This window comes from Rhodococcus jostii NBRC 16295, from assembly GCF_001894825.1.
Taxonomy (GTDB): domain Bacteria; phylum Actinomycetota; class Actinomycetes; order Mycobacteriales; family Mycobacteriaceae; genus Rhodococcus_F; species Rhodococcus_F jostii.
In genome coordinates this window covers 57,672-102,712 of the sequence record NZ_BCWY01000031.1, presented here as the reverse complement: position 1 = coordinate 102,712, position 45,041 = coordinate 57,672, and the positions used below count along the sequence as shown (strand labels likewise).

At 67.9% G+C, this 45,041-nt stretch carries 41 protein-coding genes (1 of these 41 only partly in view); 10 read left to right on the top strand and 31 right to left on the bottom strand.

What is annotated here, in order from left to right:
* The 10 genes from RJ1_RS21045 to pruA form a co-directional block, all read right to left on the bottom strand.
* On the bottom strand, nucleotides 1-4,438 hold a 4,438-nt coding region (locus RJ1_RS21045), incomplete at its 3' end, for a non-ribosomal peptide synthetase (protein ID WP_170008898.1).
* Between the two features lie 158 nt (nucleotides 4,439-4,596).
* Nucleotides 4,597-5,535 carry an HAD family hydrolase gene (locus RJ1_RS21040; RefSeq protein WP_073363565.1) on the bottom strand — a complete coding sequence of 313 codons (939 nt, stop codon included), beginning with the start codon at nucleotides 5,533-5,535 and terminating at the stop codon, nucleotides 4,597-4,599.
* 13 nt (nucleotides 5,536-5,548) lie between these two features.
* Nucleotides 5,549-7,909 carry an arylsulfatase gene (locus tag RJ1_RS21035; RefSeq protein ID WP_073363601.1) on the bottom strand — a complete coding sequence of 787 codons (2,361 nt, stop codon included), beginning with the start codon at nucleotides 7,907-7,909 and terminating at the stop codon, nucleotides 5,549-5,551.
* Nucleotides 7,910-8,017: 108 nt separating this feature from the next.
* Nucleotides 8,018-9,664 carry a substrate-binding and VWA domain-containing protein gene (locus RJ1_RS21030; RefSeq protein ID WP_073363563.1) on the bottom strand — a complete coding sequence of 549 codons (1,647 nt, stop codon included), beginning with the start codon at nucleotides 9,662-9,664 and terminating at the stop codon, nucleotides 8,018-8,020.
* Between the two features lie 136 nt (nucleotides 9,665-9,800).
* Nucleotides 9,801-11,039 carry a PucR family transcriptional regulator gene (locus RJ1_RS21025; protein ID WP_073363560.1) on the bottom strand — a complete coding sequence of 413 codons (1,239 nt, stop codon included), beginning with the start codon at nucleotides 11,037-11,039 and terminating at the stop codon, nucleotides 9,801-9,803.
* 167 nt (nucleotides 11,040-11,206) lie between these two features.
* Nucleotides 11,207-12,247 carry an NADPH-dependent curcumin/dihydrocurcumin reductase gene (gene curA, locus RJ1_RS21020; protein WP_073363557.1) on the bottom strand — a complete coding sequence of 347 codons (1,041 nt, stop codon included), beginning with the start codon at nucleotides 12,245-12,247 and terminating at the stop codon, nucleotides 11,207-11,209.
* A 52-nt stretch (nucleotides 12,248-12,299) separates the two neighbouring features.
* Nucleotides 12,300-13,700 (bottom strand): acyl-CoA synthetase, encoded by a 1,401-nt coding sequence (locus RJ1_RS21015; protein WP_073363554.1) that lies wholly within the window; start codon nucleotides 13,698-13,700, stop codon nucleotides 12,300-12,302.
* Nucleotides 13,701-13,712: 12 nt separating this feature from the next.
* Nucleotides 13,713-14,372, bottom strand: coding sequence for a rhomboid family intramembrane serine protease (locus RJ1_RS21010; protein WP_073363551.1), 660 nt, complete (start codon nucleotides 14,370-14,372; stop codon nucleotides 13,713-13,715).
* Nucleotides 14,373-14,426: 54 nt separating this feature from the next.
* The gene (locus RJ1_RS21005; RefSeq protein ID WP_073363548.1) at nucleotides 14,427-15,404 is read right to left on the bottom strand and encodes a proline dehydrogenase family protein; all 978 of its coding nucleotides are present in this window, start codon (nucleotides 15,402-15,404) and stop codon (nucleotides 14,427-14,429) included.
* Nucleotides 15,401-17,041: an L-glutamate gamma-semialdehyde dehydrogenase gene (gene pruA, locus RJ1_RS21000; RefSeq protein WP_073363545.1), complete on the bottom strand. Its 1,641-nt coding sequence runs from the start codon at nucleotides 17,039-17,041 to the stop codon at nucleotides 15,401-15,403. Before pruA ends, RJ1_RS21005 begins: the two co-directional genes overlap by 4 nt.
* A gap of 157 nt (nucleotides 17,042-17,198) precedes the next feature.
* On the opposite strand from pruA, the gene RJ1_RS20995 reads away from it, so the two are divergent.
* Complete coding sequence (locus tag RJ1_RS20995) at nucleotides 17,199-17,792, top strand: hypothetical protein (RefSeq protein WP_073363543.1); 594 nt, start codon at nucleotides 17,199-17,201, stop codon at nucleotides 17,790-17,792.
* A 7-nt stretch (nucleotides 17,793-17,799) separates the two neighbouring features.
* Here RJ1_RS20995 and RJ1_RS20990 read toward each other — a convergent pair whose 3' ends face one another.
* The 7 genes from RJ1_RS20990 to RJ1_RS20960 form a co-directional block, all read right to left on the bottom strand.
* Nucleotides 17,800-18,213, bottom strand: a complete 414-nt coding sequence (locus RJ1_RS20990; RefSeq protein WP_073363540.1) for a PPOX class F420-dependent oxidoreductase — start codon at nucleotides 18,211-18,213, stop codon at nucleotides 17,800-17,802.
* A gap of 53 nt (nucleotides 18,214-18,266) precedes the next feature.
* The gene (locus RJ1_RS20985; protein ID WP_073363538.1) at nucleotides 18,267-19,148 is read right to left on the bottom strand and encodes a hypothetical protein; all 882 of its coding nucleotides are present in this window, start codon (nucleotides 19,146-19,148) and stop codon (nucleotides 18,267-18,269) included.
* A 45-nt stretch (nucleotides 19,149-19,193) separates the two neighbouring features.
* Nucleotides 19,194-20,294 (bottom strand): succinyldiaminopimelate transaminase, encoded by a 1,101-nt coding sequence (gene dapC, locus RJ1_RS20980; protein ID WP_073363535.1) that lies wholly within the window; start codon nucleotides 20,292-20,294, stop codon nucleotides 19,194-19,196.
* A 2-nt stretch (nucleotides 20,295-20,296) separates the two neighbouring features.
* Nucleotides 20,297-20,620: a ferredoxin gene (fdxA, locus tag RJ1_RS20975; protein WP_073363533.1), complete on the bottom strand. Its 324-nt coding sequence runs from the start codon at nucleotides 20,618-20,620 to the stop codon at nucleotides 20,297-20,299.
* Between the two features lie 108 nt (nucleotides 20,621-20,728).
* The gene (locus RJ1_RS20970; protein WP_073363530.1) at nucleotides 20,729-21,490 is read right to left on the bottom strand and encodes a hypothetical protein; all 762 of its coding nucleotides are present in this window, start codon (nucleotides 21,488-21,490) and stop codon (nucleotides 20,729-20,731) included.
* Nucleotides 21,487-24,114 carry a bifunctional FO biosynthesis protein CofGH gene (locus RJ1_RS20965; RefSeq protein ID WP_073363527.1) on the bottom strand — a complete coding sequence of 876 codons (2,628 nt, stop codon included), beginning with the start codon at nucleotides 24,112-24,114 and terminating at the stop codon, nucleotides 21,487-21,489. The genes RJ1_RS20970 and RJ1_RS20965 overlap by 4 nt, the downstream gene beginning before the upstream one ends.
* A 46-nt stretch (nucleotides 24,115-24,160) precedes the next feature.
* Nucleotides 24,161-24,346 carry an Rv3202a family protein gene (locus tag RJ1_RS20960; protein ID WP_073363525.1) on the bottom strand — a complete coding sequence of 62 codons (186 nt, stop codon included), beginning with the start codon at nucleotides 24,344-24,346 and terminating at the stop codon, nucleotides 24,161-24,163.
* An 83-nt stretch (nucleotides 24,347-24,429) separates the two neighbouring features.
* Between RJ1_RS20960 and RJ1_RS20955 the strand changes: the two genes are divergently transcribed.
* From RJ1_RS20955 to RJ1_RS20945, 3 genes are read left to right on the top strand one after another with little or no spacing between them, the layout of a single operon-like run.
* Nucleotides 24,430-24,930 carry a PH domain-containing protein gene (locus RJ1_RS20955; RefSeq protein ID WP_073363522.1) on the top strand — a complete coding sequence of 167 codons (501 nt, stop codon included), beginning with the start codon at nucleotides 24,430-24,432 and terminating at the stop codon, nucleotides 24,928-24,930.
* Entirely contained in the window at nucleotides 24,927-26,468 is a 1,542-nt protein-coding gene (locus RJ1_RS20950) for a PH domain-containing protein (RefSeq protein ID WP_073363519.1), read from the top strand. Before RJ1_RS20955 ends, RJ1_RS20950 begins: the two co-directional genes overlap by 4 nt.
* The gene (locus tag RJ1_RS20945; protein WP_073363517.1) at nucleotides 26,453-27,166 is read left to right on the top strand and encodes a uracil-DNA glycosylase; all 714 of its coding nucleotides are present in this window, start codon (nucleotides 26,453-26,455) and stop codon (nucleotides 27,164-27,166) included. Before RJ1_RS20950 ends, RJ1_RS20945 begins: the two co-directional genes overlap by 16 nt.
* 48 nt (nucleotides 27,167-27,214) lie before the next feature.
* On the opposite strand, the gene RJ1_RS20940 is transcribed toward RJ1_RS20945, so the two are convergent.
* The gene (locus RJ1_RS20940; RefSeq protein ID WP_073363514.1) at nucleotides 27,215-28,057 is read right to left on the bottom strand and encodes a uroporphyrinogen-III synthase; all 843 of its coding nucleotides are present in this window, start codon (nucleotides 28,055-28,057) and stop codon (nucleotides 27,215-27,217) included.
* Nucleotides 28,058-28,096: 39 nt separating this feature from the next.
* Between RJ1_RS20940 and RJ1_RS20935 the strand changes: the two genes are divergently transcribed.
* Entirely contained in the window at nucleotides 28,097-28,480 is a 384-nt protein-coding gene (locus RJ1_RS20935; protein WP_073363512.1) for a VOC family protein, read from the top strand.
* Here RJ1_RS20935 and RJ1_RS20930 read toward each other — a convergent pair.
* The 6 genes from RJ1_RS20930 to typA form a co-directional block, all read right to left on the bottom strand.
* Nucleotides 28,477-29,994: a catalase gene (locus RJ1_RS20930; protein WP_073363509.1), complete on the bottom strand. Its 1,518-nt coding sequence runs from the start codon at nucleotides 29,992-29,994 to the stop codon at nucleotides 28,477-28,479. The two genes, RJ1_RS20935 and RJ1_RS20930, sit on opposite strands and share 4 nt — an antisense overlap.
* Nucleotides 29,995-30,024: 30 nt before the next feature.
* Nucleotides 30,025-30,453 (bottom strand): hypothetical protein, encoded by a 429-nt coding sequence (locus RJ1_RS20925; protein WP_073363506.1) that lies wholly within the window; start codon nucleotides 30,451-30,453, stop codon nucleotides 30,025-30,027.
* Nucleotides 30,454-30,467: 14 nt separating this feature from the next.
* On the bottom strand, nucleotides 30,468-30,626 hold the full coding sequence (locus tag RJ1_RS46800; protein ID WP_162850376.1) for a hypothetical protein: 159 nt from the start codon (nucleotides 30,624-30,626) through the stop codon (nucleotides 30,468-30,470).
* 100 nt (nucleotides 30,627-30,726) lie between these two features.
* Nucleotides 30,727-31,605, bottom strand: coding sequence for an N-acetyl-1-D-myo-inositol-2-amino-2-deoxy-alpha-D-glucopyranoside deacetylase (gene mshB / locus RJ1_RS20920; RefSeq protein ID WP_073363504.1), 879 nt, complete (start codon nucleotides 31,603-31,605; stop codon nucleotides 30,727-30,729).
* Complete coding sequence (locus tag RJ1_RS20915; protein ID WP_073363501.1) at nucleotides 31,602-33,359, bottom strand: ABC transporter family substrate-binding protein; 1,758 nt, start codon at nucleotides 33,357-33,359, stop codon at nucleotides 31,602-31,604. Before RJ1_RS20915 ends, mshB begins: the two co-directional genes overlap by 4 nt.
* Nucleotides 33,360-33,537: 178 nt before the next feature.
* Nucleotides 33,538-35,445, bottom strand: a complete 1,908-nt coding sequence (typA, locus tag RJ1_RS20910; protein ID WP_073363498.1) for a translational GTPase TypA — start codon at nucleotides 35,443-35,445, stop codon at nucleotides 33,538-33,540.
* 343 nt (nucleotides 35,446-35,788) lie between these two features.
* Between typA and RJ1_RS45990 the strand changes: the two genes are divergently transcribed.
* Nucleotides 35,789-35,956, top strand: a complete 168-nt coding sequence (locus tag RJ1_RS45990) for a hypothetical protein (protein ID WP_162130660.1) — start codon at nucleotides 35,789-35,791, stop codon at nucleotides 35,954-35,956.
* A 2-nt stretch (nucleotides 35,957-35,958) separates the two neighbouring features.
* Here RJ1_RS45990 and RJ1_RS20905 read toward each other — a convergent pair whose 3' ends face one another.
* Nucleotides 35,959-36,381 (bottom strand): (deoxy)nucleoside triphosphate pyrophosphohydrolase, encoded by a 423-nt coding sequence (locus RJ1_RS20905; RefSeq protein WP_073363495.1) that lies wholly within the window; start codon nucleotides 36,379-36,381, stop codon nucleotides 35,959-35,961.
* Nucleotides 36,382-36,397: 16 nt separating this feature from the next.
* Between RJ1_RS20905 and RJ1_RS20900 the strand changes: the two genes are divergently transcribed.
* Nucleotides 36,398-36,682, top strand: a complete 285-nt coding sequence (locus RJ1_RS20900) for a 4a-hydroxytetrahydrobiopterin dehydratase (protein WP_073363492.1) — start codon at nucleotides 36,398-36,400, stop codon at nucleotides 36,680-36,682.
* Here the strand turns inward: RJ1_RS20900 and RJ1_RS20895 are convergent.
* Nucleotides 36,630-37,979, bottom strand: a complete 1,350-nt coding sequence (locus RJ1_RS20895) for a mannosyltransferase (protein WP_073363490.1) — start codon at nucleotides 37,977-37,979, stop codon at nucleotides 36,630-36,632. The two genes, RJ1_RS20900 and RJ1_RS20895, sit on opposite strands and share 53 nt — an antisense overlap.
* A gap of 354 nt (nucleotides 37,980-38,333) precedes the next feature.
* Between RJ1_RS20895 and RJ1_RS20890 the strand changes: the two genes are divergently transcribed.
* Entirely contained in the window at nucleotides 38,334-39,077 is a 744-nt protein-coding gene (locus RJ1_RS20890; protein WP_073363487.1) for an Rv1157c family protein, read from the top strand.
* A gap of 102 nt (nucleotides 39,078-39,179) precedes the next feature.
* Nucleotides 39,180-39,530 carry a hypothetical protein gene (locus RJ1_RS20885; RefSeq protein WP_073363484.1) on the top strand — a complete coding sequence of 117 codons (351 nt, stop codon included), beginning with the start codon at nucleotides 39,180-39,182 and terminating at the stop codon, nucleotides 39,528-39,530.
* 10 nt (nucleotides 39,531-39,540) lie between these two features.
* Here the strand turns inward: RJ1_RS20885 and RJ1_RS20880 are convergent, their stop codons facing one another.
* On the bottom strand, nucleotides 39,541-40,008 hold the full coding sequence (locus RJ1_RS20880) for a MarR family winged helix-turn-helix transcriptional regulator (protein ID WP_073363599.1): 468 nt from the start codon (nucleotides 40,006-40,008) through the stop codon (nucleotides 39,541-39,543).
* A gap of 353 nt (nucleotides 40,009-40,361) precedes the next feature.
* Between RJ1_RS20880 and RJ1_RS20875 the strand changes: the two genes are divergently transcribed.
* Entirely contained in the window at nucleotides 40,362-40,865 is a 504-nt protein-coding gene (locus tag RJ1_RS20875) for a nuclear transport factor 2 family protein (RefSeq protein ID WP_073363481.1), read from the top strand.
* A gap of 4 nt (nucleotides 40,866-40,869) precedes the next feature.
* Here the strand turns inward: RJ1_RS20875 and RJ1_RS20870 are convergent, their stop codons facing one another.
* From RJ1_RS20870 to nuoL, 4 genes are all read right to left on the bottom strand, one after another.
* A complete protein-coding gene (locus RJ1_RS20870; RefSeq protein WP_073363479.1) occupies nucleotides 40,870-41,604 on the bottom strand; it encodes a DUF1906 domain-containing protein in 735 nt (244 codons plus the stop codon).
* Nucleotides 41,605-41,767: 163 nt separating this feature from the next.
* Nucleotides 41,768-43,390 (bottom strand): NADH-quinone oxidoreductase subunit NuoN, encoded by a 1,623-nt coding sequence (gene nuoN / locus RJ1_RS20865; protein ID WP_073363476.1) that lies wholly within the window; start codon nucleotides 43,388-43,390, stop codon nucleotides 41,768-41,770.
* Nucleotides 43,387-44,958, bottom strand: coding sequence for an NADH-quinone oxidoreductase subunit M (locus tag RJ1_RS20860; RefSeq protein ID WP_174695005.1), 1,572 nt, complete (start codon nucleotides 44,956-44,958; stop codon nucleotides 43,387-43,389). Before RJ1_RS20860 ends, nuoN begins: the two co-directional genes overlap by 4 nt.
* Nucleotides 44,955-45,041: the end of an NADH-quinone oxidoreductase subunit L gene (nuoL, locus tag RJ1_RS20855; protein ID WP_073363470.1), read on the bottom strand. It continues 1,809 nt past the right edge of the window; the window shows 87 of its 1,896 coding nt (coding positions 1,810-1,896); its start codon lies off the right edge, out of view — the gene reads right to left on this strand; its stop codon occupies nucleotides 44,955-44,957. The genes RJ1_RS20860 and nuoL overlap by 4 nt, the downstream gene beginning before the upstream one ends.

Genomic DNA, 45,041 nt, shown 5'->3' with positions numbered 1-45,041 from the left:
TCGCCACCGCGGCCTCGCCCAGTCGGGGCGCCAACTCCGCGACCGACGGGGATTCGAACACCACCCGGATCGGCACCTCCACCCCGAGCGCGGTGCGGATCAACCCCACCAACCGCGTCGCGGACAGAGAATGCCCGCCCAAGTCGAAGAAGCTGTCGTCGATCCCCACCCGCGGAAGACCGAGCACGTCGCCGTAGAGTGACGCCAGCATCTCCTCCACCGGCGACCGCGGGGCCCGAAACACGCCACCGATGAACTCCGGCGCCGGCAACGCTTTCCGGTCTAATTTCCCGTTGACGGTCAGCGGCAACCGATCCAGCACCACCACCGCCGCCGGCACCATGAACTCCGGCAGTCGCCCGGCCACGAAGTGTCGAACCTCGGACGACAGTCTGCTTGCGCCGGGGTCGTTGACGTACTCGGCCATGTCATCGAGTGGACCGTCGGGCAGGTAGACATCAGACACCGCGACCGATGCCTGCGCAGTATCGTGCGGCCGGGTCCTGATGTCGGTGAAAATCACGTCCATCAGGCCCGGTGTCGGTGACCAGGTCACCGACACCGCGAACCCCAAGTCCTCACCGATGTCGTGACAGTCCTGCGGCAGCAACGCGTCCGCCCGGTTGTCCGCGTCACGCCGGGTGGGGATGTGATCGCGGTCAGCGGCGTCGTCGAGAGCGTGTGCAGCTTCGACATCGGGTGCCAGCCCCGCATGCGGCACACCGATGACCCGCACACAGTCCGGACGCCGGCCCGTCAGGAACTTCCGCAGCGCGGTGGGATCCCCGAATCGTTGCCACGACCTCGACGGCACATCAGCCAGCGACCGGGTCTTCACGGGATTCTTGCGTAACACGACTTCGTATCTGTAACAGCTTAATTCGTTGACTGCCCGGAGGCCCTCGAGTTGAATGTCTACCGCGCCGATGTCGGGGATCAGCGTCGGCAATGCGGTGAAGAACTCCGGCGCGAGCAGCAACTCCTGCTCGGCGGCAATGCCCCGGCGCACCCGATCGCGTATCACCATGGCAGTCGAGTCGACATCCGCGTGGGCTATCTGTACGCCTGTCGTGAATTCCCGGAGCAACGCGAAATTCCGTACGTCGCCGAGGAACAGCGCGCCCCCGGGGCGCAGCAAGCGCAGTGCCGTGCCGATCACGTCGATCAGGTATCCCGCGTTCGGGAAGTACTGCACGACCGAGTTCAACACCACGGTGTCGAAGACGCCGAGCGGCACACCCCCGAGATCGTCGGCGGCCTGGACCCGCAGGTGAACCCGCTCGACCCATGGGTCCTCCCGATCCACCAACCGCGATCGCAGAGCGTCGATCGTGGAAGCGGAAAAATCTGTGCCCCAATACTCTTCGCAGTGCGGAGCCAACTGCGACAGCAACAGTCCGGTTCCGACTCCGATCTCCAGCACCCGAGCCGGCCCGAGTTCGCGAATCCGTGCCACGGTCGCCGCGCGCCATTCCCGCATGTGCTCGAGGGCGATGGGCTCCCCGGTGTAGCTGCTGTTCCACCCCCCGAAATCCTCTCCGAACGCTGTCGGGTTCAGCTGCTCACCAGCCTGGGACGCGTCCCCGGAATACAGGTCGTCGTATACCCGCCTCCACTGCGAAACGAGCTCGGCCTCCCGCGCCCTGTCACGGACGAGCGAGACACCCCTGTCGAGCACGACATACCCCACCAGCTGCGTATCGGTTCCGGCGTCCCCGTCCACACGATCGGCGCCGGCAGCGGGTTCGCGGGCAATCACCGCCGCCTGCGCCACCGCAGGATGCGACATCAGTGCCGTCTCGACTTCCCCCGGCTCGACCCGGAATCCCCGCACCTTCACCTGCTCGTCGACGCGGCCCACGAAGTCCAGCACGCCGTCGGACGTCCACCGCACCAGATCACCCGAGCGGTACATCCGTGAGCCGGGTTCTCCGAACGGGCACGCTACGAACCGTTCCGCCGTCAACCCGGGCCTACCCACATATCCTCGGCCCACCCCGAACCCCGCGACATACAACTCGCCTGCCGCACCTATCGGCACCGGCACCAATCCCGACCCCAACACGAAAACCCGTGCGTTACCGATCGGAGTCCCGATCGGGCTCCGACCGCCGTCGCCGACTCCTGCGGTCAACTCCAGATGGCTCACATGCACCGTGGTTTCGGTGATTCCATACATGTTCACCAGAATCGGAGCGTTCGGACGTTCGCCCGGGAACCAGCCGCGTAGCCGGCTCGGGTCCAATGCCTCTCCTCCGAACACCACCATTCGCAGTACCGAATCAGACCCCGGGGAATGGTCCTCACGTTCGGCATCTGCGAACTCGTAGAACGCGGAAGGGGTCTGACTGAGGACCGTTACCTGCTCCCGCCGCACCACATTCCACAACTCGGCGGGCGAGCGCACCACGTCCCAGGGCACGATCACGGCCCGCCCGCCGTGCACCAATGCCCCCCACAACTCCCATACCGAGAAGTCGAAGGCCTGCGAATGACACCACGCCCACACATCCCCGCTTCCGAAGCCGCACCACCGATCGGTCCCGGCAAACAACGACACCACGTTGCGGTGGCTGATGACGACCCCTTTCGGGGTGCCGGTCGAACCGGATGTATACATCACGTACGCGGCATTGCCCGGTCTCAGTTCGGCGATCCGGTCATCGTCGACGGGGTTGATCACCGCCGACATGGCGTCTGTGTCGGCGTCGTCCACGTTCAACACGAGACAGGGAATAGCGTTGTCCGGCAACGATTCCGCGGTCACTGTGTCCGTCAGAAGGAGGAGTGGTGCAGCGTCGGTGAGAATGAAAGCGGTTCGCGCGCTCGGATAATTCGGATCGATCGGAAGATATCCGCCACCGGCCTTGAGAGTCGCGAGGAGCGCGACGATCAATTCGGACGAACGTTGCATCGCGACTGCCACGATGGAATCCGGGCCCACACCGCGCGCGATGAGATACCGCGCCAACCGATTCGCTCGACCATTGACGTCTCGATACGTCCAGTGCCGATCGCCGAGAGTGAGCGCCACCGCGTCGGGTGTCACGGCGGCCCACCGTTCGACCAGGTCGGGAATCGTGGTCTGCGGAACCGGCACCGCCGTGTCGTTCCAGGTCCGCAGAACCAGTTCACGTTCGGCGGGTCCGAGAAAGTCGTGTTCCTCTATCCGGCCTGTCGGATCGGCGACGACCGCACGGACGAAAGCCATCAGCAGATCTGCATAGAGCCTCACATCCTCACTGCTGTACAGCGCGCCGTTCGCGTCGATCTCGATGTGCATGCCGGAGCTGCCCCGACCGCCGTAGTAGATCGAAATCGACAGGTCGTCGACGGGGCCGAACGACACGCCGCGCATGGATGCCGGATTGCCTGCGAAATCGATGGAGTCGAAGAACGGAATGATATTCAGAATCGGACCGAACCGATTCTCCACGGCTCCGGATAGTCCTCTGTCCCTTCTGACGTCAGAACCCTGGTAACGGGAATGACGCAGGACGGACCGAATCGCGGTACCCACGTCGTGTGCGACGTCGGCGAAATGCGACCGCGGTGGGATCTCCACCCGGAAGGGCACCGCATTCGACACCAACCCCGGCGTTCGTCGGGCGGCCCCGACCCGGTTGGCGACGGCCAATCGCATCATGAACTCCGGCATGCCCGACAGGCGATGGAAGAGTCCGGCTACCGCTGCTGCCAGGAAACCCGGCAGCGGTATCTCGATCGTCTCTGTCGCCGTCAGCAAGTGCGCGGTGTCGTCGTCCGGCACCGTCAGGCTGTGATGCACAGTCACGGGAACCGGAGAACTCGGATGCCGCGGCAGTCGAAGTGGATCGGGCAGGGCAGCGGTGTAGTTTCGCCAGAACTCCTTGTCTCGGGCGAAACGATCGGACTGCCGGTACCGGGCATCTTCGTGGGCTATCAACTCCGGTCCGCCGAACCCGGATTCGGGGATCGGTGTTCCCGTCTTCAGCGCGGTATAGATTTCACCGATTCGACGGGCAAGAATTGCGACGCCGAACCCGTCCATCACGATGTGGTGGCACACGGCGCACAGGAAGAATCGCGCGTCGTGAACCTTGATCAAGCCTGCTCGATACAGCGCATCCCGTTCGAGATCGAAGGGCACGGCGCCGACCTCTGCCATCGACGCTTTCGCGGCCGATTCGGGGTCTGCTTCCGCACTGACATCGACGAAGAACGGTTTCCACGAGTTCGAGTCCCGCACGACCTGGCGGGGGCCATCGTCGTCCTCGACGAAATTCACCAGTACCGAGCGAGCCTCTTCCGCCACTCGCCGCAGTGCGGCTTCCATCACCGAAGGGTCGATGTCGCCGGAAATGTCGAGATACGCTGCAATATTGTTCGACAGGCCAGGCGCCAACTTCTGCGCCAGCCAGAGCGCCTCCTGGGCGGACGAAACTCGAAACGAGTCCATCGCGACCATGATCTGCCCTCACGAACGGCGGTAGGGATTTCGCCAGGTGGCGACAGCGATCTGTCCCGACAAGTTTACGCCGCCGCTGTGTCCTCAACTGTCGATTCCTCACCGCCGCAACAGCCCGCGCGAGCGCAGATCCCAGGGCGGTGAAGTACTCATCCGACCTGGTCAGGGAGTGGTGGGAACACCGTTGCCCAGTCGTTTTCGACACTCACGACGGTCCAGCGGTTGGCGTCGGCCAGTTCGAGTGCCTGCTCGGCTCCCGCGACGTACGCGAATTCGCGCTCGGGGTCGTCGTGTCGTATCAGTAGTTGCAGTGAGGGGTGGTCCGATCGCTCGGAGAACTGCAGCATCGGGACGTCCCCATTGCTGTTCCCGGCGGCGAGCAGGGGTCTCCTGCCGACCCGGCTCCAGATCCGGATCGGCTTCTCGGGACCGTCGACCAGCACGTCCAACTCGGGTTTGTGCAGGAGCGTGCCACCGCGGCCGTCGCTCGTCCACGCCAGCGACGCGCTGCTGCCGATGACCCGCTGACGGGGCACGCCGTACACGTCCAGGCTGATCGGCCGCATGAAGTCGCGGCCGCCGCCGGAGACGATGTAGTTGTGGAACCCGTTCGCCCCGAGGTAGTCGAGCAGTTCGATCATGGGTGCATAGCTGCACGTCAGATATTTGCGGCCAAGGGTGGGATGGTCGGTGGTGCGCAGGAATTGGTCGGCCTGCGCCTCGAACTCTTCCACGGTGATGTCGGCGAACGCCGTCAGCACCCCGACGGCGAACACCTTCACTCCGCTGTCGTCGCCGCGGTAGTGATCGGTGATGACGGCGCTGAGCCAGTCGTAGTCGCGGGTGAAGGCCGCCTGCCACGGCTGGCGGGTGCACAGCGCCGGATCCTGCTCCGCCATCACCACGAGGCGGCGCAGGATGAAATCGAGCTGGATCGGCATCGGCTTCTCACACCACAGCGTGCCGTCGTTGTCGAAGACCGCGATCCGCTCCTCCACGGGGACGTCGGTCGCCGTCACCCGCCCGACGAATTCCAGGATGGCCGCCTTGCCGGCACCCTCACGCCAGCTCGGAAGGGGCTCCGTCATGGCGCTTCCGCTCTCACTCGCGCGAGAGCATGGCGGCGGCTTCGCGTTCGAGGTCGACGAACGGTTCGCCGCTGACATCGATCGCGACCCGGTTCAGCGTCCCACCGGTGAAGGCCCACGGCGACGAACCCGGATAGTCGTCGGTGACGGGTTCGCCGCTGTCGCGACCGGCATTGAGGCCCTCGCCGCCTCCGATGCTGAACTTGCCGGGCTGGGTCCGGATTCGGCCCTCGCCGACCTTGCGGTCGCCGTAGTAGAGGCTCAGAAGCCCGTGGGCGGTACCGGGCGGGTCCTCGCCGTCCTTCTCGAACGACGCAGCCAGGATGAGGTTCTCCCCGGTCGGCAAGTCCTCGGTCGCGTCGATCGCCTGCCGTTCGCTGCCGAGGAAGTTGTACACGTAGTGCAGCCGATTGTCCTTGACGTACATCGAGTGCCCACCGAACCTGCCGCCGTGCGAGAACAGCACCCCGGCCGCGCCGGGTTCCGGGAGGTCGACGAGCGCCCCGATCGAGTAGGAGCGGTTGCGCAGGTTGACGGCCACCGCCTCCGGTACCTCCGCACCGCCGGGGCGGTAGACGTAGCGATTGCGCGGGGGCGCGAGTTGAGGACGTGGGGTGGTGAGGAGTTCGACGGGCGAGCGATCGTCGAGCGGCAGCGCCAGGTTCGCGCCGGCCTCGTGGAACCACAGTCCGACGAGCTCAGCCAGTCTGCCGGGTTCGTCGGCGGCGAGGTCGTGGAGTTCCGAGCGGTCCACCTGGGTGTGGTACAGCTCCCAGGTGTCCTCCGGGAAGTGGCTCCACCCGCTCAGCGTCGGGTGGGTGGTGACGGCCTTCCAGCCGTCATGCCAGATGCCCCGCCCGCCGAGCATCGAATAGAACTGGGTGTGCTTGGCGGTGGGGATATTTCCGGCGTCGAAGCTGTAGCGCATGCTCACACCCTGGATCGGGTGCTGGGTGTACCCCTTGACCGTCTCGGGAAGTTCGACACCGAGGCAGTCGAGCAGGGTCGGGACGATGTCGATGGCGTGGTGGTACTGGTCGCGGGTCTCGCCGCGGGCCTCGATCCCGCCGGGCCACGACATGATGCACGGGTCGGAGGTGCCGCCGTTGAACGAGTACCGTTTCCACATCTTGAACGGGGTGTTGAAGGCCATCGCCCACCCGTTCGGGTAATGGTTGTAGGTCTCGGTGCCGCCGAGCTCGTCGAGCATCTTCATGTTTTCGGCCAGATCGTCCGGCACGCTGTTGGCGATCTTGTTCTCGTTGACCGAACCGTTGGGTCCGCCCTCGCCGCTGGCGCCGTTGTCGGAGACCACCACGATGATGGTGTTGTCGAGTTGCTCGATGTCGTCGAGGTAGGCGAGCAGTCGGCCGATCTGGTCGTCGCAGTGCGAGAGGAAACCGGCATACACCTCGGCCATGCGCGCGAAGAGCCGCTTTTCGTCGGCGGAGAGGGTGTCCCAGGGGCGGGTGAAGTCCAGCGGTGGGAACGGCTGGCCGTCGGGTCCGGTGCGGGAGTCAGGAGTGCCGATCGGGTTGAGCGGCGGCAGCTCGGTGTCCGGAGGTACCAGGCCCATCTCCTTCTGCCGGGCCAGAGTCCGCTCGCGCATCGCTTCGTAGCCGTCGTCGAATCTGCCGCGATAGCGGTCGGCCCACTCCCGGGGCACCTGGTGCGGGGCGTGGGCGCAGCCGGGTGCGTAGTACAGGAACACCGGCCGGTCCGGGGCGATCGCCTTGACGTCGCCGAGGTATTCGAGCGCATGGTCGGTGATGTCGACGCTGAAGTGGTAGCCCTGCTCCGGGGTGGCGGGCTGCTCGACGGGATGGTTGTCGTGCACCAGATCCGGATACCACTGGTTCGTCTCCGCGCCGAGGAAGCCGTAGAAGCGCTCGAAACCGCGGCCGACCGGCCAGTTCCGTTTCGTCGACGCCAGGTTCATCTCGTCCTCGGCGCACAGATGCCACTTGCCGACCATCGCGGTGCTGAAGCCCTGCTCGACGAGGATCTCGGCGAGGGTGGCGCACTCGGGAGGAATGTGGCCGTTCCCGCCGGGGAAGCCCACTGCACACTCGCTGATGCACGCCATCCCGTTGGTGGTGTGGTTACGCCCCGTCAACAGGCAGGATCGCGTCGGGGAACACAGTGCGGTGGTGTGCCACTGGCCGTACCGGAGTCCGTTCGCGGCGATCCGGTCGATGTTCGGAGTCTCGATCGGCCCGCCGTAGCACCCCATCGCCCCGAAACCGACGTCGTCGAGCACGATGTAGAGCACGTTCGGCGAACCGGGCGTCGCCTTCGGTTGCTCGTACGGACCCCAATCCGGGATCGAGTCACGAATGTCGAGATTGACGACACCTCTGAACGGCTTGGCCATGACGAGCTCCTCGAATGGGTCGACCCCCACCTTCCACCAAAGCACTTTCGGCTGGTGGATGGCTAGGGGTGTGCTCGAAAAGTCCGACTGTGCCGGAACGGAATTCCCCTAGCTACGACCGCGGGCCGCCAACGCGTTGACGAACACGTTCGCGATGTCGGCGGGATCCTTCGCGACGTAGCTCGACCCGCCCGTCACCCGGGAGATCTCGGCGAGCGTGGCCGCGTCGGCGTCGTCGGTGATGCCGATCGTCACGATGATGACGGGGCGAGCCGGATCCATCTCCCGCTCGAGGATGCTCATCAGCTGGTCCCTGGTGATGGAGTCCGGGTCCTCGTTGGCACCGTCGGTCAGGATGATCACACTGTTCACCGCGCGCGGATCGTACGTCTCCTGCACCGTCCGGAACGCGGCGAGCGTCGTGTCGTACAGCCCGGTGCCACCGCCGATGAGCCCTTCGACCTTCGTCGCCTGCTGCGCCATCAACTGCCGTTGCGTGACACCGTCGACCAGGGTGTCGTAGCGCCGGATCGGGACCATCTCCTTGTAGTCCTGCGGTCCCCCGCCCAGCCCCTGCGAGAACGCCCACAGGCCTGCCGACACGCTGTCCGGGAACATCGCGTTGCCCGCGAGGGCCGCGTCGACCGTGAGGTCCATCCGGGACCGGTCGCCCGCCGGCATCTCCATCGACCCCGACACGTCGATCGCGACGAGGGTGCGGATGGGCAGCGCCATGAGCGCCCACCCACCGAGTGCGTCCTGCAGCGCCGACTCGTCCTCGAGCGCGAGCTTGGTGGCCCTGCCGACGCCGCGGCCGTCCGGCAGTGGGCTCCCGTCGGGACCGCGGAACCCGTTGTCGGCGAGAACCGCGCGAGCGTCCTCGCCGCCGAGGACTCCGGCCACGGCTCGGGCCACCTGGGTGGCCTTGTAATGCCGGTCGGGGGCGGGCGAGGTGACGACGAGCGGGAAGTTCATGAAGTTGCTGCCGGTCGGCGGCACGGTCGCGACGAGCGCGCGCGCACCGTCACCGTCGGCGAAGTCGAGCACGGACTGCTCGGTGGCCACGGCGACGCCACCTTTGTCGACGACGCCCTGCAGCATTTCCTCGCCGATCGGCTCGTCCGCGGTCCGCGCGCTCTCCTCCTGCGCGAGGGGAACCAGCGCTGCCCGCACCGTCCCCGCGGAGACGGGATCGGCCTGCCCCTCGGCGAGCGCGGCGTTGATCGGGGCCTGCGCGACCCCGGTCACGAGGGGGTTGCCCAGCTGGATGTCCTTGATCTGGAGGGCGGCGAGCCACGTCGGCGACGTCGGGGCATCCTCCTCGCGGGACGCCAGGACGACGGGCGAGGACGCGATCGAACCCGTCATCACCTCGATCGGACCGGCCGCGGTGAGCGCCGCCTTGCCCACCCAGGCGCCGGAGTCGGGGATCCAGAGGTCCGGGGCGTCGGTGCCCTTCCCCAGCCGTCCCGCGATGTCGCCGGACGTCGCGGTGCCGACCGTGACGTTCGCGCAACCCAGGTCGGTGTCTTTCGCTTCGCCGAGAATCTTGCCGAGGGCGGGAACGATGCTCGGATCGGCGGCCAGGGTGTAGTCGGTGACCTGATCGCAGTCGTCGGCCCACGAGCGCACCGCCTGGACCACGACGACCACGGAGGCCACGAGGCCGATCACGACAGCGGCGCACACCGCGTAGAAGCCGGGCGAACGACCGACACGCTCCTGGTGCGCGCTCGAATGACGCCCTCCGGCCATCGCCCTGCCCTCTCTGACATTTCGATCACGAGACGACCGAATACGCACCGGGACCGAATATGATCCGGCCCACATCGTAGCGAACGTGCAGCGTACGGCGCTGCGCCGGTGCCCGGGGGTCCGGGTCAGGGGACCGTCAGCGCTCGGGTTGCGCGACCTCGAGCCGGCGAGCCACGAGCGCCGCCTGGATCTGCCGCAGCCCCGACGGGCGGGTCGGGTCGTAGCCCGTCAGCTGTGCCACCCGCTTGAGTCGGTAGTCCACCGTGTTGGTGTGCAGATGCATCTTCTTCGCGGTGCGCTGTCGGTTGAGGTCGTGCCCGATGTGTACCTCGAGAGTTTCGATCAGTTCGGGTGAGGAGTCCAACGGTTCGAGGAGCCGCGCCAGGTGGGTGCGTCCCGGCCCGGGACGGGTGAGCTGGTATTCGAGCGCCAGATCGTCCATCTCGTAGAGTCTCGGCTCCAGCGCGAGTCGATCGGCCAGGTCGAGGAGTTCGTGGACCTGCTCCGCGGCCGCCGGGATGCCGGCCGTGCGAACCCGGGTCGCGGTAGCGGTGAGCGGAACCCCGGCGGCCGCTCCGATGCGGTCGAGCAGCGAGATCATCCACGCCCGCTCGGGTGAGCCCGGCAGCAACAGCGTTCCACCGTCCGGGCTCAGCGAGCAGAGGGCTGCCCCACCGGAGGCGTCCGCCAGCTCGATCTGCAACCGCCGCAGCTTCTGCCGGGCGACGACGGTCTTCCGGCGGTGGGTCACCGACTCCGTGGGATGCGCGGGTATCGACAATCCCAGCACGACGTACTCGTCGGCCAGTTCCACCCCCGCGTGCCGGGCAGCGGTCGCCGCCTTCCGCCCGCTGAGCAGCGCCGTGACGAGGTTGACCGCGGCACCGTCGCGTTCACTATTGACAGCCTCGAGTTCCTCCACGTAGCTGGTGGTGGCGGCCACGGTCACGCATTCGAGCAGGCTGAACATCACCTTCTGGATGGCCAGGAGCTCGGGCAGGTCTTCCGTGCGGGCGTTCGACGCTACGAGGTCGCCGGCCTCCCGGATCCCTTCGTGGAGGATGCGGAGCACGAGTTTCAGCGGGAATCCTTCGCGGGCCCAGCGCGCGGAACTGTTGCGCACCTCCGCGAGGTCCTCGTCGGTCGGGCTGATGCCCTCGTCGAGCATCTGGATGCCGAGGCCGAGGCAGACCACGGTGAAATCCATGACGTCGCTCTGCAGTTGTTCGCCGGGAAGCGCACCACACGGGGTCACGTTGTCGGCGAAGTGCCGGACCAGCTTCTGAGCGACCGTCCGAGTGTCGCGGAGCGGGGCGGACGCGGGCCTGCCGTCGACGAGGATTTGCGAACCCGCCCCCGAACTGTGATTCGTCATAGTTCTCATCACTCCCCTGTGTGGATGACACCGAACTCCCGCACCATCGACATCACGTATACATAACGAGGGTTCGCTTATGTCACCGTTGTATCACGACAACGCTCTGTCCAGGGCGAATACGGCGATGAATCGAACGTTGTCCGGCGCGGGTGGGAGGAGGGGTCTCAGTTCTCCTCGGCGACCCGGACCACCAGCTTGCCGAAGTTGCCGCCCCGGAGCAGCCCGATGAACGCCGCAGGCGCATTCTCGATCCCGTCGACGATGTCCTCGCGGTAGGCGAAGCGTCCCTCCCTGATCCACTCGGACACGTCCCGCTGGAAGTCGGCGTACATCTCGGAGACGAACTCGCTCTGGATGAATCCGCGGATCGTGAGGCTCTTGACGAGCACCCGGCTGAAGAATCCGGGCAGCCGATCCGGCCCCTCGGGCGCCTCGGTGTCGTTGTACTGCGCGATGAGGCCGCATACGGGAACTCGCGCATACAGGTTGAGCAGCGGCAGCACCGCCGCGGCCACCGCGCCGCCGACGTTCTCGAAGTACACGTCGATGCCATCGGGGCACGCGGCGCGCAGTTCCTCGGCGAAGTTCGGGGACCGGTGGTCGACGGCGGCATCGAATCCGAGTTCGTCCAGCAGGTAGGCGCACTTCTCCGGCCCGCCCGCGATCCCGACGGCCCGGGCGCCCTTCAGTTTCGCGATCTGCCCCACGGCCGAACCGACCGGACCGCTGGCCGCCGCGACCACCACCGTCTCGCCCGCCGCGGGCCGGCCGATTTTCAGCAGGCCGGAGTAGGCGGTGAAGCCGGGCATACCGAGGACGCCGACAGCGGTCGACAACGGTGCTGCACCGGGGTCGAGTTTCCGGAGGTGGTTGCCGTCGACCACCGCGTGCGACTGCCAGCCCGCGTAGGCGAGAACGTAGTCACCGGAAGCGAAGTCCGGGTGCCGGGAGTCGACGACCTGCCCGACCGTGCCACCGACCATGACCTCGTCGATCTCGACCGGGTCGGCGTAGGACTCGGCGTCGCTCATCCGGCCGCGCATGTACGGGTCGAGCGACAGGTAGACGACGCGGATCAGCACCTCCCCCTCGGCGGGTTCGTGCAGGTTGACGGCCTCCAACCGGAAGTTGTCGGCGGTCGGCGCACCGTCCGGCCGCGACGCGAGGACGATTCGGGTGCTCTGAACGATGCTCTCCACACTCACTGTGCGCCTGCCAATCCGTGTCGGGCCGGTATCGTTCGCCAGCCTACCGACGTCAGAACAGTTGCTTCTTCTGCACCTTGCCCATCGCATTGCGCGGAAGCGACTCGACGACGCGGATCTCGCGGGGCCGCTTGTGGACCGACAGTTCGGTGGCCACGTGCTCGATCAGCTCGGTCTCCGAGACGTTGTCCCCCACCACGAAGGCCACGAGCCGCTGACCGAGGTCCGGGTCGGGGAGGCCGACCACCGCCGCTTCCCGCACACTCGGGTGGCCGAGGAGCGACGTCTCCACCTCTCCCGCGCCGACGCGGAATCCGCCCGACTTGATGAGGTCCGTGGATTCGCGGCCGACGATGCGGTGGAACCCGCCGCGGTCGATGACGGCGACGTCGCCGGTCTTGAAGAAGCCGTCGTCCGTGTACGACTCGGCTGTCGCGTCAGGCCTGCCGAGGTAGCCGTCGAAGAGCATCGGCCCCCGCACCTGCAGCCCGCCGATCGACTCGCCGTCGTGCGGGACGTCCCGCCCGGCCTCGTCGCGCAGCCGGGTCTCGACGCCGCGGACCGGCACACCCACCCACCCCGGACGCCGCTCGCCGTCGGCCCGGGTGCTGAGCGTCAGCATCGTCTCGCTCATGCCGTAGCGCTCGATGGGTGCGTGCCCGGTCAGCTCGTGCAGCTTCTCGAACACCGGCACCGGCAGCGGGGCGCTGCCCGACACCAGCAGTCGCGCACCCGACAGCGCGCGCGCCGACTCGGGGTCGTCGGCGATGCGACTCCACACGGTCGGGACACCGAAGTACATCGTTCCCTCGGCCGCGGCGTACGCCGACGGGGTGGGTTTCACCGTGTGGACGAGGCGGCTACCGATCCGCAGCGGGCCCAGCACACCCAGGATGAGCCCGTGGACGTGGAACAGCGGAAGTCCGTGCACCAGGGTGTCGTTGCGGGTCCACTGCCAGGCGTCGGCGAGCGCGTCGAGATCGGCGGCGATGGCCTTCCTGCTGATCAGGACTCCCTTGGGCGGTCCCGTCGTGCCGGAGGTGTAGAGCACGAACGCGGTGCCCGACTCGGGCGGTTCCGGGTAGCTGTGCCACGACCGGGCGTGGACGCGGACCGGGACGACGGGCAGACTCGCCGGGTCCGCGGGCGCCTCGCCGAGCCACGCCTGCGCACCGGAATCGCGCAGGATGTGCGCGAGTTCGGCCGGGCCGGAATCGGGCGGCACCGGCACCGCGGTCACTCCTGCGATAAGGCACCCCACGACGGCGAGGACCGTGGTGACGGTGGGGGTCGCGAGGATCGCGACCCGATCCGCGCGTGCCACGCGTTCGGCCACGGACGTCGCCGCACCCAGCACGTCGCCGCGCGACAGGGTGGTGTCGCCGATCCGGACGGCGTCGGGAATGTCGTCGCCCTGGGCGACGGCCAGAGGATTCAGAGATCGCAGCAGCACATCGACAGCCTCTCACAGGGCGCGGGCGCGTCCCTCGAGGTCTCCCGGTGGCGGACTGACGGTGGCCAGCGCCGCACCGAGCAGGGCCCCGGTCAGCACTGCCAGGCCGTGGGCGTCGTCGGTCGCCACCAGCAGGACGCCGGCGAGCACGATGCCGCCACTCGCGGTGAGGGCGCGCCACTCCTTGGACTGCATCACGACCAGACCGGCGAGCGACGCGGCCAGCGCGAGCGTGGCACCCGAGTTGCCGGCGCCCGGCGACGGGAAGAGAAACGCGGTGAACAGGCCGAAGATGATCTGACTCGCCACGAACAGCAACACGGCGCGGTTGCCGCCCCAGACACGGACCGCGAGCGGCGCCACCCAGGCGAGCACGAGCAGGTTCACCACCGTCCCGGCGATTCCCCCGTCCTGCACCGCGACCGACGTGACGATCCGCCACCACTGGTGGTCCCGGATCTGGGTGGGGTCCCGCTCGAGGGCGTCGAGGACGGCGGGAAGGACGATCTGCAGCAGCGACGGCACGGCGATCAGCAACCACAGCACCACCGCGGTGCGCGGCGGACGGGTGAGCCGGACCTCGCCGATGCGCGTCGAACCGAGCAGCGTCGCGAGTACGAGAACGAGGACGAAGAGGACCGCGCTGGTCCATCCCTCGCCAGAAGTCGTCACCGCGAAACTCTACAACGGCGCGCCCTCGCGGGAACCGAACCGCGACTGCACCGGTCAGTCCCGGGTGACCACCGAGCGCAGGAAGAACCGCAGGTTCGAGGGACGCTCGGCCAGCCGCCGCATGAAGTACGCGTACCACTGACTTCCGTACGGCACGTACACCCGAACCTGCTTGTCCTCGTTCGCGAGCCGACGCTGCTCGACGTCCCGGATCCCGAACAGCATCTGGTGTTCGTAGGCGTCGGCGGCGCGGCCCGTGCGCCCGACCAGAGGCGCGACGGCGTCGATGACGGCGGGATCGTGCGACGCCACCATCGGGTACCCGGACCCGTCCATTAGGATCCCGAGGCACCGCAGATACGACGCATCGACGGCGGCGCGTTCCTTGAACGCGACCGACTCGGGTTCCCGGTACGCGCCCTTGCACAACCGGACCCTCGAATCGGGGCCGGCGAGGGCGCGGCAGTCGTCCTCGGTGCGGCGCAGATACGACTGCACCACCGCGCCGAGCCAGGGATAGTCGCGGCGGAGTTCCCGCACGATCGCCAGTGTCGAATCGGTGGTGGTGTGGTCTTCGGCGTCCACGGTCACCCACACCCCCGCCGCCTCCGCGGCGGCGCAGATGGTGCGGGCGTTGTCGGTGGCGATCCGGCGGCCGTCACCGGCGAGCGCCTGCCCCAGCGCCGACAGCTTCATCGACACCTCGAGGCGGCGAACACCCGATTTCCCTTCCGCCGCTTCGGGAAGTGCACCGAGGTCGGCGACGAGGGCCAGGTACTCGTCCACCGTCGCCTGCGCCCCTGCCGCGTCATGGGTGTCCTCCCCGAGGAAGTCGATGGACACCGACCGGCCCGAATCGAGGATTTCCCGGACCGACGACAGCACCGCTTCCCGGCTCTCCCCGGCGATGAAGCGGTCGACGAGTTTCCGGGTGACGGGGGCACCGGTGACCGCGCGTTTGACGCGGGACGACCGGGCCGCCGCGAGGATCGCCGGACGCAGCGGATTCGCCAGTACGGTGGGCGCTTTCATTCCGTCCCCATGTGCGGATAGCGGTAGTCGGTGGCGGGGACGAACGTCTCCTTGATGGTGCGGGCCGACACCCACCGCAGCAGGTTGAGCTTGGACCCGGCCTTGTCGTTGGTGCCGGACGCGCGGGCCCCGCCGAACGGCTGCTGCCCGACGACTGCCCCCGTCGGCTTGTCGTTGACGTAGAAGTTTCCGGCGGTGAACCGGAGCGCGGACGTAGCCTGCTCGACGGCCTGGCGGTCGTCGGCGATCACCGCGCCGGTCAGTGCGTAGGGGGCCGCGGAGTCGACGCGGGCGAGCACGTCGGCGAACGCGTTCGGCGCCGAGTCGTCGTAGACGTGCACCGTGAGGATCGGACCGAAGTACTCGGTGGTCATCGCCTCGTCGGTGGGGTCGTCGGCCAGGAGGACGGTGGGCCGGACGAAGTAGCCGACACTGTCGTCGTACTTGCCGCCGACGGCGATCTCGAGTCCCGCGGTGCTGCGGGCGCGTTCGATGGCCGCGACGTTCTTCTCGTACGCGCGCCGGTCGATGAGGGCCCCGCCGAAGTTCTCCAGGTCGGTCACGTCACCGTAGGTGAGGGCGTCGACTTCCGCGGTGAACGTGTCGCGCATCCTCCGCCACAGCGATTTCGGGACGTAGGCGCGGGAGGCGGCCGAACATTTCTGACCCTGGTATTCGAATGCGCCGCGGATCAGCGCGGTCCGCAGCACGTCCTCGTCGGCCGAGGCGTGCGCGACCACGAAGTCCTTGCCACCGGTCTCCCCCACCAGCCGGGGGTAGCCGGCGTACTTCCCGATGTTCGCGCCCACCTCGCTCCACAGATGCTGGAACGTGCGGGTCGACCCGGTGAAGTGGATGCCGGCGAGGCGGGGGTCGCTCAGGAGGACCTCCGACACCGCCTGCCCGCTGCCGGTGAGCAGGTTGATCACGCCCGGGGGCAGTCCCGCCGCCTCGAGCAGTTTCATCGTCCAGTACGCGGCAACGGTCTGCGTCGACGACGGCTTCCAGATCACCGTGTTGCCCATCAGCGCCGGTGCGGTCGGCAGATTGCCCGCGATCGCGCTGAAGTTGAAGGGGGTGATCGCGTAGACGAACCCCTCGAGCGGCCGGTACTCGAGCCGGTTCCACACCCCGGGTGAGGAGATCGGCTGGTCGGCGAGGATCTGCCGTGCGAAGTGAACGTTGAAGCGCCAGAAGTCGATCAGCTCGCACGGCGCGTCGATCTCCGCCTGCTGCACCGACTTCGACTGGCCGAGCATCGTCGCCGCGGCGACCGTTTCGCGCCACGGCCCGGACAGCAGGTCGGCGGCCCGCAGGATCACGGCGGCCCGGTCGTCGAACGAGAGCGCCCGCCAGTGCGGTGCCGCCGCCGCGGCGGCCTCGACCGCCGCCGCCGCGTCGTCGTGGGTGGCGCTGCGCAGCGTACCGAGCACGGCGGAGTGTCGATGGGGTTGGACCACGTCGATGCGGTCGCCGTTGCCGTGCCGGTGTTTCCCCCCGATCACGTGCGGGATGTCGACGGGATTGCCGGCGATGTCGGTGAGTGCGGATTGCACTCGGGACCGTTCGGGACTGCCCGGCGCGTACGTGTGGACCGGCTCGTTGGTGGGCACCGGAACCTGGGTGATGGCGTCCATTCTGGCTGCCTCCTGCCCTCAGATCGTGAGGAACTGTGACCGGGAACCGCGGGTGGACGGGGACACCCGTCCGAACGGAACCCTCGAGCCCAGGTTAGCGCTGTACGGGGGTACTCATCCGGTTTTGACGCGCCGACAGGCTGGCTACCATCGGCACATGGCCGAACGGAACCGCGTGTCACCCCGATCCGACATCGTCGCGATTCCACTCCGCGGCCGGTTCATGGGCAATCGTGGCTGCCTGCACCGCGGGCGGACGGTCGTGCGCAATCATTCCGGAAAACGGTGGATCATCTGCGTCACCGACTACCCGGCCCGCACGGTCCCGCAGTGGAGCGAGGGCCATTACACGGTGCTGTTCTTCCATGACGAGGCGGTGGCGCTCGCCGCCGGACACCGGCCGTGCGCCCTCTGCAGGCACGAGCGGTACAACGACTTTCGCGCCGCCTGGCGGGCGGCGCACGGAGGCGGGCTGCCGAGCGCGGACGAGATGGACGCCCGGCTGCACGGTGAACGACTCGACGGCTCCCACCAGCGCACCCACGAGGCCGCGTGGTCGTCGTTGCCGCCCGGCACCTTCACGCTCGTCGACGGCGGCCCCGCCCTCGTACTGGGTGAGACCGTCGTCCCGTGGTCGGAGGACGGCTACGCGGCACCCTCGACGCGTCCGGCCTCCGGGACCGCCACCGTCCTGACGCCGCCGGCCACCGTCGCCGTGCTCGCGGCCGGCTACCGTCCGGACGTCGCCTAGGTCGCCTCTACACGTCGCGTGCGTTCGAGACGAGTTGGTGGACGTCCTGGTCGGTGGCGCCGAGACCGAAGCTGATGATGCGTTCGGGGCGGATGCGGATGGTCGGGCCGCCGAGTCCGTCGGCCTGCGCGGCCTCGGCGTCGAGGGCCTCGGCGTGCCCGCGGATTTCGACGCACCGGACCCGCCACGGGTCGACGGAGGGCACGTCGTCCACGACGAACGCCACCTTTCCGTTGTCGGCGACGTTGCGGAACTTCCGGCTCGCCGCCATGTTGTAGCCCTGGATGTCGATCGTGGACGTGTCGGCGTTGTAGTGGAAGCCGACGGGACTGACCTGCAAGGTTCCGCCCGGTTGCACCGTCGCGAGCCGGCCGAGGCGTTGTGATGCCAGGTAGTCGAGTTCCTGCTGGGTGAAAGACATGGAATCAGGCTAAGACCTCGAGCGCGCTGGAGGTCAAGGGTTCGGCACGCTTCTCAGCCGAAATCGTCGAGAGCGCGCCGAGCCTCCTCGACCCGCCGCTCCGCCGCCTCCACATCGCGTTCTCCCCGGTGCACGACCTCCGCCGACGCCTTCTCGGCGTTCCGCGTGAACTGCCGCTCCTGTTCGGCGTGGTCGAGTTCGGCGCGCAATTCCTCGATCCGGTGGTCGATCTCGGTCAGCGTGGATCGTGCCTGCTCCAGCTCCGCGTTCGCGTCGTGCAGCGCGGCGCGGGCCTCGTCGGCGTTCCCCGTGGCGTCCGCCAGTTCCGCCTCGGCGGCCGTGCGTTCGGCGTCGCGGTCACGTTCCGCCGACTTTTTCTTCGATTTCTCGGCCGAAGGCGTGGGGGCGGGTTCGGGCTTCGCACCCTTCTTCGTGGTCTTTCCCCGGACGACGGCGAGTCCGGCCGGTCCGAACCCGCTGTAGGTCGCCGCCGTCACCACCCGGCCATGCCGCACCTGTTCGGCGGTCTCGGCGTCGGCGAGGGCGGCGTGCAACGTCTGCCCGACATCGCGTAGCGCGTCCTCCCCGACGGTCCGGCCGCGCTCGGCGGCGAGTTCACCGGCCTTGCGCGCCAACGCGCGGACCACCTGCTGCCGTTGCGTCGTCAACCGCCGGAGGTCCGGGCCGGACAGGTGCCGTTGCGCGTCACGGAGGGCGTCACCGAGGGCGAGGAGCGCACCGACCTCGTCGGGCAGCTCACGGGCGAGCAGGTTGACGAGCCAGCCGACGACCGTCGGCTTCCGCAGTTTCCCGATCTCGGTGGCCAGCGCCCGGTCCTTGTTCTCCCGCGCCGCGCTCACCTGCGCGGTGCGGGCCTCGACGAACTCGCCGGGGTCGAGGCCGTACAGCTCGTCGGCGACGTCGTCGAGGGTCACCGCACAATCCTGACACCGAGTCGGCCCGCACAGGGCCGACTCGGGTCAGACCAGTCGTTCCGCCGCGGCCGCGATCCGTTCGTCACTGGCGGTGAGGGCGATGCGCACGTGCGTGCCTCCGCCGGGCCCGTAGAACTCCCCGGGTGCCACGAGAATGCCGCGTTCGGCGAACCATTCGACGGTGTCCCGGCAGGCTTCGCCGCGGGTGGCCCACAGGTACAGCCCGGCTTCGGAGTTGTCGACGGTGAACCCGGCGCCCCGCACCGCGGCGAGGAGGATCTCGCGGCGGCGGCGGTACCGCTCACGCTGCTCGTTCTCGTGGTCGTCGTCGCTCAGCGCGGCGGTCATCGCCGACTGGATCGGCAGCGGCACCATCATGCCCGCGTGCTTTCGGACCTCGAGGAGTTCGGCCACCAACGCCGGGTCACCGGTGACGAATCCCGCACGGTAGCTCGCGAGATTGGACGTCTTGGACAGCGAGTGCACCGCGAGGAGCCCGGTGAGGTCGCCGTCGTTCACCCGCTCGTCGAGGATCGAGAGCGCCTCGCCCTCCCAGGTCAACCCGAGGTAGCACTCGTCGGAGGCGACGATGGCACCGCGTTGCCGCGCCCAGTCGACCACCTTGCGCAGATGCTCGAGCCCGAGCACCTTGCCGGTGGGGTTGGACGGCGAGTTCACGAAGATCAGCGACGCGCCCTCGGGCCCGAGCCGGTTGAGCCCGTCGGCGCGGATCACCCGCGCCCCGGCGAGCAACGCACCCACCTCGTACGTGGGGTACGCCAACTCCGGAATGACGACGAGGTCCTCGGCGCCGAGCCCGAGAAGGCGTGGCAGCCAGGCGATGAGCTCCTTGGTGCCGATCGCGGGCAGCACCGCCGCCGGATCGATTCCGGTGATCCCGAAGCGGCGGCGCAGGGCCTCGACCGCCGCGTTGCGCAGTTCGTCCGTGCCGTGCGTCGTCGGATATCCCGGCACCGCAGCGACCGCGGTCAGCGCCTCCTGGATGATCGGCGCGACAGGATCGACCGGGGTCCCCACCGACAGGTTGACGATGCCGCCCGGATGCGCGAAGGCCTTTGCCTTCGCCGACTCGAGTGAGTCCCACGGAAAGTCGGGGAGAGCTTTGGCTACCGAGATACGAGGCACATCTAGTCCTCGCCCATGGGGGGCAGAGCCTTGATGAACGGCGGGTCGTAGTCGACCTTGCCCAGCTTCGCCGCACCGCCGGGGGAACCGAGGTCGTCGAAGAAGTCGACGTTCGCGGCGATGTAGCCGTTCCACTGGTCCGGGACGTCGTCTTCGTAGAAGATGGCTTCGACGGGGCAGACGGGTTCACAGGCGCCGCAGTCCACACATTCGTCCGGATGGATGTAGAGCATCCGCCCGCCCTCGTAGATGCAGTCGACAGGGCATTCCTCGATACACGCCTTGTCCAACACATCCACGCACGGTTCAGCAATCGTGTAGGGCACTGCCGCTCTCCCTGCCTTTCTGACACGAGTAAGCACGAGGTACGGGCCGCTTGTACCCCGCGGAAGACCCTATTATCGCCTGCCCGGTCGACCTCTCTGCGGTGAGGGTTACCTGACCACGCGCACCGATGCGGGACGCGATGCCCGGGACGCGATCCACTTCTCCCCCTGTTTCGCGGCTCTCACCAGCGCACCCCGTTCGCCGAGATACCCGGCCACGACACCGATCACCGGGATGTTCCCGAGCAGCGTGGAGGTCCGGCCCGGTCGCGGACGCTTGTCGAGTTCGTCGCTGAGTGCGCGCACGGTGCGGGCGGTGCGCCACAGGGCACCGATCAGTGGGAACGGCAGCCACAGCGACCCCTCGTCCGCGGAACCGGTTCGTCCCGCAGTGCCGGCGCGCGCGTCCGTCTCGCGCGTGCAGAGCACGGACGCCAGCAGGTTCACCTGATCGGACCGTTCCGTCACGCCGTGTTCCCGGGCCACGGCGACGAGTACGACGGCCTGGTTCGCGAAGCCGAGCACGTCCTGGATCGGGAGCCGGTTGAGGAGCACACCGAACACGCCCGGAAACGCAACCGCCAGCGTGTTGATCGCGCCGATCCGGGTCACCCACCACCGCGCCCGCTCGTCGTCGCCGGCCTTCTCCCACGACGCCGTCCCCGGCACCTGGATGGTGTCGAGGATCCAGGCGATGCCGTCGAGCAACGCCTCCGCCGCGCCACGTTCCTCCGCGGTCGGGCCGAACGTCCGGGCCTTGATGCCGAACGGGTCCGTGAGGGCCAGATCGAGGACCGGGTTGATGCCCCGCGCCGCACGATCCAGGATGGTGACCACCGTGTCGTCGCCGAGGCGATCCGTCTCGCTCATGCAGCCGGCGACCTTCCCTCGCGCCGGGCGTGGGTGGTGGTGCGTTCGCGTGCCGGGCGGCCGATGCCCTCGGCGATGGCCCGCAGTTCCTCGACCGTCTTCTCGGATCCGTGCTCCGAACCCGCCATCCGGGAGATGGTCTCCTCCATCAGGGTGCCACCGAGGTCGTTGGCGCCGCCCTGCAACATCACCTGGGTACCCGTGACACCCAGCTTCACCCAGCTGGTCTGGATGTTCGGGATCCGGCCGTGCAGCATGATCCGGGCCAGGGCATGCACCGCACGATTGTCCCGGTTGGTCGGTCCGGGACGCGACGCACCCGCCAGATACAGCGGCGCACTCTGATGCACGAACGGCAGCGGCACGAACTCGGTGAATCCGCCTGTCCGATCCTGGATTCCGCGCAGAACCCGCAGATGCCCGACCCAGTGCTTCGGATTGTCGACGTGGCCGTACATCATCGTCGAACTCGACCGCAGCCCCACCTCGTGCGCCGTGGTCACCACCTCCACCCAGGTGGCGGTCGGCAGCTTGCCCTTGGTGAGCACCCAGCGCACCTCGTCGTCGAGGATCTCCGCCGCGGTGCCGGGAATGGTGTCCAGACCCGCCTCCCGCAGCTCGACCAGCCAGTCGCGGATGCTCTGCCCACCCCGGGAGGCGCCGTTGACGATCTCCATCGGGGAGAACGCGTGCACGTGCATCGACGGCACCCGCTTCTTCACCGCCCGCACCAGATCGGCGTACCCGGTGACCGGAAGCTCCGGGTCGATACCACCCTGCATGCAGACCTCCGTCGCGCCCGCGACGTGCGCCTCCCACGCCCGGTCCGCGACCTCGCCGGTGGACAGGGTGAACGCGTCCGCGTCGCCCTTGCGCTGCGCGAACGCGCAGAATCGGCAGCCGGTGTAGCAGATGTTGGTGAAGTTGATGTTCCGGTTCACCACGTAGGTGACCTCGTCGCCGACGGCGTCCTTGCGGAGCGCATCGGCCAGCGCCACCATCGCCTCGAGACCCGGACCCTCGGCCGTGGCCAACGCCAGGTATTCGTCGTCGGTGCAGCCGGCCGGGTCGCGTTCGGCGCTGCGCAGCGCCGCGAGGACGTCCGTGTCCACCCGCACCGGGCCGCTCAACTCCAGCACCTGCTCGCGGACGGTCTCCCAGTCCCCGAACGCACTGCCGAGGTCGCTGCGGGTCTCGGTGTTGCGGCCCTCGGTGTCGATCTCGGTGTTCAGATCGACCCGGCCCGCCGACTCCCAGGACTCGTCCGGCTCCTGCCACGGCAACCCCACCGGCTTCGTGTCCAACCTCGCCAGCCCGGTGTGCGGGTCCGCGAGGGCCTGCACGTGCCCGGTGATCCGCGGATCGATCCACGGCGAGCCGGCCAGCACGTACTGCGGTTGCGCCGCGGTGCGCTCGGTGAGCTCGAACCCGGCCTCCGCGGTGATCTCGGCCAGGGTGTCCAGGTTCGGCCAGGGCCGCTCCGGGTTCACGTGGTCCGGGGTCAGCGGCGACACGCCGCCCCAGTCGTCGACACCCGCACCGAGCAGCGCGGCGCACTCGGTGTTCGACACCAGGTTGGGCGGCGACTGGATGCGCATCCCGGGGCCGAGCAGCAACCGGGACACGGCGATGGTCGCGGCGAATTCCTCGAGACCCGCGTCCGGGGTGTCGCGCATCGCGGTGTCGGGCTTGGCGAGGAAGTTCTGGACGATCACTTCCTGAACGTGGCCGAACGCCTTGTGCGACTTGCGGATCGCCATGATCGATTCGGCCCGCTCGCGGATCGTCTCGCCGATGCCGACCAGGATGCCGGTGGTGAACGGCACACTCAACCTGCCGGCGTCGGTGAGTGTGCGCAACCGCACCGCCGGATCCTTGTCGGGGCTGCCGTAGTGGCACTCGCCCTTGTCGGTGAACAACCGGGTGGACGTCGTCTCGAGCATCATGCCCATCGACGGGGCCACCGGCTTGAGGCGGGAGATCTCCTCCCAGCTCATCACACCCGGGTTCAGGTGCGGCAGCAGTCCGGTCTCCTCGAGAACCCGGATCGACATCGCGCGCAGGTAGTCCAGCGTCGAATCGTACCCGCGTTCGTCCAGCCACTGCTTGGCCTCCGGCCACCGATCCTCGGGACGGTCACCGAGCGTGAAGAGGGCTTCCTTGCAGCCCAATTCGGCGCCCTGCCGCGCAATCTCGAGCACCTCGTCCGGTTCCAGATACGCGCCGCGTCCCTCGGCCCGCAACTTGCCGGGCACGGTGACGAACGTGCAGTAATGGCACTTGTCCCGGCACAACCGGGTCAACGGGATGAACACCTTCCGCGAATACGTGACAGCCCTCGGCCGCCCCGCCGCCAGCAACCCGGCATCGCGAACCTTCGCCGCCGACGAACACAGATCGGCCAGGTCGTCGCCGCGGGCCTGCAGCAGGGTCGTCGCCTCGTCCACGTTCAAGGTGGCGCCGTCACGCGCGCGGCGCAGCACCCGCCGCATCGCTGAGGCGGAGGGGGCCACTTCCTGCGCTGATGCGCCGGACGGGGGTGCCGCCGGAACACCCGGCATGGGAAGCATCGTGGGCCGGCCGGATTCTTCACCTGAATGGGTCACCCAGCGATCATGCGCCATCGGTGACAGCCAGTGCCACCCAGACTCCCGCGAGCGGCGAGGATCGCTACCCGCGCGGGTAGTCCTCGTCGACGGGAACGGCCCGGCTCTGCTCGGCCGCGTCCGCCTCGTTCACCTCCAGTGACGACACTTCTTCCACCTCGTCGGAACTGTCGTCGTCGACGGCGAGTTCCTGCTCGAGCCGGTCTGCCTCGGGAACCTCCGGAGAATCGGCCGCATCGAATGACGTCATGTCTGCGCTCCTTTCGCTTCGGGGGGTCCTCCCACGATAGGTCGGTTCTCGACAGAATGCCGGGGCACGGCCAAAGTAGGGGCATGAGTGTGCCCACCACCGTCACGATGGCGGAGCCGCTGTGGCGGCCCAGCCCCAAGGCCAAGCGACTGTGGGCGATCAATGCAGCCCTTCTGTGGCTTCCCGTCTTCGTCGCGCAAGTTGTCGCTCTGGTCTTTCACTGGTGGCCGGTCTGGATCCACGTGACGGTTCTCGCGATCACCGTCGTACTCGCGATCGTCCACATCGCGGTCGTCCCCATCTGGCGGTACCGCGTGCACCGCTGGGAGATCAGCGACACCGCGGTCTACACCCGCAGCGGCTGGTTCACCCAGGAACGACGCATCGCGCCGATCTCCCGCATCCAGACCGTCGACACCGAACGCGGACCCATCGACCGCATGCTCGGTCTCGCGACCGTCACGGTCACGACGGCCTCGTCCGCCGGTGCCGTCAAGATCTCCGCCCTCGATCAGGACACCGCCGAGCGCACCGTCGCGCGCCTCACCGAGATCGCGGGCACCAATGTCGGTGACGCCACGTGAGTGCGGCACCGGAACCGGGGGTCGCGCCTCCCATCGCGCACGGCGAGGCCGCGGTCGCGGCGGAGGAGGAGCAGCCCTGGCTGCGCCTGGACCGCCGGATGCTGCTCGTCCACCCCGTCGACGAGATCGTCAAACTCCTGCCCGTCTTGCTGATCTCACTGGTCATCGGCACCCAGAGCGGCAACCATGTGTGGAGTCTCGTCGCTGTCGTGGTGTTCGTGGTGTTCGGCATCTCCCGCTGGTTCACGACCAGCTACCGCATCGGGCCGGTGCACGTGCAACTGCGGCAGGGCCTCTTCCGGAAACGCCTGCTGTCCGTTCCGCGTAACCGCATCCGGTCCGTCGACGTGGAGGCGGGCGTCCTGCATCGGCTGCTCGGTCTGTCGATCGTGCGCATCGGCACCGGCCAGCAGGTGGGGTCGAAGCCCGACGCGGCGAAGTTCGAACTCAACGCACTCTCCGCCGGTCTGGTTCCCGACCTCCGCGCCGCTCTTCTCACCCGCCAGTCCGCTGCCGAGGTCGAGCACACCGCGGTCACCCGGGAGCCCGCGGTGACCGAGATCGGCCACTGGACACCGGCGTGGGTGCGCTACGCCCCGTTCTCGGTGACCGGGGTGGTGACCATCGCCGCGATCGTCGGTCTCGCATTCCAGTACGGGTTGGGCTCCAAGATCGCCCGCTCGTCGACGGTGGCCGCGGGGATCGAATCCGCCGAGCGCGTCGGGATCGTCCTCGCGATCGTCGTCGGGAGTGTCGTGCTCCTGATCGCCGCCAGCGCGCTCGCCTGCGTTCGATATCTGCTGGCCTACGGCAACATGAGGCTGACGGACAACGGCCGGACCCTGCACGTCAGCCACGGCCTGCTGAAGACCCGCCAGACCACCCTCGATCGCGCCCGACTGCGCGGCACGACCCTCAAGGAGCCGCTCCTCCTCCGGCTCGCGGGCGGGGCCCGGCTGGACGCCGTCATGACCGGCGTGAGCGCCGAGCGGCGCGAATCCTCACTCCTGCTCCCCCAGGCGCCGCGCGCGGAAGCCGAACGGGTGATGGCGACCGTCATCGACGACCACCGGCAGTCCACGATCCCGCTCACGGCTCACGGCCCGGTCGCCGCACGCCGGCGCTACACGCGGGCGCTCATCCCCGCCGAGATCGCGCTCGTCGTCGCCCTGATCTTCGTGATCCTCGACCGCCCGGTGTTCTGGGCAGCGTGGGCCGGTATCGTCGCCCTCGCCGTCGGCGGCGTGGCACTGGCCTGGGATCGGTACCGGGGCCTCGGTCACGCGGTGCTGCCCGGCTGGCTGATCACCAGCAGCGGCTCCCTCGACCGCGCCCGGGACAGCCTCGAAGCCGACGGCATCATCGGGTGGACCGTCCGTCAGACGTTCTTCCAGCGGCGGGCCGGCGTGGCGACCGTCATCGCCGCGACCCCCGCCGGCACCGGAAAATACCGGGTCATCGACCTCCCCGCCGATCAGGCGTGGTCGCTCGTCGAGTCGGTGACACCCGGCGGAGGTGACGTGTGGGCGCGGCACTGACCGACATCGCCGGGCTGGACGCCCAGCTGATCGAATGCCGGGCCTGCCCCCGCCTCGTCGAATGGCGGGAGCAGGTCGCGCGCGAGAAGCGTGCCGCGTTCCGCGACGAAACCTATTGGGGCCGTCCGGTTCCCGGATTCGGGCCACCCGACGCGCCCGTGCTGATCGTCGGTCTCGCCCCCGCCGCACACGGCGCGAACCGGACCGGTCGCATGTTCACCGGCGACCGCAGCGGCGACTTCCTCTACGCCGCACTCCACGCCGTCGGTCTGGCGAGTCAACCCACCGCCACCCACATCTGCGACGGCCTCGAACTGTTCGGAGTCCGCATCACCTCCCCCGTGCACTGCGCGCCGCCCGCGAACAAACCGACCCCCACCGAACGGGACAACTGCCGCCACTGGCTCGACGCCGAACTGCGCATTCTCCGACCCCACCTGCGGTCGGTGATCGTGCTCGGCGGATTCGGCTGGCAGTCGCTGCTCCCCGTCCTCGACGACGCCGGCTGGGCCGTCCCCCGGCCGCGACCGAAGTTCGGGCACGGGGCGCACGTCGAACTCCGCGGCCCCGAACGCCCCCTGCACCTGTTCGGGTGCTACCACGTCAGCCAGCAGAACACCTTCACCGGCCGGCTCACCCCCGCCATGCTCGAGTCCGTGCTCTCCGACGCCGCCCGCGCCGCCGGCCTGATCGGGTAGTTCCGGGCGAACGGTACATCCGACCTATCTGAAGCGCCGAAAGGCCATTCACCCCGCATGCCGCCGCTTCGGGAGTTCCTCGATGATGTATTTCGCCATGCTGCCGAGCCGGGGCCGGGCGGGTTGCATGGTCTCGACGCCGAGGGCGGTGAAGGGTGACGCCGTCACCGAACCGACGCAGACGGGTGCGACGGGACCCTGGAACGCGTGCAGGAGGGCGTCGACGCGGTCGACGTCCTTCGCGGTGCTGAGGAGAGACGACACGGCAGGTGCGCTGGTGAAGGTGACGGCGTCGACCTCGGCCCGGATTATCTGGTCGAGCAGTGTCCGTAGCGGCCGCTGATCCTCGGGTCTGATCCACCGGTACACCGACACGGCGGTCGTGTCGGCGCCGGCGCCGGCGAGGGAGACGCTCAGGTCGGTCATCGGTTCCCATTCGGTGATGGTGCCGTGCAACTGGACCGCCACATGCAGCCCGCGCACGCCCTCGGCGACGAGGTGCTCGTGCACTTCTTCGGACGACTCCGTCTCCGGCGACCATTCCTCGCGCAATCCCGCGCCGCGGACAGCACCCTTCGCCTTGGGACCGCGGGTGATGATCCGGGCCGACTGCAGGGCGGCGAGCAGCGCGTCCTCCTCGTCCCAGGCCCGGGCGGCGTCCAGCCACCCTCGGAATCCGACGGCGGTGCTGACGACCAGGAGGTCCGGCGGCGACGCGATGATGTCGGCGGTGCGGGACCGCAGGTCGGAGTCGTCGACGAGTGGCAGCACGTGGATGGCCGGGGTGTGCGTGATGGCGGCACCGTGCCGTTCGAGGAGCGTGATGAACTCGGCGGCCCGGCGTTCGGCGGTGACGGCGATGGTCAGTCCGGAAAGTTCGTCGTTCGACATTCTCCCAGTGTGACGGACGAATCGAACTAGGCTGCCCACATGATCACAGCGGTCCACACATTGGTCTATGCAGACGACGCCGACGCCGCCCGCGACTTCTTCCGCGACGTGCTCGGCTGGTCCCACGTCGACGCGGGGGGCGGTTGGTTGATCTTCGGCACCGGGCCGTCCGAGATGGGTGTGCATCCCACCTCGGACGATCGGGGCGGTGAACCGTGGTCGACGAAGCCGCATCACGAGATCTCGCTGATGTGCGACGACATCGAGTCGACCGTCGCCGAACTGAAAGCCAAGGGTGCCGAGTTCACCCGCGGAATCCGCGACGACGGGTACGGCCTCACCACCGCCCTGAAGATCCCGGGAGCGGGCGAGATGACGCTGTACCAGCCTCGGCACCCTGTGGCGTACGAGGGCGAGGATTAGGCCTTCGCCTGCGCGCTGCTGCGCGCCGCATTGGCCTGCTCTCCCGCCTTCGGGTCCGTCTCCGCTTGCTTCTTCGACACACCGTCGGCAATCCGGTCACCGAGGGTCTTGTCGACGTTGCGCCAGTATTCGAAGGCCTTCGCGAGGATGGGTTCGCTGACGCCGTTCAGCAGATGCCCGACGATGTTGTCCACCAGGCGGTCCCGGGCGGCGTCGTCGAGTACTTCACGGACCATCGTCCCGGCCTGACCCCAGTCGTCGTCGTCCTTGTGGAGCGCGTAGGGCGAGCGCACCATGTCGCCGGCGCTGTACCAGGTTGCGGTCTCCCCGACCGTCGACGGGTCGGCGTGCGGACCGCCCTTGGAATTGGGTACGTAGACCGGGTCACCCGGGTTGTGGTGCCGCATGTTGCCGTCCTTCGAATACGAGCGGACGGGGACGTGCGGCCGGTTGACGGGGAGCTCCTTGTAGTTGGCGCCGATGCGGTAGCGGTGGGCGTCCGGGTAGGAGAACAGCCGGCCGACGAGCATCTTGTCGGGGCTCGGACCGATACCGGGTACGAGGTTGCTGGGCTCGAACGCGGCCTGCTCGATCTCACAGTGGTAGTCGGTGGGGTTGCGGTCGAGGGTCATCTTGCCGACGGGGATCAGCGGGTAGTCGCTGTGCGGCCACACCTTGGTGAGGTCGAACGGGTTGAACCGGTAGTCGTCGGCGTCCGCGAACGGCATGATCTGCATGTTCAAGGTCCAGCTCGGGTATTCGCCGGCTGCGATGTGCTCCCACAGATCACGGGTGTGGTAATCGGTGTCCATGGACGCCATCTGGTCGCCCTCGTGCTGCGTGAAGAACTCGACACCCTGGTCGGTCTTGAAGTGGTACTTCACCCAGAACTTGTCGCCCTCGGCGTTCACCCACATGTAGGTGTGGCTCGAGTACCCGTTCATGTGCCGCCAGGTGCGCGGGATGCCGCGGTCGCCCATGAGCCAGGTGACCTGGTGCGCCGACTCCGGGGACAGCGTCCAGAAGTCCCATTGCATGTCGTGGTCGCGAAGGTTGTTGTCGGCACGCCGCTTCTGCGAGCGGATGAAGTCCTGGAACTTCATCGGGTCGCGCACGAAGAAGACGGGGGTGTTGTTTCCGACCATGTCGTAGTTGCCCTGGTCGGTGTAGAACTTGATCGCGAATCCACGCGGGTCGCGCCACGTGTCCGGGCTGCCGCGCTCGCCGGCGACGGACGAGAATCTGATCAGCAGATCGGTCTTCTTGCCGGGTTGGAAGAGGTCGGCTTTCGTGTAGGCAGATACGTCCTCGGTAACTTCGAACCGTCCGAACGCCCCGCCCCCCTTCGCGTGCGGTTGGCGTTCCGCAACGCGTTCGCGGTTGAACTGGGCCATCTTCTCGATCAGATAGTGGTCCTGGAGGAGGATGGGCCCGTCCGTCCCGATCGTGAGCGAGTGTTCGTCACTCGTGACCGGGATGCCGGCGTCGTCGGTCGTGAAGTTCTGATCTGTCATCGCGATGCTCCTTCAGCAGACTGCTGGTCGCTACCGCGTACCCTCCCGCTCCGGCGGTGAAACCGTTCCGAAAGCCGCCTTGGCACTGACCTTCCACATGTAGACGGCCGCGGGAATCAGCGAGCCGAGCAGGAGCAGGAGCGTCGATACGGACGCGAGCATGAGCACGTCGCCGCCGGGGCCCCCGAACATGCAGAGGAGGAAACCGACTCCCCACCCTGCGAGCGGCAGCACCCCCGAGCCCACCCGGCCCGTCGTCGACCGGGCGGCGATCACCAGTGCCAGATTGACGACCGCGGCGGCGAGGATGCTGATCGGGAACGGCGTGGACCCGATGTAGGTGGGCAGGAAGAGCACCGACAGGACGGCGCACAGGAAACCGTCGAACACCAGCAGCGCGAGGGTGACCCTCCCCAAAGCATCGAGGTGCCCGGGTTTCGCTGCGGTGCCGACGGTCATGTGTCAATAGTGGATCACGCGACGGGCGGGTAGCCCAGCAGGGTCAGCAAGTGACTCTGCATGTCGGCGAATCCGTACAGCACGCCGTAGTACAGGTCGTGCTGGGCCGGCCACGACGGCCGGAGTGAGTCGACGAACGCGACGATGGCGTTCTGAACATCCCAGTTGTACATCTAGCGCCTCTCCTGACGGGCGTCACACGGACTCGGCCGACGACCGCTGCGTGACGTGCGCCACAGTGTAATACGTAACGCCGGTCACAGGTAAATGCGGTCAGCGACCGATACCACCGAAGAGGTCGGTCTCGCGGCCGTCCGGGCCCTTTTCACCCAGGGCGCCGCGCACCAGCACGAAGTGTTCCTCGGTCAGAATCGGCTGCGCGATGTCGTTGGAGAGCGCGTACTCGGTGCCGCTCGGTGCCACCGTCACCTGGGTGGCGTGCGCCGCGAGCGCCTCCCTCTTGGCGTCGAACACTCCCCGCACGTCGATCACCGTCGTCACGTCGGCGTCCGGGACGCTCGGCAGTTCACCGGGCTCCGGCAACCGCCAGCCGTCGGGGACGTCGCCGATGCGGCAGAGCCCCGACTCGAGCGCGCTCGCCTCGGTCACCGTCCAGTACAGCTTCGCGACCTCCCACGGTTCGCCGCGGTCGGGGTAGCGCGCCGAACCCGCAGCCTCGACGGCCGCGGTGGTGATCGTGTGCGCCTGGATGTGGTCGGGGTGCCCGTATCCGCCGTCGGTGTCGTAGGTGACCACGACGTGCGGTCGCAACTCCCGGATGACGGCGACCATCGCGGCGATCACCGACTCGCGGTCGGCGTTGACGAACGCGCGCGGGTTCGCCGCCGACGCCGTACCTGCCATCCCGGAATCACGGAAGTGTCCCGCCCCCAGGAGGAACCGTGGCCGCCCCGCGCCCAGACGCGACAGCGCGGACGTCAGCTCGCTTATCCGGAACCCGCCGAGCTGATCGGCGGCGCCCGCGACCAGTTGCGCCCACTCGTCGCCGATCACCTCGCCTTCCTCGCCGAGCGTGCACGTGAGGACGTGAACCTCGGCGCCCTCGGCGGCGTAACGCGCGATGGTGCCGCCCGTGGTGAGGGTCTCGTCGTCGGGATGGGCGTGGACCAGCAGAATTCGCCGCTCACTCATTCCTTGATCCTGCTCCAGTCCGCTGCGTCGCTGAATATTCCGACCGGCACGGCGCCCGACAGCGACACTCCCTCGACGCCCGGTCCCGCCGCAACCAGTGTGCGGTCCTGCATGATCGGCAGCACCGCCGCGAGATCCCAGAGCCTGCGATCGGCGTCGGCGAGAACCTGCGGCACGTCCCCCGTTCCCCGCAACGCGGCGTCGATGGCCGGTTGCAGTGTGGGGTCGCAGACGCCCGACAGGTTCGACGGGGCCTCGGCCTCTGCTACCGAATCTCGTTCGGATCCGGACGTTTCGGTGTTCGCCGGGGTTGCCGCGACCGCTGCGGGTGGGCAGCTGTGCCGGGAGGCGAGTGCCGTGGCAGGGTCGGACCCGGCGCGCGACCATCCCACGACCGCACCGATGTCGCCCTTGCTCACGGACTCTCCGTACAGCTCCTCGGCCGGGAGTGCCGTCACGGTGGCGTCGACGCCGACACCGCGCAACTGGTCGGCCGCGGTGTTCGCCACTGCGCTCGCCGTGTCGTCGCCTTCGGGTGTCCCGATGACGAGCGTCAGCGGGACACCGTCGCGGACGAGCCGGGTCGCCGGCGCAGTGCCGGTGGGAACGGCAGTGTCCGTAGGTGTTTCGGCGACGTATCCGTACTCGGCCAGCTGCGCCAGCACCTGTTCACGGCTCGGCCGCGCGGGTGCGGTCGCGGTGTAACCGGGGTCGGACGGGGCGTAGACCTGCGACCGCGCGGGAACGGCGGACGCCTCGCTGCCCGCGCCGATGACGGCGAGCAGATCGGTGTCCAGCAGGTCCATGAGGCTTTTCCGCACCCGGACGTCGGCGAGTTCGGGCACCCGGCCGTTGAGTGTCAGGTCGAGTCCGCGGGGCTGGAACGACGAGCCGGTCCGGACCGTCGGGATCGCCGCGAGTTGCGCGGAAGTGGCTGTGCCCCCGTGGATCTGCACGACCTGGGTGTCGTTGTTGCGCATCGAGTCGGCCAGCTGCGACGCTGTGCCGTCACGGCGCATCAGGATCTGGTCGGGCGTCGCGGGCTTGTCCCAGAACCGGTCGTTGCGTTCGAGCAGGATCTCGTCGCGACCGCGGTCGATGGACTTGATGTGGAAGTGCCCGCCCGACACCGGGATGTTCTCGGACAGTCCGGTCGCGAAGCCACCCGGCGAATCCTTGATCAGGTGCGACGGCAGGAGGTCGGTGAACAGTTCGCGCCACGCGGGGTACGCGGCCTTCATCACGACGGTCACCGTCTTGCCGCCGCCGGACGACTTGACGTCCTCGATCAGTCGGTACCCGGCCGGGTCGACGACGCCGGGGGCACTGATCATCTGCTGCCACAGGTAGCGGAAGTCCTCGGCGGCAATGGGGGCGCCGTCGGACCATTGCGCTTCGTTCCGCAGCTGGTACGTGATGGTGAACGGCTCCTGCGACGTGACATCGGCGGAGACCACCAGCGAGGAGTCGGGAATCCAGTTGCTGCCGCCCGGGCGGGCGGGGTCGGGCACCGGCCGGAACGGACTCGGCAGCACGAGGGCGCTGACCGCGGAATTCGCAGGCGACTGGTCCGACAGCAGGTGCGGGTTGAATCCGCTCCCCACGTCGTCGATCGCGACGACGACGGGTTGCTTCTCGGTCGGCGACACCGTCGGCTTGGGGCTGTCGGTGCTCTCGACGGGCGGGGGCGGATCGGCGGTGCACGACGTAAGTACCGTCGTCGTCACTGCCAGCAGGAGCGCGGTCACCGCCATCCCCCGTCGTCGGCCCCGAACTGCTCGACCTCTCGCGAGTCGACCCCCAGCAACCACCGCGCCGCCTTTCCTCAGAGATACCGGAAGGCTCCGGAAACCCACGAGCGAATGTACCTTCGGCCGACGATCGACCGAAGGTACATCCGCCCGGTTGTGTATGACGTGTCGGACGTGCCGACTACAGGGCCGCCTTGTCGCGGGCCTTGGAGCGCGAACGCTCACGGGCACGGTCGGTGGCCGACAGGTGCACCTTGCGCACGCGCACGACCTGCGGAGTGACCTCGACGCACTCGTCGCCGGCGCAGAACTCCATCGCGCCTTCGAGCTCCAGCTTGATCGGCTTGGCGAGGGTCTCCATCACGTCGGCGGAGGACTGACGCATGTTGGTCAGCTTCTTCTCGCGGGTGACGTTGATGTCGAGGTCCTCCTGGCGCGGGTTGATGCCCACGACCATGCCCTCGTAGGTGTCGGCGCCGGGCTCGACGAAGAACGTTCCGCGATCGGCGAGCTGGATCATCGCGAACGGGGTGACCGAACCGGTGCGGTCCGAGACGAGCGAGCCGGTGTGGCGGGCGCGGATCTCGCCGGCCCACGGTGCGTAGCCGTGGAACACGGCGTTGGCGATGCCGGTGCCGCGGGTCTCGGTGAGGAAGTCGGTGCGGAAGCCGATCAGGCCGCGCGACGGGACGATGAACTCCATCCGGACCCAGCCGGCGCCGTGGTTGGCCATCTGCACCATCTTGCCCTTGCGGTTGGCGAGGAGCTGGGTGATGGCGCCGAGGTACTCCTCGGGGCTGTCGATGGTGAGCTCCTCGAAGGGCTCGTGCACCTTGCCGTCGACCTGACGGGTGACCACCTGAGGCTTGCCGACGGTCAGCTCGAAGCCCTCGCGGCGCATCTGCTCGACGAGGATGGCGAGCGCGAGCTCACCACGACCCTGGACCTCCCAGGCGTCGGGGCGACCGATGTCGAGGACCTTGAGCGAGACGTTGCCGACGAGTTCCTGGTCGAGGCGCGACTTCACCATGCGGGCCGTCAGCTTGTGTCCGCTGACCCGGCCGACGAGCGGCGACGTGTTGGTGCCGATGGTCACCGAGATGGCGGGCTGGTCGACGGTGATCCGCGGCAGCGGGACCGGGTTCTCCAGGTCGGCGAGGGTGTCGCCGATCATGATGTCGGGGAAACCGGCGACGGCGACGATGTCACCGGCAACGGCCTTCTCGGCGGGCTGACGCTCGACGCCGACGGTGGCGAGCAGTTCGGTGATCTTGGCCTTGGTGACGACGGGCTCGCCGTCCACCTCGCGACACCAGGAGACGGTCTGCCCCTTGTTCAGCTCGCCGTTGTGGATGCGGACCAGCGCGAGGCGGCCGAGGAACGCAGAGGCGTCGAGGTTGGTGACGTGAGCCTGCAGGGGCGCCTCGACGTTGCCCTTGGGTGCGGGCACGTAGTTGAGGAGCACGTCGAACAGGGCGTCGAGGTTCTCGGCGTCCGGTGCGTGACCGTTCTCGGGCTGAACCTTGGACGCCTTGCCCTCACGGCCGGAGGCGTACAGGACGGGGAGGTCGAGGGCGAGCTCGGCGGCTTCGGCGGCCTCGTCGTCGAGGTCCGAGGCCAGGTCGAGTAGCAGGTCGTGACTCTCCGAGACGACCTCCTCGATGCGGGCGTCGGGACGGTCGGTCTTGTTGACCACCAGGATGACGGGCAGCGACGCGGCGAGCGCCTTGCGCAGCACGAAGCGGGTTTGCGGCAGCGGGCCCTCGGAGGCGTCGACGAGCAGGACGACACCGTCGACCATGGACAGGCCGCGCTCGACCTCACCACCGAAGTCGGCGTGACCGGGGGTGTCGATGACGTTGATGACGGTAACACTGCCGTCGCCGTGATGCTTGTGGACGGCCGTGTTCTTCGCGAGGATGGTGATGCCCTTCTCGCGCTCGAGGTCGCCGGAGTCCATGACGCGATCGACCAGTTCGGCGCGCTCCTCGAATGCCCCCGACTGACGCAACATGGCGTCGACGAGAGTGGTCTTGCCGTGGTCGACGTGTGCGACGATGGCAACGTTGCGGAAGCTGGTGATGGTCACGCGGTGGCTCTCCTGGCTGAGTTGATTCGGCCACGCGAAAGTTCCCTCGCACGGCGTTCTGGCGGCCGCCTTGTCATCTCGATTCAGAATCCTCGTCGAGGCGATGGTAAATCGCCCAGTACAGGCATCGCGGCCACGTGAATACTACCCGCCCGAACGGCTACTTCGCGCATCGCCGGCCACGCGGGGCCTGCCCGACCAGCGTAAAGTGATCTGCGCCACGTTGAAATCGGCCTCCCGCGCGTGTGGATCGAGGCCGAAAGCTGAGGGGACGCTAACCTGGGTGCAGCCGGCGGAGACCGGCATCCACCGGAGTAGGAAGGCCGAGCCGAGTATGGGCAAGGTGAAGGCCAGCAAGGTCTCGGGTCTCAAACCGAAGAAGAAATGCTGCCGCAGCAAGACGCGCTGCATCAAGTGCCCGGTGGTCATCATGCGGATGAAGAAGCTCGAGAACGAGGGCGCGTCCAAGAAGGAATTGAAGAAGGGTCTGAAGAAGGCCCGCGCGGCCTGAGGTCACGCCCACCCGTTCAGGTGCAGCCGCAGGTCCGGCACCCACCCGCGGTCGTTGCCGACGAGGTCGATCTCCCCCAATTCGTGCCCGTCCACCCACCGCAGCTCCGCGTGATCGAGCGCGACCGGTGTTCCCGACACCAGTTCGACCCGGTACGCGCGCAGCACCCGGCCGTCGGGCAACGGCACGTCGCCGCCGATCCGGTCGCCGCCGGTCACCTCCACCCCGAGCTCTTCCCGCAGCTCCCGACGTAACGCGTCCTCGGCGGTCTCCCCTGCCTCCGCTTTGCCTCCCGGCAGCTCCCACAGTCCCGCGAGTTCCGGGGGCCGGGTCCGCTGCGCGAGCAACAGCCGGCCGTCGACGATGATCGCGGCCGCCACGACCTCTCCGGTGTGGTCGACAGGTCTTGCACGTTCCGGTGGCACCGCACCATCATGGGGTATGGCCGAGTTGCTGTCAGACGGAGAGATCGACACCGCGCTCGCAGAACTGCCCGGGTGGCGGCGAGCCGGTGATTCCCTCGTCCGCACCGTCGAGTCGCCGAGCTTCCCCGAAGCCGTCGAACTCGTGCGGAAGGTCGCGGAGGCGGCGGAAGCCGCGAACCACCATCCGGACATCGACATCAGGTGGCGGAAGGTCACCTACACGTTGTCGACGCATTCCGCCGGCGGGCTCACGCAGCGGGATCTGGATCTTGCTGCGCAGATCGACTCGCTGGCGGGCTGACCGTGGTGGCGACATCGGCGGCGGCACGCTTCGTGCGGCGACCGGCGTAGGCCACCCAGGCGTAGACACCGAACGCGCCGACGACGTCGACGGTGCCCAGCCACGCAAGGATGGCGGGCCGGGAGATCAGCCAGATCGAGTCCTGGAAGAAGCTGAGTACCCACGGCACCCCGATGAGCGTGGTGACGAGCCAGTACCCGGCGAGGATCCGGGTGCCCACCATCGACCCGTACGGGCCGTGCAGCAGCCAGATCAGCATCGGGATCACCCACACCCAGTGGTGTGACCACGAGATCGGGGACACCAGCAGCCCTAGCAACTCGACGATGACGAGGGTGCCGAGCCGATCGTCACGGGCGATCGCCCGCCAGGCCAGAACCGCGAGGACGAGGGTGACCGCCACGGCCAGCAGCCACACGACGCCAGTCTCGACGTCGTACCCCAGCAGCCGCGACAACGCGCCGCGCAGGGACTGATTCCACACCGAGCCGACCGGGCCGATGCGATCCGCGTCGCCGAGCAGGTGGGTGAAATACTCCCGCGCCTCCGAGCCGATCAGCAGGTAACTGACTCCGACGGTCGCGGCGAAGGCGACTCCCGAGAACACGGCGGCCTTCCACCGGCGCTGCAGGAGGAAGTAGAGGCCGGTGATCGCCGGGGTCAGTTTGATCCCGGCGGCGAAACCGACGAGCGCACCGGACAGCCACCACCGCGAACTGCGGACGGCGGTCATCACCAGCAGCGCGAGGAAGACGTTGATCTGGCCGTAGTCCAGGGTGGTGCGCACCGGTTCCACCCACACCCCCACTGTGGTCCACAGCACCGCGACCGCACGCCAGTGCGGTGTGCGTGCGGCGCCACCGAGGACGAGCCCCAGGCTCATTCGCGCCAACGCGTAGAGGGCGAGGATGGTGAGCAGCTGCCAGCCGACCCCGACCAGGGGGAACGGCAGGTAGTGCAGGGGAAAGAAGACGAGCGCGGCGAACGGCGGATACGTGAACGGCAGCGGAAAGTCCGGTGTCACTTCCGAATAGGTGAAGTCGTAGAGACTGCCACCGTGCAGCGCCTCGGAGCCGTCGACGTAGACGTGCAGGTCGACGAGGTTCATTCCGTTGGGACTCAGCAGCGTCCACGCCATGCGCCCGAGCACCGAGAGCACGAGAAGTACAGGCGCGCATCGCAACAGGGTGTGCAGAGCGGACGTTCCCCGCGACGACGTGGGAGAACGCTCGGACGAATGGTCGGAGGCTGCTCCGTCGTCGGACGCTGCATGGTCGGACGCTGCATGGTCGGACACAGTGTGGCGCTCTCCTGTGAGGTGTAAATGTCTCAGCCGATCCCGAAACGGTCCCGCACAGCGTAGACGGCGGCGCCCGCGGGCCCCGAGGTGTCCGTAGCTGCGCGTAACAGTTGCATCACCAATCACACGAACCACACCTGCCACAGGCTATCGTCACCGGAAGATCACCGTCGGGGTCTGTATGCCATACACTCCCACCGGGGTGCCGCAGCTACCGGTGAACGAACTCGTGAGCTGTACAACCCGGGGGCGCTGTACATAGAGTGACCCCCCGAGCCGTCAGACGTGGATTGAGTTGTCGTCCACGCTGTTATGACTAAGGATGGGGAGACTGTGCTTCGAACCCGAGGTATGCGCAGAGCAGTTACTGCTCTCGCTGTTGCCGCAGCAGCCGCTATGGCAGTGCCGGCCCAGGCGATTGCGCAGCCGACGCCGCCGCCCGTGCCCGAAGGCATCCCCGTGGAGATGCTCGCGTCGTTCGCACCCGCGATCATCGGCGCAGCAGCTGGTACCGAAGACATCGCCGCAGGACCTCAGGACGCAATTCTGGACCAGGCCCGCAACCTCCTCGAATCCCCCGGAATCCCGCCGGAGCTCAAGTCCACCCTCGAGCGCGTCATCACGTTCCTCGACGGCAGCGGCGGCGGCGGCCCCGAGATCCCGCAGGAGAACGCACCCGTCATCGCGCAGTTCCTCTACCCGACCATCGGTAAGGGCTGCATCGGCGAAGGCGCCGACTCCGTGGGCACCGCACTCGCGGTTCCCGGTCCGGCCGTGTTGCCCCCGCCCGGACCGAAGGCAGGTCAGGCCGGTTTCGTGTTCACCGCCCTCGGAACCAGTTCCGTTGCCGCCGAACAGCCCAATCCGCTGACTGTGACGTGGATCAACCTCGACAACCAGCGCCGCGCCACCCAGAACCTCACCAACGAAGCCAAGATCAACCCGGACGGACCGGCAACCCTGTCGGCCATCGCGGACACCGGCCCGGGCCGCGTTCTCGCCGTCGTCTCGGGCGGACTGACGACGCAGAAGGAGGGCGCAGCGCCGATCACGTGCAGCTTCCTCCCCACCGTTGGCATGTTCCAGGTCGCGTAACCCTCGAGACCGACCCACGAAGGGCCCTCCGGATTCTTCCGGAGGGCCCTTCGTGCACCCGCATCCCTGTTCGCCGAGGGCACCGCCGTGGTAGACCGGGGAATGCCCTCGACGCAGCACACACCGGACCACTCACTGCGATCGCGACACGCCCGGCGTTCGATCCTCTCGATCCGCTCGGAGGGGTCGATCCTCTCGATCGGTTCGGCCTACTCGATCCTGTCCATCGGCAGTGTCGGATCGGTGCTCTCTATCGGGTCGGTCGGCTCGGCCGGGTCGGCGCTGAGCACCGCCTCGTTCGCGAGCCTCGGGTCCGCGCTGTCGGGGCTGTCCCGGTGGTCACTGATGTCGTGGAAAGGGTGGCACGACTCGCCGCCGGAACATCCCCACCTCACGGTCATCGCCGAGGAGCCGGACCTCACCCGGGACGCGACCGCGCACGTCCAGTCCTGACGCACTCGGCTCAGGAGGTCCGTCCACCGCGGGGCCAGGAATTGCCCTCGCCCTTCTCGATCTCGCCGTTGAACTTCGTCAGCAGGCGGCTCAGCTCGTCCCGGTCGTGGTCGCTCCATCCGGCGATGATGCGCTCGACACCCCTGCGGCCCAACTCCCGGTCTGCGTGCAGCTGTTCGATGCCCTGACGTGTGGCCTCGACCTTGCGGGCCATACCGCCGTCCGGGTCGGGGACGCGGTCGACGAGCCCACGTTTCAGCAACGCGCCGATCTGCCGGTTGATCGTCGAGATGTCGAGCCGGAAGGCCTCGGCGAGCTGCTTCAGGCTGAGCGGATGGTCCAGCTCCAGACGGCCGAGGATCAGGTAGGCGGAACGGTCGAGTTGGAATCCCGCGCGCTGGGCGTGGGCGTGGTAGCGCGAGAGCAGCGTCAGTTCGTTCTCGACAGCTGCCACCACGTCGCGATCGGACACCGCCACCTCCACTCGTCACCCTTGTTCTGCACGCCTCATTCTGCCCGAGACGCCTTGTGTATCATACACATAGTATGTACCGTGCACATCTATCGCTCAGCCCGAGGCCGGATCAGGATCCGTTGACGAAGAACGCGGTGTAGAGGACCGAAGCGACGGTGTACAAGAAATTGAGGATCAGATCCATGGGAGACCTCCCGGTTTCCAGAGTGAAAAGAGTGACGACTGGTAATCGGGGTTACCTCGGTCAGCGTTTCACCGTCCCATCCACCGGAAAACGCCCCACGCGAGAACTGAAACATGTTCTTATTCTTCGAGGTGCACACCGACGAGTGCCGAACGAGAGAAGGGATGCACGCATGCCGTGGAGCCGTGCCGAACTGGAAGGCGCATTCGCCCACTACCAGCGGAGCGTCAGTCGCTGCGTCGAACTCGGTGATTGGAACGGCTTCGCCGACCTCTTCACGGAGGACGCCACGTATGTCGAGCACGCCTTCGGACAATTCGACGGACGCGAAGCCATACGCCGCTGGGTCACCCGCACCATGTCAGCCTTCCCCGGAAGCCGGATGACCGAGTTTCCGGCGAACTGGTATGTGATCGACGAGGACCGGGGCTGGGTGATCTGCGAGATCGACAACCCGATGGAGGATCCCGGCGACGGTTCGGAGCATGCGGCCGCCAACATCACCATCCTGCACTACGCCGGCGACAACCTGTGGTCGCGCGAGGAGGACGCGTACAACCCGATGAACTTCCTCGCGACGGCCAAGAAATGGTGCCGCGCAGCAGAAGCCGTCGGAAAGCTACCCGACGACGCCCGTGAGTGGCTCACGAGGATGGGCGGGCAACCGGCAGCCTAGCGGGTCACCACTGCCCGTAGTCGGGCTTCAGGATGTCGTTGAGATCGATACCGACCCCGTCGACGTTGCTCGCGTCGATCTCGTACTGGTGCAGGTGCGCCGACGGGTGGACATACCCCTCGGGAGTGCCCCAATCGTGTTGCCAGTACCACGAACCGAACCCGGCGAGGATCGCCAGATCCAGCGTCTTGGAGTTGGCGTAGATGCCGGTGTTGCCCTTGCCGACCACCGACTCCCAGCCCGCGAGGTAGGGGCCGATCATGGTGAGGAAATCGGCGGGCGAGGGATTGTCGTCGATCGATGCGTAGATCGGGCGGTCCTCGGAACCGCCTGCGGCGAGGTGCAATTCGAGGCCACGTTCGGCGTGTCGCTTGCCCGCCTCGAGCCCACCGCGCCAATCGGCCGTCGGGCCCTTGCCGAACTGGTAGCACGACACGACCGACAGTCCGGCGTCGAGCAGTGTCTGCGCCTCGTCGGCGAGCATCGGCTTGCCCTCCATCCATTCGGCGCCGGGACGCCGATCGGACACGTAGCGGATGGCGCCGGCGTATCCGGCCTCGAGGATCGCGTCCGCCGAGGGAACTCCGCCCGCGTAGTCGATCAGGATGCCGAGGCTGTCGGCCTTCGCGACGGCGACCGAGGACGTGGTGGACGTGAGCGCCGCGATCCCGGCCACGGCAGATCCTGCTGCCGCATACCGGAACAGGTCTCTCCGAGAAATCTGCACTGTGGCCCCCATATCCGATCGGTCGCGCTCCGGCGTGTCTCCGACATTCACTCTCGCTCAGTCGGTATGTTGTCCGGTTTGCATTCCACCACACTCACACGGGTCCCGCCAGCCACTTGGACTACATCCGTCACACCGGACACTCGCGGCCCGCGCGAAGGGGCCGCGGCCCGAGTCAGCGGAAGAACACCGCGGCCTGGTCCGCGAGGTCCAGCGCCGCCTGCGGCAGGATTCCGAGCACCACCGTCACCACCACACCGACAGCGATGGCCGCGGCGGTGAACATGCTGGGCACCACGATCGTCGGGGCGTCGCTCTGCGGCTCCGAGAAGAACATCAGCACGATGACGCGGACGTAGAAGAACGCCGCGATCGCGCTGCTGACGACACCGACGAGAACGAGCGGGACGGCGCCGCCCTCGATGGCCGCCTGGAAGACCGCAAACTTGCTGACGAACCCACTCGTCAACGGGATTCCGGCGAACGCGAGCAGGAACAGGGCGAAGACCCCGCCCACGAGCGGCGACCGCCGCCCCAGCCCCGCCCAGCGGGACAGGTCCGTGGCCTCACCCCGGCTGTCCCGCACCAGCGTCACCACCGCGAACGCACCGAGCGTGCTGAATCCGTAGGCCAGCAGGTAGAACATCGTGGACGACAAGCCTGCACGGTTGGCCGCGATCAGACCGGTGAGGATGAACCCGGCATGCGCGACCGACGAATACGCGAGCATCCGCTTGACGTCGTTCTGCGTGACCGCCATGACGGCACCGACCACCATGGTGAGGATGGCGACTCCCCACATCAAAGGCCGCCAGTCCGCACGCAGGTCCGGCAGTGCTACGTAGAAGATGCGCAGCATCGCACCGACGGCGGCGACCTTGGTGGCAGCGGCCATGAAGGCGGTGATCGGCGTCGGCGCACCCTGATAGACGTCGGGAATCCAGGAGTGGAACGGCACCGCGCCGATCTTGAACAGCAGGCCGACCGACAGGAGCGCGGTGCCGATCAGTGCCAGCGCCTTGTCGTCGGTGCCGCGGGCGAGCGCGTCGGCGATCCGCGGCAACTCGACCGTGCCCGCGTAGCCGTACAGCAGCGCCACACCGAACAGGAAGAACGCCGACGAGAACGCCCCGAGCAGAAAGTATTTGAGCGCCGCCTCCTGCGACAGGAGACGACGGCGGCGCGCCAGCCCGCACAACAGGTACAGCGGCAGCGAGAGAACCTCCAGTGCCACGAACATGGTGAGGAGGTCGTTGGACGCCGGGAACAGGAGCATCCCGCCGACCGCGAACAGGGTGAGGGGAAAGACCTCGGTGTGTCCCGGGGCGGATCTGGTGGCCTCCCGTTCGGCGATGCTGCCGGGGACGGCGAACGCCTGCGGGGTGAAGGCGTCGGTTCCGTTCTCCGGCTCGGCCCCGGCCGTCGTGGTGAGCTCCGCCGTCGCCGCGGCGACCCCGCTGTCGACGCTGCGTTCGGCGATGAGCAGGATCGCGGGGATCGAGATCAGCAGGATGGTGCCCTGGAGGAACAGTGTCGGACCGTCGACGGCCACCGCTCCCACGACCGCCGAGTCACGGGTCCCGGCGAGCAGGACGACGGCCACGAAAGCGGCGGTGAGACCTCCGAGCCCGAGAACGAGGTGACTCGAGTACCGGACGCGCCGCGGCAGGAAGGCCTCGACGAGCACACCGACGACGGCCACGCCGAACACGATCAACATGGGTGACAACTGGCTGTACTCGATGTCCGGCGCGCGCAACGTCGCGGACTGGGCGAGGACGAGTGCGGAGGGACTCATCTGTGCGTACCTCCCTGTGGGTCCTGGTCGGCGACGGTGGGTGCGGGATCGTGCTGACCGACGGTCACGAGAACGTGGCTCACCGCGGGCGTGATGACGTCCAGCACGGGTTTGGGGTAGACGCCGAGAACGATCAGCAGGGCGATCAGCGGCGCCACCACGGCGATCTCACGGCGCACTAGGTCGCGCACCGACTCGTTGCCCTCCTTCACCGGTCCGGTCATCATCCGCTGGTAGAGCCACAGCACGTAGATCGCGGCGAGGACGAGCGCGAAAGTCGCGGCCACGGCGGCGAACTGGTAGCGCGAGAACGTTCCGACGAGGACCAGGAACTCACTGACGAAGGGCGCCAGACCCGGCAGCGACAGCGTGGCGAGTCCCGCCACGAGGAACGTGCCCGCCATCACCGGAGCGACCTTCTGCACCCCGCCGTAGTCGGCGATGACGCGAGTGCCGCGCCGGGACACCAGGAATCCCGCGATCAGGAACAGCGCCGCGGTCGAGATGCCGTGATTGACCATGTAGAGCGTCGACCCGGCCTGGCCCTGGCTCGTCATGGCGAAGATGCCGAGGATGATGAACCCGAAGTGTGAGATCGACGTGTAAGCGATCAGTCGCATCACATCGGTCTGCCCGATCGCCAGCACCGCGCCGTAGATGATGCCGATCACCGCCAGCACCGTGACGAACGGTGCGAAATACGCGGAGGCGTCCGGGAACATCTGCAAGCAGAAACGCAGCATGCCGAAGGTGCCGACCTTGTCGACCACGGCCATCATGAGCACCGCGCTGGCCGGCGTTGCCTCGACCGCGGCACCCGGCAGCCAGGTGTGGAACGGCCACAGCGGCGCCTTGACGGCGAACGCGAACATGAATCCGAGGAACAGCGCCTTCAGCACGCCGGGGTCCGCGTCCAGCCCTTCGGCGACGATCACCCGGAAGTCGAAGGTGCCGCCGCCGAAGGCGTCCTGACGCGCCGTCACGACATACAGCCCGATGACCGCCGCCAGCATGATCAGGCCGCCGAACAGGTTGTAGAGCAGGAATTTCACCGCAGCATACGATCGTCCCACCCCGCCGAACCCCCCGATCAGGAAGTACATCGGGATGAGCATGGCCTCGAAGAAGATGTAGAACAGCAGGACGTCGAGGGCGGTGAACGACACCATCACCATCGCCTCGACCATCAGCGTCAGCGCCACGTACGTGTGGGCCACCCGCCGCCGCCCGTAGTCGGGGTCGGATTCACCGTCGTTCCACCCCGCCAGCAACAGCAACGGCACCAGAACCGCGGTGAGGAGCACGAGGACCAGCGCGATGCCGTCCAGACCCAGGGTGTACCGGGTGCCGAACGCCGGAATCCAGGCGTGCGATTCGACGAACTGGTACTGCTCACCGGTCGGATCGAACCGGATCGCCAGCACGACCGCCAGGCACAGCACCACCACGGACACGCCCACCGCGACCGACTTCGCGAGCGCGCGCTTGTCGACGGGTAGGGCGAGGACGACACCGGCGCCGACGAGTGGCACCACCCACAGGGCGGTCAGCCACGGGAACCCGCTCACCACAGCCTCACCAGCATCGTGGCGACGAGAAGCGCCGCGCCCGCGAACATGAACAGGGCGTACGACCGGACGAACCCGGTCTG

Coding starts and splice junctions, on each gene's coding strand:
- RJ1_RS21005 (WP_073363548.1), bottom strand. CDS start 15,404: ATGAAAGCGCCCACCGTACTGGCGAATCCGCTGCGTCCGGCGATCCTC.
- RJ1_RS20890 (WP_073363487.1), top strand. CDS start 38,334: ATGCGCAGAGCAGTTACTGCTCTCGCTGTTGCCGCAGCAGCCGCTATG.
- RJ1_RS20990 (WP_073363540.1), bottom strand. CDS start 18,213: ATGTCTTTCACCCAGCAGGAACTCGACTACCTGGCATCACAACGCCTC.
- RJ1_RS20870 (WP_073363479.1), bottom strand. CDS start 41,604: ATGGGGGCCACAGTGCAGATTTCTCGGAGAGACCTGTTCCGGTATGCG.
- RJ1_RS21030 (WP_073363563.1), bottom strand. CDS start 9,664: ATGGCCGGAGGGCGTCATTCGAGCGCGCACCAGGAGCGTGTCGGTCGT.
- pruA (WP_073363545.1), bottom strand. CDS start 17,041: ATGGACGCCATCACCCAGGTTCCGGTGCCCACCAACGAGCCGGTCCAC.
- RJ1_RS46800 (WP_162850376.1), bottom strand. CDS start 30,626: ATGTACAACTGGGATGTTCAGAACGCCATCGTCGCGTTCGTCGACTCA.
- RJ1_RS20955 (WP_073363522.1), top strand. CDS start 24,430: ATGAGTGTGCCCACCACCGTCACGATGGCGGAGCCGCTGTGGCGGCCC.
- RJ1_RS20965 (WP_073363527.1), bottom strand. CDS start 24,114: ATGGCGCATGATCGCTGGGTGACCCATTCAGGTGAAGAATCCGGCCGG.
- RJ1_RS20925 (WP_073363506.1), bottom strand. CDS start 30,453: ATGACCGTCGGCACCGCAGCGAAACCCGGGCACCTCGATGCTTTGGGG.
- RJ1_RS20935 (WP_073363512.1), top strand. CDS start 28,097: ATGATCACAGCGGTCCACACATTGGTCTATGCAGACGACGCCGACGCC.
- RJ1_RS20940 (WP_073363514.1), bottom strand. CDS start 28,057: ATGTCGAACGACGAACTTTCCGGACTGACCATCGCCGTCACCGCCGAA.
- RJ1_RS20930 (WP_073363509.1), bottom strand. CDS start 29,994: ATGACAGATCAGAACTTCACGACCGACGACGCCGGCATCCCGGTCACG.
- RJ1_RS20970 (WP_073363530.1), bottom strand. CDS start 21,490: ATGAGCGAGACGGATCGCCTCGGCGACGACACGGTGGTCACCATCCTG.
- RJ1_RS21035 (WP_073363601.1), bottom strand. CDS start 7,909: ATGGCCAAGCCGTTCAGAGGTGTCGTCAATCTCGACATTCGTGACTCG.
- RJ1_RS20875 (WP_073363481.1), top strand. CDS start 40,362: ATGCCGTGGAGCCGTGCCGAACTGGAAGGCGCATTCGCCCACTACCAG.
- mshB (WP_073363504.1), bottom strand. CDS start 31,605: ATGAGTGAGCGGCGAATTCTGCTGGTCCACGCCCATCCCGACGACGAG.
- RJ1_RS20995 (WP_073363543.1), top strand. CDS start 17,199: ATGGCCGAACGGAACCGCGTGTCACCCCGATCCGACATCGTCGCGATT.
- RJ1_RS20960 (WP_073363525.1), bottom strand. CDS start 24,346: ATGACGTCATTCGATGCGGCCGATTCTCCGGAGGTTCCCGAGGCAGAC.
- RJ1_RS21040 (WP_073363565.1), bottom strand. CDS start 5,535: ATGACGGAGCCCCTTCCGAGCTGGCGTGAGGGTGCCGGCAAGGCGGCC.
- RJ1_RS20900 (WP_073363492.1), top strand. CDS start 36,398: ATGGCCGAGTTGCTGTCAGACGGAGAGATCGACACCGCGCTCGCAGAA.
- nuoN (WP_073363476.1), bottom strand. CDS start 43,390: ATGAGTCCCTCCGCACTCGTCCTCGCCCAGTCCGCGACGTTGCGCGCG.
- RJ1_RS21025 (WP_073363560.1), bottom strand. CDS start 11,039: ATGACGAATCACAGTTCGGGGGCGGGTTCGCAAATCCTCGTCGACGGC.
- RJ1_RS20915 (WP_073363501.1), bottom strand. CDS start 33,359: ATGGCGGTGACCGCGCTCCTGCTGGCAGTGACGACGACGGTACTTACG.
- RJ1_RS20885 (WP_073363484.1), top strand. CDS start 39,180: ATGCCCTCGACGCAGCACACACCGGACCACTCACTGCGATCGCGACAC.